53 protein-coding genes are annotated in these 57,671 nt (G+C 47.2%); 27 read left to right on the top strand and 26 right to left on the bottom strand.

The features are described from left to right. Positions 1-264 precede the first annotated feature (264 nt). The 11 genes from hyaA to hypA all read left to right on the top strand — a co-directional run bounded on the left by hyaA (position 265) and on the right by hypA (position 12,627). Positions 265-1,401, top strand: a complete 1,137-nt coding sequence (gene hyaA / locus BM607_RS04325; RefSeq protein ID WP_006081384.1) for a nickel-dependent hydrogenase small subunit — start codon at positions 265-267, stop codon at positions 1,399-1,401. A gap of 3 nt (positions 1,402-1,404) precedes the next feature. Next, positions 1,405-3,108, top strand: coding sequence for a nickel-dependent hydrogenase large subunit (gene hyaB / locus BM607_RS04320; protein WP_071938792.1), 1,704 nt, complete (start codon positions 1,405-1,407; stop codon positions 3,106-3,108). A 19-nt stretch (positions 3,109-3,127) separates the two neighbouring features. Continuing rightward, entirely contained in the window at positions 3,128-3,802 is a 675-nt protein-coding gene (cybH, locus tag BM607_RS04315; protein WP_028760178.1) for a Ni/Fe-hydrogenase, b-type cytochrome subunit, read from the top strand. Between the two features lie 7 nt (positions 3,803-3,809). After that, entirely contained in the window at positions 3,810-4,367 is a 558-nt protein-coding gene (locus BM607_RS04310; protein ID WP_006086407.1) for a HyaD/HybD family hydrogenase maturation endopeptidase, read from the top strand. A 3-nt stretch (positions 4,368-4,370) separates the two neighbouring features. Continuing rightward, entirely contained in the window at positions 4,371-6,281 is a 1,911-nt protein-coding gene (locus tag BM607_RS04305; RefSeq protein WP_071938793.1) for a NiFe hydrogenase, read from the top strand. Positions 6,282-6,375: 94 nt separating this feature from the next. Next, positions 6,376-8,793 carry a carbamoyltransferase HypF gene (gene hypF, locus BM607_RS04300; protein WP_071938794.1) on the top strand — a complete coding sequence of 806 codons (2,418 nt, stop codon included), beginning with the start codon at positions 6,376-6,378 and terminating at the stop codon, positions 8,791-8,793. A 190-nt stretch (positions 8,794-8,983) separates the two neighbouring features. After that, entirely contained in the window at positions 8,984-9,817 is an 834-nt protein-coding gene (hypB, locus tag BM607_RS04295; RefSeq protein ID WP_071938795.1) for a hydrogenase nickel incorporation protein HypB, read from the top strand. Beyond that, on the top strand, positions 9,817-10,062 hold the full coding sequence (locus BM607_RS04290) for a HypC/HybG/HupF family hydrogenase formation chaperone (RefSeq protein ID WP_011846641.1): 246 nt from the start codon (positions 9,817-9,819) through the stop codon (positions 10,060-10,062). Before hypB ends, BM607_RS04290 begins: the two co-directional genes overlap by 1 nt. 63 nt (positions 10,063-10,125) lie before the next feature. Continuing rightward, positions 10,126-11,265 carry a hydrogenase formation protein HypD gene (gene hypD / locus BM607_RS04285; RefSeq protein WP_071938796.1) on the top strand — a complete coding sequence of 380 codons (1,140 nt, stop codon included), beginning with the start codon at positions 10,126-10,128 and terminating at the stop codon, positions 11,263-11,265. Beyond that, the gene (gene hypE, locus BM607_RS04280) at positions 11,258-12,274 is read left to right on the top strand and encodes a hydrogenase expression/formation protein HypE (protein WP_071938797.1); all 1,017 of its coding nucleotides are present in this window, start codon (positions 11,258-11,260) and stop codon (positions 12,272-12,274) included. Before hypD ends, hypE begins: the two co-directional genes overlap by 8 nt. Next, positions 12,274-12,627: a hydrogenase maturation nickel metallochaperone HypA gene (gene hypA, locus BM607_RS04275; RefSeq protein WP_071938798.1), complete on the top strand. Its 354-nt coding sequence runs from the start codon at positions 12,274-12,276 to the stop codon at positions 12,625-12,627. The genes hypE and hypA overlap by 1 nt, the downstream gene beginning before the upstream one ends. A gap of 173 nt (positions 12,628-12,800) precedes the next feature. Here the strand turns inward: hypA and BM607_RS04270 are convergent, their stop codons facing one another. From BM607_RS04270 to pheS, 6 genes are all read right to left on the bottom strand, one after another. Beyond that, positions 12,801-13,097 carry a GFA family protein gene (locus BM607_RS04270; protein WP_071939276.1) on the bottom strand — a complete coding sequence of 99 codons (297 nt, stop codon included), beginning with the start codon at positions 13,095-13,097 and terminating at the stop codon, positions 12,801-12,803. Positions 13,098-13,143: 46 nt separating this feature from the next. Further along, entirely contained in the window at positions 13,144-13,929 is a 786-nt protein-coding gene (locus BM607_RS04265) for a PhzF family phenazine biosynthesis protein (RefSeq protein ID WP_071938799.1), read from the bottom strand. Positions 13,930-14,231: 302 nt separating this feature from the next. Then, complete coding sequence (lpxM, locus tag BM607_RS04260) at positions 14,232-15,173, bottom strand: lauroyl-Kdo(2)-lipid IV(A) myristoyltransferase (protein WP_071938800.1); 942 nt, start codon at positions 15,171-15,173, stop codon at positions 14,232-14,234. A gap of 104 nt (positions 15,174-15,277) precedes the next feature. After that, positions 15,278-15,574 carry an integration host factor subunit alpha gene (gene ihfA, locus BM607_RS04255; RefSeq protein WP_006081370.1) on the bottom strand — a complete coding sequence of 99 codons (297 nt, stop codon included), beginning with the start codon at positions 15,572-15,574 and terminating at the stop codon, positions 15,278-15,280. A gap of 3 nt (positions 15,575-15,577) precedes the next feature. Continuing rightward, the gene (gene pheT / locus BM607_RS04250; protein ID WP_071938801.1) at positions 15,578-17,965 is read right to left on the bottom strand and encodes a phenylalanine--tRNA ligase subunit beta; all 2,388 of its coding nucleotides are present in this window, start codon (positions 17,963-17,965) and stop codon (positions 15,578-15,580) included. A 15-nt stretch (positions 17,966-17,980) separates the two neighbouring features. Beyond that, positions 17,981-18,964 carry a phenylalanine--tRNA ligase subunit alpha gene (gene pheS / locus BM607_RS04245; protein WP_006081368.1) on the bottom strand — a complete coding sequence of 328 codons (984 nt, stop codon included), beginning with the start codon at positions 18,962-18,964 and terminating at the stop codon, positions 17,981-17,983. A 469-nt stretch (positions 18,965-19,433) separates the two neighbouring features. Here pheS and BM607_RS04240 point away from each other — a divergent pair, with 469 nt between their 5' ends. Next, a complete protein-coding gene (locus tag BM607_RS04240) occupies positions 19,434-20,954 on the top strand; it encodes a methyl-accepting chemotaxis protein (RefSeq protein WP_071938802.1) in 1,521 nt (506 codons plus the stop codon). A 215-nt stretch (positions 20,955-21,169) separates the two neighbouring features. Here the strand turns inward: BM607_RS04240 and BM607_RS04235 are convergent, their stop codons facing one another. Genes BM607_RS04235 through BM607_RS04225 form a run of 3 tightly spaced genes read right to left on the bottom strand, consistent with a single transcriptional unit; the run spans position 21,170 to position 23,084 of the window. Further along, positions 21,170-21,610 (bottom strand): YcgN family cysteine cluster protein, encoded by a 441-nt coding sequence (locus tag BM607_RS04235; RefSeq protein WP_006081366.1) that lies wholly within the window; start codon positions 21,608-21,610, stop codon positions 21,170-21,172. Between the two features lie 52 nt (positions 21,611-21,662). Then, on the bottom strand, positions 21,663-22,775 hold the full coding sequence (locus tag BM607_RS04230) for a lytic murein transglycosylase (protein WP_071938803.1): 1,113 nt from the start codon (positions 22,773-22,775) through the stop codon (positions 21,663-21,665). Positions 22,776-22,805: 30 nt separating this feature from the next. After that, positions 22,806-23,084: a YcgL domain-containing protein gene (locus BM607_RS04225; RefSeq protein ID WP_006081364.1), complete on the bottom strand. Its 279-nt coding sequence runs from the start codon at positions 23,082-23,084 to the stop codon at positions 22,806-22,808. Positions 23,085-23,207: 123 nt separating this feature from the next. On the opposite strand from BM607_RS04225, the gene minC reads away from it, so the two are divergent. The 3 genes from minC to minE are packed head-to-tail and all read left to right on the top strand — an operon-like array spanning position 23,208 to position 24,970. Then, positions 23,208-23,873, top strand: coding sequence for a septum site-determining protein MinC (minC, locus tag BM607_RS04220; protein ID WP_087486474.1), 666 nt, complete (start codon positions 23,208-23,210; stop codon positions 23,871-23,873). Positions 23,874-23,900: 27 nt separating this feature from the next. Further along, entirely contained in the window at positions 23,901-24,710 is an 810-nt protein-coding gene (minD, locus tag BM607_RS04215; protein ID WP_006081362.1) for a septum site-determining protein MinD, read from the top strand. A 2-nt stretch (positions 24,711-24,712) separates the two neighbouring features. After that, on the top strand, positions 24,713-24,970 hold the full coding sequence (gene minE / locus BM607_RS04210) for a cell division topological specificity factor MinE (protein ID WP_006081361.1): 258 nt from the start codon (positions 24,713-24,715) through the stop codon (positions 24,968-24,970). Positions 24,971-25,096: 126 nt separating this feature from the next. Here minE and rnd read toward each other — a convergent pair whose 3' ends face one another. The 7 genes from rnd to tsaB all read right to left on the bottom strand — a co-directional run bounded on the left by rnd (position 25,097) and on the right by tsaB (position 31,918). Beyond that, positions 25,097-26,206: a ribonuclease D gene (rnd, locus tag BM607_RS04205; RefSeq protein WP_071938804.1), complete on the bottom strand. Its 1,110-nt coding sequence runs from the start codon at positions 26,204-26,206 to the stop codon at positions 25,097-25,099. A 70-nt stretch (positions 26,207-26,276) separates the two neighbouring features. Beyond that, the gene (gene fadD, locus BM607_RS04200) at positions 26,277-27,950 is read right to left on the bottom strand and encodes a long-chain-fatty-acid--CoA ligase FadD (RefSeq protein WP_071938805.1); all 1,674 of its coding nucleotides are present in this window, start codon (positions 27,948-27,950) and stop codon (positions 26,277-26,279) included. A 201-nt stretch (positions 27,951-28,151) separates the two neighbouring features. Continuing rightward, a complete protein-coding gene (locus tag BM607_RS04195) occupies positions 28,152-29,018 on the bottom strand; it encodes an alpha/beta hydrolase (RefSeq protein ID WP_071938806.1) in 867 nt (288 codons plus the stop codon). Positions 29,019-29,039: 21 nt separating this feature from the next. After that, entirely contained in the window at positions 29,040-29,852 is an 813-nt protein-coding gene (locus BM607_RS04190; RefSeq protein ID WP_071938807.1) for a class I SAM-dependent methyltransferase, read from the bottom strand. 210 nt (positions 29,853-30,062) lie between these two features. After that, on the bottom strand, positions 30,063-30,791 hold the full coding sequence (locus BM607_RS04185; protein ID WP_006086386.1) for a M50 family metallopeptidase: 729 nt from the start codon (positions 30,789-30,791) through the stop codon (positions 30,063-30,065). Then, a complete protein-coding gene (locus tag BM607_RS04180) occupies positions 30,784-31,098 on the bottom strand; it encodes a hypothetical protein (protein ID WP_006081355.1) in 315 nt (104 codons plus the stop codon). Before BM607_RS04180 ends, BM607_RS04185 begins: the two co-directional genes overlap by 8 nt. Before the next feature lie 106 nt (positions 31,099-31,204). Continuing rightward, complete coding sequence (tsaB, locus tag BM607_RS04175; RefSeq protein WP_012089000.1) at positions 31,205-31,918, bottom strand: tRNA (adenosine(37)-N6)-threonylcarbamoyltransferase complex dimerization subunit type 1 TsaB; 714 nt, start codon at positions 31,916-31,918, stop codon at positions 31,205-31,207. 351 nt (positions 31,919-32,269) lie between these two features. On the opposite strand from tsaB, the gene hemB reads away from it, so the two are divergent. Then, positions 32,270-33,253 carry a porphobilinogen synthase gene (hemB, locus tag BM607_RS04170; protein WP_012088999.1) on the top strand — a complete coding sequence of 328 codons (984 nt, stop codon included), beginning with the start codon at positions 32,270-32,272 and terminating at the stop codon, positions 33,251-33,253. 97 nt (positions 33,254-33,350) lie between these two features. Here the strand turns inward: hemB and BM607_RS04165 are convergent, their stop codons facing one another. Further along, positions 33,351-34,256, bottom strand: coding sequence for a bifunctional methionine sulfoxide reductase B/A protein (locus tag BM607_RS04165; protein ID WP_012587826.1), 906 nt, complete (start codon positions 34,254-34,256; stop codon positions 33,351-33,353). Between the two features lie 378 nt (positions 34,257-34,634). Between BM607_RS04165 and BM607_RS04160 the strand changes: the two genes are divergently transcribed. Together BM607_RS04160 and ylqF are read left to right on the top strand one after the other, a co-directional pair. Then, positions 34,635-35,474, top strand: a complete 840-nt coding sequence (locus BM607_RS04160) for a 2OG-Fe(II) oxygenase family protein (protein WP_006081351.1) — start codon at positions 34,635-34,637, stop codon at positions 35,472-35,474. Positions 35,475-35,624: 150 nt separating this feature from the next. After that, on the top strand, positions 35,625-36,566 hold the full coding sequence (gene ylqF / locus BM607_RS04155; RefSeq protein WP_012587827.1) for a ribosome biogenesis GTPase YlqF: 942 nt from the start codon (positions 35,625-35,627) through the stop codon (positions 36,564-36,566). 205 nt (positions 36,567-36,771) lie between these two features. Here ylqF and BM607_RS04150 read toward each other — a convergent pair whose 3' ends face one another. Beyond that, complete coding sequence (locus BM607_RS04150) at positions 36,772-37,254, bottom strand: low molecular weight protein-tyrosine-phosphatase (protein WP_071938808.1); 483 nt, start codon at positions 37,252-37,254, stop codon at positions 36,772-36,774. Between the two features lie 538 nt (positions 37,255-37,792). Between BM607_RS04150 and BM607_RS04145 the strand changes: the two genes are divergently transcribed. Beyond that, on the top strand, positions 37,793-38,863 hold the full coding sequence (locus tag BM607_RS04145) for a type I restriction endonuclease (RefSeq protein WP_011846620.1): 1,071 nt from the start codon (positions 37,793-37,795) through the stop codon (positions 38,861-38,863). A gap of 44 nt (positions 38,864-38,907) precedes the next feature. Here the strand turns inward: BM607_RS04145 and BM607_RS04140 are convergent, their stop codons facing one another. Next, entirely contained in the window at positions 38,908-39,855 is a 948-nt protein-coding gene (locus tag BM607_RS04140) for a DNA ligase (protein ID WP_071938809.1), read from the bottom strand. A 279-nt stretch (positions 39,856-40,134) separates the two neighbouring features. Here BM607_RS04140 and BM607_RS04135 point away from each other — a divergent pair, with 279 nt between their 5' ends. Further along, positions 40,135-40,506, top strand: coding sequence for a diacylglycerol kinase (locus BM607_RS04135; protein WP_006081347.1), 372 nt, complete (start codon positions 40,135-40,137; stop codon positions 40,504-40,506). A 10-nt stretch (positions 40,507-40,516) separates the two neighbouring features. Here the strand turns inward: BM607_RS04135 and hdfR are convergent, their stop codons facing one another. Further along, entirely contained in the window at positions 40,517-41,386 is an 870-nt protein-coding gene (gene hdfR / locus BM607_RS04130; RefSeq protein ID WP_071938810.1) for an HTH-type transcriptional regulator HdfR, read from the bottom strand. A 108-nt stretch (positions 41,387-41,494) separates the two neighbouring features. Between hdfR and BM607_RS04125 the strand changes: the two genes are divergently transcribed. The 3 genes from BM607_RS04125 (at position 41,495) to BM607_RS04115 (ending at position 44,213) form a co-directional block, all read left to right on the top strand. Continuing rightward, positions 41,495-41,944 (top strand): DUF413 domain-containing protein, encoded by a 450-nt coding sequence (locus BM607_RS04125; RefSeq protein WP_011846617.1) that lies wholly within the window; start codon positions 41,495-41,497, stop codon positions 41,942-41,944. Between the two features lie 20 nt (positions 41,945-41,964). Beyond that, positions 41,965-42,951, top strand: a complete 987-nt coding sequence (locus BM607_RS04120; RefSeq protein ID WP_011846616.1) for a RimK family alpha-L-glutamate ligase — start codon at positions 41,965-41,967, stop codon at positions 42,949-42,951. Between the two features lie 398 nt (positions 42,952-43,349). Further along, positions 43,350-44,213 carry a DUF481 domain-containing protein gene (locus BM607_RS04115; RefSeq protein WP_006086376.1) on the top strand — a complete coding sequence of 288 codons (864 nt, stop codon included), beginning with the start codon at positions 43,350-43,352 and terminating at the stop codon, positions 44,211-44,213. 135 nt (positions 44,214-44,348) lie between these two features. Here BM607_RS04115 and BM607_RS04110 read toward each other — a convergent pair whose 3' ends face one another. Then, a complete protein-coding gene (locus BM607_RS04110) occupies positions 44,349-45,971 on the bottom strand; it encodes a M28 family metallopeptidase (protein ID WP_071938811.1) in 1,623 nt (540 codons plus the stop codon). Between the two features lie 209 nt (positions 45,972-46,180). Between BM607_RS04110 and BM607_RS04105 the strand changes: the two genes are divergently transcribed. Continuing rightward, positions 46,181-47,206 carry a GGDEF domain-containing protein gene (locus BM607_RS04105; protein ID WP_012587834.1) on the top strand — a complete coding sequence of 342 codons (1,026 nt, stop codon included), beginning with the start codon at positions 46,181-46,183 and terminating at the stop codon, positions 47,204-47,206. 221 nt (positions 47,207-47,427) lie between these two features. On the opposite strand, the gene BM607_RS04100 is transcribed toward BM607_RS04105, so the two are convergent. The 3 genes from BM607_RS04100 to pdsO form a co-directional block, all read right to left on the bottom strand. After that, on the bottom strand, positions 47,428-48,132 hold the full coding sequence (locus tag BM607_RS04100) for a class GN sortase (protein ID WP_071938812.1): 705 nt from the start codon (positions 48,130-48,132) through the stop codon (positions 47,428-47,430). 32 nt (positions 48,133-48,164) lie between these two features. After that, on the bottom strand, positions 48,165-50,483 hold the full coding sequence (locus BM607_RS04095; RefSeq protein WP_071938813.1) for a marine proteobacterial sortase target protein: 2,319 nt from the start codon (positions 50,481-50,483) through the stop codon (positions 48,165-48,167). Positions 50,484-50,588: 105 nt separating this feature from the next. Continuing rightward, positions 50,589-51,419: a sortase-associated OmpA-like protein PdsO gene (gene pdsO / locus BM607_RS04090; protein WP_071938814.1), complete on the bottom strand. Its 831-nt coding sequence runs from the start codon at positions 51,417-51,419 to the stop codon at positions 50,589-50,591. Between the two features lie 258 nt (positions 51,420-51,677). Here pdsO and pdsR point away from each other — a divergent pair, with 258 nt between their 5' ends. From pdsR to BM607_RS04075, 3 genes are all read left to right on the top strand, one after another. Next, positions 51,678-52,370 carry a proteobacterial dedicated sortase system response regulator gene (pdsR, locus tag BM607_RS04085; protein ID WP_006081337.1) on the top strand — a complete coding sequence of 231 codons (693 nt, stop codon included), beginning with the start codon at positions 51,678-51,680 and terminating at the stop codon, positions 52,368-52,370. Positions 52,371-52,444: 74 nt separating this feature from the next. Then, on the top strand, positions 52,445-54,604 hold the full coding sequence (gene pdsS / locus BM607_RS04080; RefSeq protein WP_071938815.1) for a proteobacterial dedicated sortase system histidine kinase: 2,160 nt from the start codon (positions 52,445-52,447) through the stop codon (positions 54,602-54,604). A 256-nt stretch (positions 54,605-54,860) separates the two neighbouring features. After that, positions 54,861-56,060: a cystathionine beta-lyase gene (locus BM607_RS04075; RefSeq protein WP_071938816.1), complete on the top strand. Its 1,200-nt coding sequence runs from the start codon at positions 54,861-54,863 to the stop codon at positions 56,058-56,060. A 231-nt stretch (positions 56,061-56,291) separates the two neighbouring features. Here the strand turns inward: BM607_RS04075 and BM607_RS04070 are convergent, their stop codons facing one another. Continuing rightward, the gene (locus BM607_RS04070; RefSeq protein WP_071938817.1) at positions 56,292-56,780 is read right to left on the bottom strand and encodes a CreA family protein; all 489 of its coding nucleotides are present in this window, start codon (positions 56,778-56,780) and stop codon (positions 56,292-56,294) included. Positions 56,781-56,826: 46 nt separating this feature from the next. Continuing rightward, positions 56,827-57,671, bottom strand: an 845-nt coding sequence (gene yegD / locus BM607_RS22070; RefSeq protein WP_249269546.1) for a molecular chaperone, incomplete at its 5' end; no start/stop codon positions are given.

Here is a 57,671-nt window from a genome sequence, read left to right as displayed (position 1 = left end):
TTTCAACAGCGCAACCTTAATAACATGAGCGCCGATTAAGTGACCGATTTCATCCAAAATGGCAAATATGAGACATTTTGTCCCATTAGAAAAAGTGAAATTAGATCTGCGTCATGTTAATTAAATGTCAAATTCAGTTCTATCACATCTCTTGAAAATTCTTGATATACATCAAGAATCTTTACACTCCAACGGCCTAAACTGACCCTGTCAATTATGTAAACCCTTACCAATTTACATTTAAATAACAAAAAAGGTTGACCCATGGACACACATGCAGCCCTATATGAACAGGGAAAGGCGCGCTTAGATGCGTTACGCCAATTCGCTCCCCGTCAACAACAATCGCTGATTGAGAAAATGCAACAGCACGGCATTAGTCGCCGTGATTTTATGAAGTGGAGTGCCATGGTGACGAGCATGCTCGCATTGCCGCTCCCCTTTAGTAACTTAGTAGCCGAAGCTGCCGAATTAGCCGACCGTGTACCCTTAATCTGGTTACACATGGCCGAATGTACTGGCTGCTCAGAATCCTTAATTCGTACTGATACCCCCAATCTAGATTCGCTGATTTTTGACCATATCTCCTTGGAATATCACGAAACCTTAATGGCTGCTGCGGGTTGGCAAGCCGAAGAGAACCTCGAAAATGCACTCGAAACCTACAAGGGCCGCTATTTACTGGCCGTTGAAGGGGCGATTCCAACCGCCAATAACGGCAGCTTCCTCACTGTGGGCTGTAAAGGCCACACAGGATTAGAAATCATCAAGCATGCTGCAGAAGGCGCCGCCGCGATTATCTCTGTCGGCACTTGTGCGGCGTTTGGTGGTGTGCAAGCCGCCTATCCAAACCCAACGGGGGCGAAAGGCGTGCACGAAGTGGTCAGTAAACCCGTCATTAACTTAGGCGGTTGCCCACCGAGCGAAAAGAACATAGTCGGCACTTTGATGTACTTCATCATGTTCGGCAAATTACCTGCGCTGGATATGTTTAACAGACCAAAATGGGCTTACGGCGCACGGGTACACGATAACTGTGAACGTCGCGGCCGCTTTGATGCCGGTGAATTCGTTGAAGAATTTGGCGATCACGGCGCGAAAGAAGGCTACTGCCTGTATAAAGTCGGTTGTAAAGGTCCTTACACCTACAACAACTGCCCTACCGAGCGCTTTAACCATCACACCAGCTGGCCAGTACTTGCTGGACACGGTTGTATGGGCTGCTCAGAACCTAACTTCTGGGATGACATGGCCGACTTTGAAAAACCCCTTGGCCGTCAACTCCTCCATGGATTGGATGCGACCGCAGATACTATTGGTGCGGTGATTTTAGGCGCGACTGTTGTGGGCATTGGAGCCCATGCCGTTGCCAGTATTTTTGCCAAACCGCTGGAGGAATAACCCATGAGCAAGCGCGTTGTTATCGACCCTATCACACGTATCGAGGGTCACTTACGTATCGAAGTTGAAGTTGATGAAAATAACGTCATCAGCAAGGCTTGGTCATCCTCCACACTCTGGCGCGGTATTGAAGTCATCCTCAAGGGCCGCACTCCTATGGATGTTGGCCTTATTGTGCAACGTATCTGTGGTGTCTGTACCTATTCCCACTACCGCTGCGGCACTGAAGCGGTTGAGAACGCTCTGGGAATTCAAATTCCGTTGAACGCGAGATACTTACGTTCATTGATGCAAACCTCTTTATACATGCATGACCATATTGTGCATTTCTACCATCTACACGGCTTAGATTGGGTTGATGTGGTTTCTGCACTGAGCGCCGATCCTGCTAAAGCGGCACAAGTTGCCCTGAAATACACAGACCATCCCATAGCGGCGGGGGAAGGTGATTTAAAAGCGGTACAAGAAAGAGTTAAAGGCTTTGTCGAAACGGGAAAATTAGGTCCATTTGCCAACGCTTATTGGGGCAACGGCACCTATAAATTTACCCCAGAGCAAAATCTTATCGCGCTATCTCACTACCTTAAAGCGCTTGAAGTACAACGTGTTGCAGCAGAAATGCTAGCCATTTTTGGTGGCAAATCACCACATCCACAATCCGTTGTTGTCGGTGGCGTGACTTCGGTGCGCGACATGCTCAGCCCTGCTCGCCTGCAGGAATGGAAGCAAAAACATGCGACAGTAACTGACTTTATTCTGCGTGCCTATCAAGCAGATATCGTGATGGCGGCCGAAGCCTTTGGTACTGAACCTAGCGTGTTGGGCGGCGTAAACGTGAAAAACTTCATGGCGACCGATGACTTTGTGTTAGCCAATGGCGAATACATGTTCAATCAAGGCGTGATCATGAATGGCGACCTTGCCGGCGTCAGTGACGTGAATCCAGATCTGATTGCCGAAGACGTCAGCCACGCTTGGTATAGCGCCGATGCACCGCAACATCCCTATGACGGTACAACGATTCCTAATTACACGGGTTTTGTTGAACGCGACACTGTCTACGGCAAATTGCCAACACTGGATGGTGATGGCAAATACTCATGGGTGAAATCTCCCCGTTATCAAGGTGAACCTGTCGAAGTGGGTCCACTCGCCTGCCTATTGGTGAGTTATGCCCGCGGTAACAAGGTGGTCGTGGATTCGGTTAATGGCCTGCTCGCTCGCACAGGTCTACCCGTAGCGGCTCTATTTACCACTTTAGGTCGCACTGCAGCCCGTATGTTACAAACAGTTATCGTCGCCCAAGAAGGGTTAAAAACCTTTGATGCGCTGCTGACGAATATCCAGTCCGATGAATCTACCTATGTAAAACCCAATATTGATCCAAATAAAGAGTATGTAGGTCACGCCATGATTGAGGCGCCACGCGGCATGTTAAGCCACTGGATCCGCATTAAAAATGGAGTGATTGAGAACTATCAAGCCGTCGTACCAACTACCTGGAACGCAGGTCCAGTGGATGCCAACGGTAAAATGGGTCCCTATGAAGCCTCTTTAATTGGCTTGAAACTGGAAGATCCTACTAAGCCCCTTGAGGTGATACGTATTATTCACTCATTTGACCCTTGCATGGCGTGTTCTGTACACGTGATGGATTTCAAAGGCCAAGCATTGAGCGAGTTCCGTGTCAGTCCCAATGGTCAATAATCGAGGGAGGGAACGCAAAATGAACCATTCTGCAACCCGCATTCGGACACTGATTTTTAGTCCGGCAATACGGATTTTTCACTGGCTCAGGGCACTGTCAATTCTGGTGCTAGTGATCACCGGATTCTATATTGCTTGGCCGTTTCTTGTGGCGCCTGAAAGTACGGACGTACTCGTACAAGGCTGGATCCGCTTCGCTCATCTGATTTGCGGTTTTGTACTAACCGCAATCACTTTAGTGCGCTTCTACCTGTATTTTTTCAGCCGAAGCGACATTGAGCGGCGCTCATTTCGCGATGTGATGAGTGTAAAAAGCTGGATCACTCAGCTGAAATCTTACTTATGGATGGGTCACTTACATAAAGCGGGTGTCTATGGACCGCTGCAATTTGTGACTTATGTAGCAATCTCACTGGTCGCTCTTGTGATATGTATAACGGGTCTGGTGTTGTATGCCAATGTGTATCACCAAGGTTTAGGTGGGATGCTTTGGGGCAGCGCCGCTTGGATTACGGCACAAATGGGTGGGCTGGCACAAGTTAGGATTTGGCATCACTACTTAACTTGGGCATTTGTTATCTTTGTGGTTATCCACGTCTATATGGCGGTTTGGTCAGGGATACGCTTCAAACATAACTCAGTTGACTCGATTGTCTCTGGCTATGACTACCCAAAGCCAGACTCACACCACTAGGAGTCCAATGAAGATATTGCTACTCGGTATTGGCAATGTCCTGTACGCCGATGAAGGCATCGGCGTACATTTTGTCAATTATATAGCTGATAATTATCAGTTTACCCATGAGTCCCACCAGCTAAAGCTGCTCGACGGCGGCACCTTGGCTCAGGGACTTATCCCTATTATTTGCCAATACGATTATTTAATCGTGGTCGATACTGTTAACGCCAATGGCGTAGAAGCGGGCGAAGTCTACTTCTTCGATTTTGATAAAGCGCCGAAGGAAATCGACTGGCAAGGCAGCGCCCATGAAGTCGAAATGCTGCAAACCCTCAATATGATGGAAATGGTTGGCGACAGACCTAAGACCTTTGTGCTGGGCGTCACCCCAACCGTGCTCGAACCTATGGTGCTGGGTTTGACCCCTAAAGTCGCCGCCGCAGTGCCGTTAATGGAATCAAGCTTGTTATCCCACTTAGCCTCCCTTGGGTTCACTGCGACGCGTATTGCCGATCACAGTATCGACTCGCTGATCCCTGACTCTTATAAACGCGGCGTTACTACTGGTGAAAGTATATAGAAGATGAAAAACATCAGATTCGATTTTACCTGCTCACGTCAGGTGCCTTTGTACGCGCATTTATGTAATCAATACCTAAATTACGATGCGCTGAACATCAGCATAGGCTGTGATGGCCTACATGACTTTGGTCAGCACAGTTACTTTATTGAAGCCCAGGGCGAGCAGACTCAACTCGAGCAACTGGCCGATGCCATTGCCGCGGACTTTTTGATTTCCGCTTGGTTGATTGACTCCGGCATTAAGGTCATCGACGAGCCCCAAGGCGGCAAAACCTTACTGCCCTACTCACAGTCTGGATCAAGTCCTGCCATCGCGCCTTTTTGCCAGCAATGTTATCCGCTGATTGGCGATAATCAATCGGCGAAGTTTGGCATGCTAGATTTAGCCTGCCCTTGCTGCAAGGGCGAAACACAATTAACGCCAGCGCAAAAAGCCTTAACCTTGTCAGATATAAAAGCCATGGCACAGGGGCTGCTGACACAAGGCCCACTGACATTAGCGGCCGCCGATGATCTGCAACTTAGTCTGACACCGTTTGCTCAGCCCTTAGGCGAGCGGCCACAACTGTTAATTTGTAATCCCAATACGCTAAACGCCCATTTCTGCCTGAACGATTCACAGGTGCTCGCGCTTTCCAGTATTGAAAAGCCGCTTATCTGCGCCAGACCCACGCAAGAGCACGACAAACTCAGTGCGCCACTGTACGACATTTGCTTTGCCTACAGCCGAGTGATCTTAGTACTCGCTGAAGTGTTGCGACAAAAAGGCGTCGATTGGGTTTATATCCAAGGCCAGCATAATAGGCCGAAACTCGCGTGGGTCGATGGCGCTTGGGCGCAAATTGCTAGCAAAGATTTAGGCTCAACGCAGGCTCAAACCAAGCACTTTATCGCCCCAGAACCCTTAAGGGAAAAAGTCAGCCTTCACGGTTATCAAGCCCAATGGCAAGCAGCGAAACGGTCACGTTCCCATCAAGGCGAACTGAATGTAGCGGTATTACCTCAATCGAGTGAAGCGACTCACACTGCTAACACCTTTGCCGCTAACGCAGAAGCAGCTCACACTGAAGTTGAACATGCTGGCACGCCACACGCTAGCGATACCGAAAATCATACCATCGCGGACGCAGCGTTATTCAGTGCCTTACTCAACGGTAAATTTACCAGCCACAGACAGGCAAAAAATGCCGCGGTCATTTACTTAAGCCATACCCACGCCAGTCAAATTGTCACCTGCGATAATAAGGGCGACACTGAACTCTTCTTTGCACTGCCCGAGCTGCCCGATAACGGTTACGAAATTTTCCATCAACTGGACAGCAGCCCACAAAAAGCCGTGGCACAGAAGTTTAAAAGCCTGTTCCCCGACGATTACCTAAAACTCCTGAGCCTAAAGCTTCACGGCAGACGGGACAACTTGCAAAGTTTGTGGGCGATCGCCGCCATTTTAATTGGCCTCAATCCCCAAGAAGAAACGCAAAGCCAAGAAAGACTCAGCGATGCACTGATGGCCGCCGCCATGCGTTACCACGGCGCCAATGCCCCACGTATCGATTATCCACTGACCAAAGGTGAAGCCCACCGCAGCCTGAATTGGTGTAAAACCTTAGGCACAGTCTTGAGTTTTCGTATCGCAGGTAATGACGACCCGAGTCAACTCGCCTTTGCGATGCAAGACTCGCTGGCGGACTATCTTTCTAACTGGTTAGAACATATCGATTTAAATATCGGCGTGCACAATGTTGCCTTAGCGGGCAATGAATTAACGAATGAAACCCTGTGTAAACGCATCAGTTTACGCTTAGGCAAAAACTTCCCCTTAGTGATCAATCGCAGCCTAGATTTAGACGGCGATAACTTAGCCGTTGGGGCACTTTACGTTAAGCAGCGACAACTAAATGCCCATGATTAGGAGGCCAAAAGTTAAGTCACAACGTATGAAGCCACATAGGCACAATAGTCGCCACAAAAAGCACAGTGACCTGCAGATAAAACGAAGGCTCGCGTTGGAATACCTTGTCCACAAGGGAGCCACGTTAAAGCGTTGTCAGTTGCACTTCACTGGCATAGTACAAGGGGTGGGATTTCGCCCCTTTGTCTATCGTTATGCCCTTGAATTTCAACTGACGGGTACTGTGCTCAACAATGCCAAGGGCGTGACCATTGAGCTGCAAGGCACAGAAGAAAACCTCACGCAATTTATCACAACGATCAATACCACCCCACCGCCACTGGCCCGTATCGACAATATAATCCAAACACCGCTGCCGATTTTGCTAAGCGAAACCACATTTGAAATTATAAAAAGCGACAGCCATGAGGACGATGACCCAAGTTCACCGATAGGTGCGCAGGTGGCAGTATCTGCGGATAAAAGTACCTGCCAAGATTGCTTGAACGACATGCATAATCCTGATGATCGCCACTTTGGCTATGCCTTTACCAACTGCACAAATTGCGGCCCTCGATACACGATTATCAATGCTTTACCCTATGATAGACACCACACCGCCATGGCCGATTTTGACATGTGCCCCGAGTGCGCCAAAGCATATCAAAACCCACTCGATCGCCGCTATCATGCTCAGCCTGTCAGTTGCCCAGTTTGTGGCCCCAGACTCAGTTTAAAAACACCCCAAGGGGAATACATCATTCCCAATACCTCAAATTTCAGCACACCTGAATTGAGTACGGACCTTGCGGTACTGACAGCGGCGGCTGACAGATTACACCAAGGGCAGATTCTGGCAATTAAGGGACTGGGCGGATTTCACTTAATCTGTGATGCCCGAAGTGACAAAGCAGTCAACACTCTCCGGCTGCGAAAACAGCGCCAAGCCAAGCCGCTAGCGGTGATGATGACGGATATCACTATGGCGCAGCACTATGTCACAGGTACGGATGCCGAGTGGCTAGTACTGAGTTCGCAGGAAAGGCCCATAGTGCTAATGAATAGCCGTGCCGAACATGATCTCAGCTTAGCTGTTGCGCCCAATCTGAATAAACTCGGGGTATTTTTACCCTACACACCGCTACATCATTTACTGTTAGGTCTCTTCAAAGGGCCATTGGTCGCGACCAGCGCTAATGTTTCCGGTGAGCCTATCATCACAGATTGTGATGAGCTTATTCACCACTTAAGCCATATAGTGGATGCGATAGTCGATCATAATCGACCGATTATTAATGGCTGCGATGACAGTGTGGTGCAGGTGATTCAGCCCAACATGGATTCGCCTGCAGAGCTGCAAATACTGCGTCTCGCCCGTGGTTATGCGCCCTTAAGTTTCCCACTTGATACACCGCTAACCCAATCAATTTTGGCCGTGGGCGCACAGCAAAAAAATGCTATCGCCCTAGGCTTTGGCAACAATGTGTTTTTAAGTCCCCATATTGGCGATTTATTCAGTGTCAGCGCCGAGCACTATTTTGAGCGCACCTTAGCGACCTTCGCGCGGCTGTATCACTTTGCGCCCAATCTCATTGTTCGCGATAAACACCCAGATTATGCCCCATCGCGCTGGGCTGAAATGCACGCAAACTCGAGTGTAGAACTCATCAATACCAGCCAAAGCAAATGTTTCACTGTGCAACATCACCATGCCCATGTGCTCAGTGTAATGGCAGTTAACCAATATCGAGATCCCGTATTGGGCTTTAGTTTTGATGGCACTGGGCTTGGCGACGATGGCAGTTTATGGGGCGGTGAAGTGTTATTAACCACGCTGGATAAAGCGCAGCGACTGGCCCATTTTGAGCCTATAGCCCTGCTGGGCGGCGAGCAAGCCATTAAGCAACCCGTGAGGTTATTACTGGCATTATTGTTCGAGCAAATGAGCCTTGATGCTGTACTCGCATTGCAATTACCTATATTAAACAACATGCGCCCAAACACTCTGACTAACTTACATAAGATCTGGCAGAACGGTAGCGCGATAAAAACCTCCTCTGTCGGGCGACTGTTCGATGCCCTCGCCTGCGCCTTAGGCTTAATCGAAACCACACTGTTTGAAGGTCAAGCGGGAATGGCGATAGAAGCCGCGGCCAATCGCGCCGATGCATTAGCCCTTGAAGCCATTTCGCTTAACTTACCTCTTGACGTCGACCAGTGGCGCAGCAGTGAAATGTTCAAGCAGATTTTTGAATTAATGACTGAAAAACCGCTAACAGACAACAGACGAGATGCCATCGCCCGCGCCTTTTTACACACATTAGGCGATGTTGTCTGCGACTATGCCGCCCAGTACAAACACCTTCCCACCGTGCTCTGCGGCGGCGTATTCCAAAATAAATATCTAATAGAATACTGCCTGAGCAAGCTAAGCGCCCAAGGCAATAAAGTGTTATCCAGTAAACAGATACCCATCAATGATGGCGGCATCGCCCTAGGCCAACTCTGGTATGGGATTCATCAGAATCAATAACCTTACTTATTTGATAACCCCTGATGTTCGCTCGCCATTTTTATCCCCATAAACCTGACGAACATCAAAGATCTGCAGCGCAATTTGTATCACACTCAACATTAGCGTAACCAAATTAACGATCAGTACATCAGCATTCACAATTCGTCAGGCAAAGTCCTCGCACTCTGCCGATTCAAGGAGAGGTAAAATGTGTAAAGACTGCGGCTGCTCCCTTACCCGCCACGACCATGATCATTTAGGCGCGCACTCACATGTTGATAGTCATGACCATAGCCATGATCACGGGCACGGCCATTCGCATAAGCATGGCGCATCCCATAGCTCATCACATAGTCATAGCGAGTTACACACCAATCCTCAGTTAAACGATAAAAAAACCTTGTCAGTCATCCACAAGATTTTAGATAAAAATGATGTCGAAGCAGGTCATAACCGCGCCCACTTTGAGGCACATAACATTACTGCCTTCAACATCATGAGTAGCCCAGGCAGCGGTAAAACGACCCTTTTAGAAAATCTCAAAGAATACACTAAGCTCAACTATGCGGTGATCGAAGGCGACTTAGAAACCTCACGCGATGCAGACCGCTTAATCGCGAAAGGCATTACAGCCTATCAAATTCAAACGGGCTCGGCCTGTCACCTTGACGCCTTTATGGTGCACGGCGCCCTGCATCATCTACCACTTGATGGGCTGGATATTTGCTTTGTCGAAAATGTCGGTAATCTTGTCTGCCCAGCCAGTTATGATGTAGGTACACACAAAAATATCGTGCTGCTGTCCGTGCCAGAAGGCGATGATAAGATTGAAAAATATCCTGTGATGTTCCGCCGCGCAGATGTAGTGTTTATCACTAAGTGCGATCTACTGCCCTATTTTGATTTCAAGCTGGACGAAGCCAGAGCACAGCTCAAAAAACTCAATCCAGCAACTCAAATCATTGAAGTCTCCATTAAAGATGGCGACTCCATGCAGGCTGTGGCCGCTTGGCTTAAAGACAATATTAGAGGTGCACAATAATGTGCTTGTCCATACCTTCCCAAGTGGTGGCGGTCGATATTGAACGCCAGAGTGTCACGGTCGATACCTTAGGCGTGCGCCGCGATGTCAGCAGTCATTTAATGAATGAGCCGCTGGAAATTGGCGACTATGTGCTGATCCATATTGGCTTTGTGATGAACAAAATCGATAAGGAAGATGCGCAGCAAAGCATTGACCTATATCAAGAAATCGTCACTAAACTCGAAAACGAAGCCATACACTGACCATCAACAGTGCAAGATTGAGTAGCAAGGCGCGCACCCTATCGAGTGCACCGAGGAAAGAGCATGCTTGAACTAAAACACCTCTATCAAGGCTTTCGCGATCCCCAAACGATTGCCAATTTAGCGCGGGATATTCAGTTAACTGCTAAATTGGTTAAGCAACCAATCAATATCATGGAAGTCTGTGGCGGTCATACTCACACTATTATGAAATACGGCTTACTGGATTTACTGCCTGATAATATTGAGTTTATCCACGGTCCAGGTTGTCCTGTGTGCATTATGCCGAAAGAGCGCATTGACCAAGCGGCGGCGCTGGCCTCCCAAGAGAATGTCATCTTAGTGACGCTGGGCGATATGATCCGTGTGCCCGGTTCTAAGGGTTCCTTAGCCAGCTTTAGGGCGAAAGGCTGCGATATTCGGCCGATTTATGATCCCTTAGATACGCTCAAAATTGCCCGCGACAATCCCGATAAAACCGTAGTGTTCTTTGCCATCGGCTTTGAAACCTCAACCCCAATGACGGCGATTTTATTGCAGCTGGCCGAACACGAAAAACTCGAAAATCTAATCTTTCATATCAATCATGTATTAGTGCCGCCCGCGATTGATGCCGTGATGCACGACCCGAAAGCGAGGGTGAACGCCTTTATCGGCCCCGCCCATGTGAGCGTGATCAGCGGCGCCAAAATCTATCGCAGCACAGTCGAAAACTATGGTACGCCTGTGGTTGTCGCAGGATTTGAACCCGTTGATGTGATGGAGTCGATTTTACGGATTGTGCACCAAAAAGCCGCGGGCAAAGCGGAGCTCGATATCCAATACAGCCGCGCAGTATCGGAGAACGGCAACCTCACGGCACAGGCCAAAGTGAATCAATTCTTTAATGTCAGACCGCAATTTCGCTGGCGTGGACTAGGCCCAATCCCCAATTCAGCCCTGCAGCTCAAACCCGAATATGCCCACAGGGACGCCGAACTGCGCTTTAAAGAGCGCCTACCCGTGAAGGAAATTGACGATCATAAAGCCTGCCAGTGTGGCGACATTCTTCGTGGGCTTGCTAAACCAAAGGACTGTAAAGTTTTTGGCCGCGGCTGCAATCCAGAAACGCCCCTAGGCAGCTGCATGGTCAGCTCCGAAGGTGCATGTAACGCCTATTACCGCTATCAAGGTATCGATATCAAGGAGCCACATCATGGCTGATACGCTAAAAGATAAATCCATTCAACTCAGCCACGGCGGTGGCGGCAAAGAAATGAATAAACTGATCCGCGATCTGTTTTTTGCCGAATTTGATAACCCAATCCTTCGTAGCGAAGAAGACGCTGCCAAACTCGATTTGCACGGCGCCAACGCCTTTACTACTGACTCTTTTACCGTCTCCCCTTTGTTTTTTGCCGGCGGCGATATCGGCAAACTTGCTATCGCGGGCACAGTCAACGATCTCGCTATGATGGGCGCAGAGCCTCAATATCTGAGCTGTAGCGTGATTATCGAAGAAGGCTTTTCTATCAATGATTTAACGACTATTGTCCGCAGCATGGCAAAAGAGCTCAAACAAAGTGGCGCTCGGATTGTCTGCGGCGACACTAAAGTCGTGCCCAAGGGCTGTGCCGATGGTTTATTTATTAATACCTCAGGCATTGGCCGCATCTTGCGTCCCAACATCTCAGCAGCAAATATCACTGTGGGCGATGCCATTATTGTTTCCCGTGATATTGGTTGCCACGGCGCAGCGATTTTAATGGCGCGAGAAGGACTCACACTCGAATCGGCATTGCAAAGTGACTGCGCGACGCTCTGGCCGATAGTCGAGCAATTGATCGCCGCTAATATTCCCATTCATGCGATGCGCGATGCGACTCGCGGTGGCTTATCGGCAGTGCTCAACGAATGGGCCGTCGCCTCCAATGTCGGCATTACAGTCAATGAGGCCAGTATTCCCGTCAGCGATGAAGTCAAAGGTCTGTGTGAACTCTATGGTTTCGAAGCCATGGATCTCGCCAATGAAGGCACTTTCATCCTCGCCGTCCCCAACGACATCGCCTTAGGTGCGCTCGAGATCATGCAACGCTTTGGCCACTGTGAGCATGCAGCGATAATCGGCACTGTGAGTGATGAACTGGCGGGAAAAGTCGTGCTAAGAACGCCTTGGAATACCAAGCGTTATCTCGATCTTCCCCAAGGTGAACTGCTGCCAAGGATTTGCTGATGCACGAATATTCGATTGTGAGTGCCCTGATTGAGCAATGCGAGCAGCACGCGCTGGCCAATCACGCCACTAAAATCACCCGAGTGGATATCAAACTGGGGGTGATGAGCGGGGTTGAGCCTAGCCTGCTGCAAACCGCCTTCGATACCTTTAAGCTCGATAGCATTTGCAAAGCTGCCCAGCTCAATATCCAAATTCAGCCGCTAGTAATACTTTGCCAAGACTGCCAGAGCGAATCCGTGCTGAGTGAACGCACCATCGTCTGCCCTGCGTGTCAAAGCTATCGCACCCGCGTTCTCGATGGCGAAGACATGCTACTGATGCAACTTGAAATGGAGCAAGAAGAGGATTAAAGGATGTGAACGCCAATAGATTTAGCTATACGAAGCATCGACTTGGCATGAGGCTGCCACACAGATTGTCAGATTCACATTCCACTTTAGGGATGAATGGTGATGTCATCAGCCTCAAAGCAGCGCTCTATCCTGTGTCATACTTTAATGCAGACTAACTGACGCATGATTTCTTACGCCATGCCCGCGCCAACTGTCGCCCGAACAGGGATATCTGATGGCTCAAAGCCCTCCAGACAGAATACATTGATCCCCAAGAAATCAGGCGTAACGCGTTTTCGATGAAAGGGATAAATACCACAAACATTGCAGAAATAATGCTGTGCAGTGCAAGTATGAAATTGATAGAGCGTCAGCGAATCAGAGCCCTCAAGCAGCTTGAACTGACTCTGGTGAACTTTAACCATGAGTGCGTTTTTACGTCGGCAAATAGAACAATCGCAGGTTGTCAGTTCTGGAAAGTCCGACATAATCTCAAAACGCACCGCCCCACAATGACAAGAACCACTAAAGCTTTCAAATCAACACCTCACCTTCCAAATAGAAAACACAGGCGCCTTCCAGCTCGACACGATCCCCAACCACTCGGCACTGTATCTCTCCACCCCGCTTTGAGGCTTGATATGCCCTAAACGACTTTTTGTTCAGTCGCTTAGCCCAATATGGTGCCAACCCGCAGTGTGCACCACCGGTCACAGGATCTTCAGGAATACCTTTGGCTGGTGCAAAATAGCGGCTCACAAAGTCGTAGCCATTGTCACCTGGCGCAGTCACAATCAGCCCGCCGCGATCCATACGAGCAATCGCGGCAATATCAGGGCTGAGCTCACGAACTGCCTGTGCGCTGTCTAACAGAACTAAATAGTTGAAAGCATCTGCGGCAACCTCTATGGGAATCGCACCCAGTACATCGGCCATCCCAATTGGCATGTCCACCCGTTCAGGGTACCGAGCAGGGAAATCCATAATGTAACCGGCTTCCGTTCGAGTGACCGTGAGTGGACCGCTGATAGAGTGGAATACCACTTTAGTACGACTTGGCTGCAACCGCTCCATGACAACTGCCGCACTCGCCAATGTAGCATGGCCGCAAAGTGGAACCTCAGTCGTCGGTGTAAACCAACGCAACAAATAGTCGCCAGCGTCGAGAACCAGAAATGCGGTTTCAGCTAAATTGTTTTCAGCAGCCATTTGCTGTAACACAGCATCATCCAGAAAACGCTCCAGCAGCATAACCGCTGCAGGATTTCCAGCAAAACGCCGCTTGGTGAAAGCATCGACTTGAAATATGGGTATGCGCATAGGTTATCTCATCTAGCCTTGAATGCTCAGGTTGCTCAATTAAAGGGAATGACCTGCTAACAAGTCAAACTACGTTGAACCAAGCAACAAGTCCAAGGTGACTTTGCGCTTATTTAACGGTTTGTATTATTAAGTGTTTTATTTCTAGACGATACCTTTCAGTGGCTTCCCAGTAAAGTTCCTTTCGCTAGCGATAGATTGAAGAATGCTCATCACTGGTAAGCACAGCTTGCTAAAACAAAAATGGCTTTGAGCACTGAGCGCTCAAAGCCATTTTTAGCCATACTAAATTGACAGGCCCGTCATTGACCGTAGATAGAAGCTTCACCCTCTGGGCGCGTCTTGAGCACCCGTAGGAACCACATATATTGCTCAGGGTAAGCTAAGATCACTTGCTCGACCACTTTGTTCAGCGCCAACGCCTCGTTTTCCTTGCCTACCATGTCTTCGGGTGCAACGGCCGTCATCACAGTGAGATCAAACTGACGTGTCGCTTGGTTGTAACCAATCTTTACAGGTAGCACTTGGGCATTACCCGCCTGCGCTAAACGCCCAACAACAGGCAGCGTTGCTTTCACTGTGCCTAAAAAAGGTGCAAACACACTTTGTTCTGGGCCTAAATCTTCATCGGGAAGATAAAAGAAACTGTTACCGCGCTTAAGCTCGGCTAATAACGCCCGAATCCCCGCCTCACGCATATACACATGGCCACCACAGCTGCTGCGCACACGATTACTAAACCAATTGAATAAGCCGTTTTTATGGGCTTTGGCCATCGTCACCATAGGCAACTCTAGGTTAAGGCGTAAGCCGGCATAATCGATTGGCCACACATGGGGCATGATGAAAATGATCGGTTGCCCCGCCGCTTGTGCTTTCGTCACATGCTCAAAGCCGATTAAATTCACTCGACGACGCAAATGCGCTTTTGAGCGCACCAGCAATTCGCCCTGTGCTAACAAGACTAAAACGAAGTTTTGTACGTTCTCACGGATTAACGCTTCTAGCTCGACGGCAGATTGTTCAGGAAAGCACGCTCTTAAGTTGGCTCTTGCAACACTAATGGGCTTTTTGGCAATCGGCATCACTAATATTGCCAATAATCTTGCAATGGGATCACGCAGCCATGCGGGCATGAGTCCGAAAATCACTAATAGACCAATCGCCAACCAAGTGGCCCAGTATTTAGGGTGTAATAAGGCGAGTTTAAAGCGACGGTCGAAATGTTTGGGCTGTCTTGACAAAGAATTCACCTCAGACAGTGGATAGAAATAATGGAGATATTGCACAAAAAAATAAACAGGAAAGCCACTCTCTAAGGAGTGGCTTTCCCATCAAACAAACGAAATTACTTACCCGTGTTTGCTGCTTCTACACGAGTTTTCAGCTTTTGGCCGGGACGGAAAGTCACGACACGACGAGCAGAAATTGGGATATCTTCGCCTGTTTTTGGGTTCCTTCCCGGTCTTTGATTCTTGTCCCTAAGGTCAAAGTTGCCAAAGCCAGATAACTTGACCTGCTCACCACTTTCAAGTGCGCCCCGAATCTCTTCAAAGAACGACTCAACCATCTCTTTGGCGACACGTTTGTTCATTCCGAGTGTTTCAAAAAGATGTTCTGCCATTTCGGCTTTGGTAAGTGCCATACTTTAATCCCTCAACGATGCGTTGAACTCGGACTTAAGGGCAGAAACGACTGAACCAACGGTCTCAGCAATCTCTTTTTCCTCAAGCGTACGAGTAGTGTCTTGTAATGTAAGTGCTATCGCCAGGCTCTTCTTGCCAGGTTCAACACCTTTACCTAAGTATACATCGAACAAGTTTATGCCAACCAACTGATTTTCGCCAACTTTTCTTATCAATTTCATTACATCACCTGCAGATACACTCTCATCTACTACGACTGCGATGTCACGACGATTAGCTGGAAACTTAGATACAGCTTGGGCTAGCGGCAAACTGGTATGCAATAAAGCATCCAATTCCAACTCAAAAACGATGGTTTTACCATTGAGTCCAAAAGGCTTCTCCAAACTAGGATGGATTGCACCTATATGACCGATCACTCGATCATTTCTCAATATTTCAGCACATTGCCCCGGATGGAGAGCAGAATGCGTCGCTCCTCTAAAGCTAAATTCTGATGCGGAAACTGTCAAGCCGATAATTGCTTCTAAATCACCTTTAAGGTCGAAAAAATCAACAGTTTTCGATTCCATAGCCCAATGTTCATCATTTTGGAGCCCAGTAATGACACAAGCGAGCATTGCTTGCTGTCTTACACCGGATTCTGCATTGATATCAGGAACAAAGCGCAGGCCAGTTTCAAAAAGTCTCACGCGACTCTGTTGACGACTTTGGTTGTAGCCAACGGCGGCCAATAAACCGGTGAACATTGACAGGCGCATGGCCGACATTTCACTGGAAATTGGGTTTGGTAACACCATAGCGTCTAAACTAGGGTGAACCAGATTTTGCAATTTTGGATCGACAAAGCTGTAGGTTACCGCTTCTTGGAAGCCACGAGCGACCAATAAGGCACGCACGCGTTTTAGGCTTAAGTCAGATTCTTTATGATCTGACATACGCAGCGCGGCAACGGGTGCCGTATTCGGGATATTGTTATAACCGTAAATACGCGCCACTTCTTCAATCAAATCTTCTTCAATCGCCATATCGAAACGATAAGTCGCAGTGGTGACCTGCCAGCTATCTTGGCCCACAACCACACTAAAGCCGAGACGTTGTAGAATTTCGACCACATCTGTGTCTGGTACATGGTGACCTAAAATTCTATCTAACTTGCTGCGACGTAGAACGATTTGTGCAGGTTTGGGTAAATCAGCCTCTGATTTAGCTTCCACCACAGGGCCTGCTTCACCGCCACAGATATCCAGTACTAAACGGGTCGCACGGTCGATAACCTTGTGCTGCATCTCAGGGTCAACACCACGCTCAAAGCGGTGTGATGAATCTGTATGCAAACCTAGACGACGTGACTTACCCATAATGGCAAGAGGCGCGAAGAACGCACATTCAAGCAGTATGTCTTGGGTCGTGTCGCTCACACCTGAATATTCGCCGCCAAACACGCCTGCAAGGGCTAATGGACGCGCATCATCGGCGATCACTAAGGTATCGCTTGGGATGGTCACTTCGCTGCCATCGAGCAGGGTGATTTTCTCTTCGCCAGTGCCTAAACGCACTTGGATATCGCCCGTTAACTTGGCAAGATCGAAAGCGTGCATAGGTTGACCGAATTCAATCAACACAAAGTTAGTGATATCAACGATAGGATCGATAGAGCGAATACCGCTACGGCGCAGTTTTTCCTGCATCCATAATGGCGTAGGCGCTTTCACATTGACGTTTTTAACCACACGGCCTAAGTAACGTGGACAAGCGGCTGGCGCCTTAACATTAATCGTGACTTGTGCATCTGTCGTTGGCGTAACGGCTTGCCACTGTGGCTCAACCACAGCTTGGCGGTTTAACACGCCTACTTCACGGGCAAGACCTGCCATGCCTAAGCAATCGGCACGGTTAGCCGTTAAATCTACATCGATAACGGCATCATTAAGTTGCAGATAATCGCGGATGTCAGTGCCAAGTGGCGCGTCCAATGGCAATTCGATAATGCCATCGCTTTCGACGTTAATGCCAAGCTCACTGTACGAGCACAACATGCCTTCTGATGGCATGCCACGCAGCTTGGCTTTCTTGATTTTGAAATCGCCAGGTAAAACAGCACCAACCATAGCCACGGCCACTTTAAGGCCCTGACGGCAGTTTGGTGCACCGCAGACGATATCGATAAGTTCGCTACCACCAACGTTGATTTTGGTCACGCGCAGTTTATCAGCATCGGGATGCTGACCACACTCAACCACTTCACCAATCACGACACCGCTAAAATCGGCTGCTACGGCTTCAACGTCATCGACTTCGAGACCGGCCATAGTGATCTGGTGGGATAATGCTTCACGGCTGACTGAAGGGTTTACCCATTCACGAAGCCAAGATTCGCTAAATTTCATGCTATTACAGCTCCGTTATTTAAATTGCTTCAGGAAACGTAGGTCGTTTTCGAAAAACGCACGTAAATCGTTTACGCCGTAACGCAACATAGTTAAGCGCTCGACACCCATACCAAAAGCAAAACCAGAGTATTTTTCTGGATCTATGCCAACGCTGCGCAGCACATTCGGATGTACCATACCGCAGCCAAGCACTTCTAGCCATTTACCATTTTTGCCCATCACGTCCACTTCCGCTGAAGGTTCAGTGAATGGGAAGTAAGATGGACGGAAACGCACTTGCAGATCTTCTTCGAAGAAGTTACGCAGGAAGTCATGCAAAATGCCTTTCAATTCGGCAAAGTTCACATGCTCATCAACCAACAGCCCTTCCACTTGGTGGAACATTGGTGTGTGCGTTTGGTCGTAATCGTTACGATAAACACGACCCGGCGAAATAATGCGTAATGGTGGCTTTTCAGTTTCCATAGTACGGATTTGCACGCCAGAAGTTTGGGTACGCAACATCAGTTTAGGATTGAAATAAAAGGTATCATGATCGGCACGGGCTGGGTGGTGCTCAGAGATATTCAGCGCATCGAAATTGTGGAAATCATCTTCAATTTCAGGACCCTGCTTTACCGAGAACCCTAATTCCCCGAAAAAGGTTTCGATACGTTCAATGGTACGCGTCACTGGATGTAAGCCACCGATCTCTTGGGTGCGGCCTGGCAAAGTCACATCAATCTTTTCAGCGATTAATTTGGCTTCCAGTTCCGAACTCTTCAGACCATCGATGCGCTCAGTTAATTTTTGTTGAATCGCCTGTTTAGCATCATTGACCGCTTGGCCAAAGGCTGGCTTTTCTTCAGGGCTTAAGCTACCCATCATTTTCATCATGTCGGTGATCTTACCTTTCTTACCCAGGTAATCGACACGGATATCATCCAGTGCTTTTAGATCACTGGCCTGGTCAATAATGACTAAGGCTTGTTCTACGATCTCAGTTAACTGCTGCATTTTCTCTTCCACTGCATAGTCGCGCTTGATAAACAAGTGCTATGGGCGCCAAACTTTCAGGCTATTTGGGTGCTCAGGTTATCGGGCGTTAATGCCAGACGCTTTGCTAGCTATAACGAAATAAAAGGATAGAAATTTTACGCGAGCGAGCGGCATATTACTAGGGCTTATTGGGGGTTTTTATCATGCAAATTCATGTGTTACCCCAGTTCAGAGCCTGAGTTTTGCTCAAGGTGAAATCCAAACCTCAATTCTGACCGAAACAAGTTCTCTATTCAGCCACTAGCAGCATTTGTAACTAAACTGTAAACTAATGCCTGTACCCTGCCAAAATTGCAGCAAACAACACAATAACGACTGCAATTAGACTACATTAGCGATATAAATCATTACAAAACAGAAAACTATCAAGTCTATGGCAAACTGACCGATATACATTCGGTTCACAGCCCATTTTATCGAGGCACTCATGAAAGAAGTAAAGTTTCGCTGGATAGATCAATATCTTATCCATATGACCTTAAAAACTAAATTCGCTATTCTCTCTATCGTTCCCATGCTAATGATTGTTGGACTGGCGATTTTTCTTGATAACCAATCCCAGCAAACCTTAGTGCAAGGACAGCTCAACGGTCTACAAAATGCGTCACAACAAATCAACCAAGTCACGGGCACCTTATATAACAAACTACCAGAGCAAGAACGCCAAACTATCCTTAGCCAGCTAAGTCGCGAAATCAAAGGCAATGTCAGCATTATTTCGGTGAATGAAGCCGACAGCAAAGCGCAATCCTTAGCTCGCAGCGGTGGCGGTATTGATGATAGCGGTAAGCAACCTCGAGCTGTGAGTCGCGTTAACGATCAAAACCTGATCACGATTATTCCCTTCGACAGCAAAGAAATTGATGCCCTGCTCGCCAAAGATAACCTGCTGGTTTACGGCCTGATGGCGGCGCTTCTGTTCGTGTTGTTTTTATTTAGTTACTACATTTCGACCTTCGTGGGCGGCGCACTTTATACCACAGTGATGGCACTAAAACGCGCCGCATCGGGTGACTTAACCGGACGTTTAAACTTCTTCGAAGTAAAGGACGAATTCAGTATCTTAGCCATCAGTATCGATGCCTTAGTGGAGCGTCAGCATCTGTTAGTGAAACAAATCGCCGAGTCGACAACGAAAATCCGCGAGGTAGTGTCCTCGTTTCGTAGTACAGCGCAGCAAGGTCAATCCTTGGCGGTGAACCAGAGACAACATTTGGACTCCCTAGCGACAGCGATGGAAGAAATGACCGCCGCAGTGAAAGAAGTCGCCCGCAATGCCGAGCAATCTTCTGCCGAAACCCAAGAGGCTAATCAACAAGTTAGCGCGGGCGGTAAAGACATTGAAACCACAGTCAAAGCCATCGATGTGTTATCGGATGAAATTTCTTCAGCCTCGAATGCGGTGGGCGTACTCAATGATAACGCCAGTAAAATTGATGAAGTGGTATCAACTATTAATGCGATTTCCCAGCAAACCAACCTACTCGCCCTCAACGCGGCGATTGAAGCGGCGCGCGCTGGTGAACAAGGTCGTGGTTTTGCCGTGGTCGCCGATGAAGTGCGTACCTTAGCGGGCCGCACTCAAGCCGCGACGGTTGAGATCAAAACCATGATCGAATCGCTGCAATCGGGCACTCGCAATCTAACCCAAGTGATGTCACGTACTGTGAGTCAAGCGAATGAAGGCAAACAACACGTACTGCAAACGGGTAAAGACTTAGAGTTTATCGCCCATCACAGTAATAAAGTGTTTGAAATGAGTGTGCTAATCGCCACCTCGGCCGAAGAACAATCGGCTGTGGCCAACGAGATTGCGACTAACCTGATGGAAATCCGCAACCAGTCCCACGATGTGGAGCAATCGGCTAACCAGTCGGTTTCAGGTTGTGATGAGCTGCAAGCAACAGCTGGGCAGCTTGATCAGTTGATGGTGGGATTAAAAATCTAGTCGAGCATTATTTGATGGAATTTAAATTCACTTAACACCAAAAATGCACAAGGGAGCGATAATCGCTCCCTTGTTGTTTTTTCATTCTGACGGTAACGGTCCAATCAACTACTGTTGTTTCAATCAACCAGTGTCGTTTCAACCAATAATTCACTTTTCAATCAATAAGTCACTTTTCAATCGACAACGCGACGGTAAAAATTAATCTACGTCTGTTAATCCACATCTTTGAGTGGCCATAGCACGATATGATCTTCAATATCCTTCACGCGTCTTTCATCGACCACTTTGCCTTGGATCGACATGCCCGCTAAATGCATCGCTTCTTTAGAGCCAGTCAGCAGCGGATGCCAGCTCGGTAGCTCACGTCCTGCCGCTAAGCGGCGATATGCGCAGCTGTCGGGAAGCCAAGTTAACTCATGGATATTATCAATCGTGATCACAGTACATTGCGGGACATGGGTGAAACGGTCACTGTAATGCTGACAGCCCGCCGTTTGATGATCGAGCAAAAGGCAGGCCGCATTGGTGTAATACAAGTCTTCGGTTTCATCATCTATCAACTTGTTTAAACAACATTTACCACAACCGTCACACAGGGATTCCCACTCGGTTGCGCTCATCTGCGCTAATGTTTTGCTCTGCCAAAATGCCATGATTAACTGTATCTTCTCAATAAAAAGCCCGCTTAATGCGGGCTATTTTACACTAGTTTATCGGCGGATACTTTATTCTCTCGGACAGATGCGCGACAGAAATCCCGAAATAATCGGTATTCTGCCAGTGCATTAATGCGCGGTAATTGCCATAAACGAGGTATTTTCGACCGGTAACACCATCGGGCATGATTAGCGAGGCGTTGATGTCTTCGCGGGACGGCAAATCGGTATGATCAAACTTGCGAATACCGAGAGTTTGCCACTGGGCTAAGGACTGGGGTTTATCTAATCCAGCGACGGCCAAATCAAGCGTTGCGGGCACTTGTACCTGTCGCCCCCAAGTATCATTGCCGTTCCAACCGAGTTGCTGTAGCAAATACGCCGCGGAGGCAAACGCATCTTGTGTGTTGTGCCAAATGTCTTTCTTACCGTCGCCATCGCCGTCCTGCCCATAGGCAAGATAATCCGTTGGCATCAGCTGCGTTTGTCCCATGGCGCCATTCCAACGACTTTTAAGATCTTGAAAACCGATATGATCTTTATCCATTATGCTGAGCGCTGCCATAAACTCTTTTTTGAAGAAAGCTTCGCGCTCGCCGCCAAAGGCCAGTGACGCCGTCACAGATAGCACAGGATAATCGCCAGAAGCTTCACCAAAGTCGGAGACAAGCCCCCAGAGCGCGACTAAGAAGCGTGGCTGAACAGCGTATTGGCTGGCGATGGCGTTGAGTTGTTGTTCATGCTCTTTAAATAGTACACGTGCGGTGTCAACTTTCCACTCGGGCACAGTGTCGGCGAGATAAGTATCGAGGTTGTGAGTTTTTTCTGTCTGGAGGCTGGCTGTCGCTCGGGCTTTTTTGAAGAGTTTGATCTGGGGAAAGGCTAAATCTAAGGTCGTTTGGCTGATGCCCTGAAGACGGGCTTCTTGCTTTAACTGAATTAAATAATCACTAAAGCTGATTTTCTCGTCCGACTGCTGCGCCATGGCTGGCAAACTGCACGCACTCAGCCAAATGATGAAACAGACAAATAACCTGATGGGAGCGAAGATATATGCTGCAAGTCGATAAAGCTTATTCTGATAAACCCCAAAGTGACAAACCTTAACTGGGTAAGTATTGGTTTGATAAGCTTGGGTTAGATAAGTACGGTATCGATGCATATACCTTCCTGTTATTTTTATGCTATTGGCTTAATCTTTGATCCCAAGACTGAGCTTATGCTCTGCCAATAAATTCACCTGAGGAGGTGGAATTTGTAAATAAAAGCCGTTTTCCTCCATCGCAGCTCTTACCTTTTGAATATCTGCCATGCCTAACGCATCACGTTTCGCAATAGGAAACACCATCACCAGCTTTGGCACGCCGAACATTTCCATCAAAGGCGCTGGAACATCATCAAAACAATCTCTTTTCTTCACAAATAAATAAGTATCAGCCTTTCGGCTACTTTTATAAACGGCACATAGCATAAGAGTACAAATATCCAATAGTTCAAACTTGCCAGTCAATGGGGCACACTATAACATGGTCGCCTAGTAATTTAATTGTAAAATCAGCGAACCGACTGATGATTTCTGGAGAATAGTGCCGGGATGTCAAAACCTAGCTTAGAGTTAAAAGGCGCTTCTTTTACTCTTTCAGTGCTTCATATTAATAGCAGCGATTTACAAGCTGTCATGACTGAATTAGACAGTAAGTTGGCACAAGCTCCTCAGTTTTTTCTGGGTGCTCCTTTAGTCGTCAATCTGAGTGCGATCCAACACGACAGCTTAAATTTAAGTGCGTTAAAGGATCTGCTGATCTCACGTCAATTAGTGATTGTTGGCATAACGGGCGCGACAACCGTACTCAGTAAACAGGCCAAAGACTTAGGCCTTGCCATAGTCAAAGCCGGAAAACAGAGCAGTACGCCACCGCCTGCACCTCGCCAAACTAAGATAGTGAAGCAAAATATTCGTTCAGGCCAACAAGTCTACGCAAAAAATGGTGATTTAATCATATTTGGTGCGGTAGGCAATGGCGCAGAAGTCATCGCAGATGGTAGCATTCATATCTATGGCGCATTGCGAGGGAAAGCCATGGCAGGCGCGGCTGGCGATACCACCGCCGTCATCATAGCCCACTCTCTGGAGGCCGAACTCGTTTCAATAGCAGGGCAATATTGGCTCGCTGAAAATCTACAACAACATAGCTCAGATAAAAGCGGCTGCATTCGCCTAGACGGTGAGTCGCTTATGGTTGAATCATTGCCCCTCTAAATGGCAGAACAAAGGATAGAGAGAAACATGGCACAAATTATTGTTGTCACTTCAGGTAAAGGCGGCGTAGGTAAAACCACATCGAGTGCTGCGATTGCGACCGGTCTTGCCATGCAAGGACACAAGACAGTCGTTATCGATTTCGATATTGGTTTACGGAATTTAGACTTGATCATGGGTTGCGAGCGTCGTGTGGTTTATGACTTCGTCAATGTGATCAATGGTGAAGCCAATTTAAATCAAGCGCTGATCAAAGATAAGCGCTGCGACAAGTTATTCGTATTACCCGCTTCACAGACTCGCGATAAAGATGCGCTGACTAAAGAAGGCGTCGGCCGTGTGCTGGACGATTTAGCCAAAGACTTTGAGTTTATTCTGTGTGATTCACCTGCGGGGATTGAGCAAGGCGCTATGATGGCACTGTATTTTGCCGACATCGCCATTGTGACCACGAACCCAGAAGTCAGTTCAGTGCGCGACTCAGACCGTATTTTAGGGATGCTGCAGAGCAAATCCCGTCGTGCCGAGCTAAACCTTGAGCCTATCAAAGAATACTTACTGCTGACGCGTTATTCACCGAGCCGTGTAAAATCGGGCGAAATGTTGAGTGTCGACGACGTGAAAGAGATTCTGGCCATTGAATTACTCGGCGTGATCCCTGAATCACAATCGGTACTGAAAGCCTCTAACTCAGGCGTGCCTGTGATTATCGATCAAGAAAGTGATGCAGGTTTAGCCTACAGTGACACAGTTGCACGTTTACTGGGCGAAGATGTACCAGTACGCTTTATTACGGAAGAAAAGAAAGGTTTCTTACAACGGATATTTGGTAGCTAATTATGTCTTTACTCGACTATTTCAAAAGCAAGAAAAAGCCTAGCACTGCGGTAATGGCTAAAGAGCGCCTACAGATCATTGTGGCTCATCAACGTGGACAAAGGGACACTCCCGATTACTTCCCGCAGATGAAACAAGAGATCATCGCCGTTATTCGCAAATATGTGCAGATTTCTGATGATCAAGTTTCTGTGCAGTTAGATCAAAACGACGCGAACCTGTCGGTACTCGAACTTAACGTCACATTGCCTGACAGATAAGTCGATTACGCAAAAAGCGTCATCTTCTGTGGAAGATGACGCTTTTTGTTGGCTGTTTTCCAGCTTAAATGCTGCGCATAAAGTACAAGACTTCACGCGCAAGATTTAAATACTAGATTAAAAGCCTTAGACCTCAAGCTTAGCTAGGGACTCAGCGGCAATCTCGCCCCGCCATCCGCATAACACCGCGGGCAAATCCCCTTGTTGCTTATCCCAACGCCATTGCAAAAACTCATGGATATGACGTTTAGAACCGAGCATTTCCTGCGGCACATCATGCTGTTCGCACAACTCGACTAAGCAGCTTTTAATCGCCTTAAAGGCCGATTTGTAGCCCGACTTCAACGCCAACACATCCACTAATTCGGGTAAATTGACCAAATCAGCGGTTTGCAGCACACGTAATAGATCTTTGCCGTGGATACGTTTTTCTTGCTCAGTCAAATCATTGAGCTTAAACAAGTCAGCCGAGGATTTAGGTTGCTTCTTCGCTAATGCGATAAGGCCATGATCTTTGACCACAAAACCTAGGGCTAAATCACGCACTAAGGCTTTTTCAAGACGCCACTTGGCGAGCACTTTAAGGTAAGCCAATTGGATTTCGGTCAGTTGGAAAGCATTTTTCACTTTCAAATAAGCCGTGTCGAGATCAGGATCGGCAAGCCTGCCCTGAGTCATCCTTTCCCCTTCCTCGTATAACCAAGCTAAACGGCCTTGGGCGCTGAGTTTCGCTTCCAGTTGAGGATAGAGCTGATACAAGTACAGGACGTCATTCGCGGCGTAGCTTAACTGGGCTTCCGTTAAAGGGCGGCGGATCCAATCGGTACGCGACTCGCCTTTATCGATTACTTCACCAAGGCAAGTTTCAACTAACTTGGCATAACCTACACCATGACCCATACCACACAAAGAGGCGGCGATTTGGCTATCAAACAAAGGCGTAGGCTGACATTTACCATAATGGGCAAAGACTTCTAAGTCTTCACTACAGGAATGCACAAGCTTAACGATATTCTGGTCCGATAACAGCGCCCAAAACTGGGCTAAATCAGGTAAAGCCACCGGATCAATCAAAGCTAAGGTTTTACCATCATAGGCTTGGATCAAACCTAACTTGGCATAATAAGTACGAGTACGAACAAACTCGGTATCTAACACGAGTATCTTACTCTGTTTATATTGGGCAACGAGAGCATTAAGGCTTGCTTCATCACTCACATATTGAAACGCTGACAAATTCTTCTCCAGATCCTGTGGGTCAATCACAGTCCATAAAAACAAAAGCCGGCAAATGCCGGCTTCAATCTTACGCGCGCTTAGCTTCGTCTCTAAGTTCTCGTCGCAAGATTTTACCCACGTTGGTTTTAGGTAACTCGTTCCTAAATTCTACCAGCTTCGGTACTTTATATCCCGTTAAATGAATACGGCAGTGCTTAATGATGTCTTCAGCGGTTAAAGATTTATCTTTTGCCACCACAAATACCTTCACTAACTCACCACTGGCGTCGTTTGGTACACCAACAGCGGCCACCTCAATCACTTTAGGATGCAGTGCGACCACTTCTTCGACTTCATTAGGGAATACGTTAAAGCCTGAAACTAAGATCATGTCTTTCTTACGATCGACAATATAGAAGAACCCTTTCTCATCCATGTAACCAATATCGCCCGTGGCTAACCAGCCGTCGGTATCAATCACTTTGGCAGTTTCTTCAGGACGTTGCCAATAGCCTTTCATTACCTGAGGACCTTTACCGAACAGTTCACCGGTTTCGCCTTGGGCTAATACCTTGCCGTCATCGTCACGGATTTGAATGAGCGTCGAAGGTGCAGGGAAACCAATTGAACCGTTGTAACCATCTAAATTATATGGGCAACAGGTTAATAAAGGTGAGGCTTCAGTCAGACCATAACCTTCGAGTAAACGGGTCTTAGTGATAGCTTGCCATTTATCCGCGACGGCTTTTTGTACCGCCATGCCGCCACCGATAGACAGTTTCAAGCGTGAAAAATCCAACTGGGAAAATTCATCACTGTTCACTAACGCGTTAAACAAGGTGTTTACCCCAGTCAATGCAGTGAAAGGATACTTTTTCAACTCGGCAACAAATCCTGGGATATCACGAGGATTGGTGATAAGTAAGTTCTGGCTGCCTTTGTGCAAAAACAGCAGGCAATTCACGGTCAACGCGAAGATGTGATACAGCGGCAAAGCCGTTACAACAAACTCGCTGCCATCGTTTAAGGCGGGCGAATAAGCGCCATCGGCCTGCAATACGTTGGCGACAATATTGCCATGGGTCAACATAGCGCCTTTAGACACCCCAGTTGTGCCACCTGTGTATTGCAAAAACGCTAAGTCGTCGTTAGTCACTTCAGGCTTGATGTATTGCATGCGACGACCGGTTGATAAGGTGTCGCGCATCGATAGGGCGTGGGGTAAGTCGTATTTAGGCACTAACTTCTTAATGTACTTCACCACAAAGTTCACTAAGGTGCGTTTTGGCGCACTTAATTGGTCACCTAAACTGGTGATAATGACGCTTTCAACGGGCGTTTGTTCGACAACTTCTTCTAAGGTACGGGCGAAGTTTGACACGACAACGATGGCTTTGGCGCCCGAGTCAATCAACTGATGTTTAAGTTCGCGCGGGGTATATAGCGGGTTAACGTTAACGACCACCATACCGGCACGTAAAACACCAAACAGTGCAATCGGGTATTGCAACAGGTTTGGCATCATTAAGGCGACACGATCGCCCTTTTCAAGCTTTAATTCATTTTGTAGATACGCGGCGAATGCACGGCTGCGTTCTTCCAATTTACGATAGGTTAGCGTGGCACCCATGTTAATAAATGCAGGTTGATCTTCATACTTAGCCACCGCTGTTTCGAACATATCAACAAGCGATGAGTACTGCTCCACATTAATTTCAGCAGGCACATCTTTTGGCAAATGATTAATCCAAGGCTGATCCACAACTCTCTCCTAAATCCCCACAACTGCGGAAACAATATCCATACAAGCGTCAATACTCGATAAATACCGAGTTAAAATACCGGCTTACATTTTATAGTTATTGATTGACTCGTCATAAATCATACGAGCGTTTTAATTTTGATCATCATCACATAAAAAAAACAAAAAACCTAGCGTCTTTTTTAGGGCGGCAAAGGCAGCCTATTTAACGAATTCGCGGATCAAGCGTGCAACGCCTTCAGCATTGTCCATATGCACATGATGATCGCCCTCAATTATATGTTCAGACAAATGTTTGAACCAAGTTCGCGCCTTAGGTATGGCGGTCTGCAACTGGCTAAATCCTTGTTTGCCACACACTAATAAGGTTTCAATATTGATGTCCTGCATCAAGGCATCAACTTGGGCGAAGGTTAGCCGTTGGGGTGAATCTAATCTCAATCGAGGATCACTGCGCCAACCTATGCCCTCACCTTCGGGTTGCATATTACGCTCGAGCAACAGACTACACCAAGGTTCGGCAAGTCCTGTTAAATGTGCCCTCGCCCGCACTGCGGTATCTATGCTGTCGTAAATTTTTGCCTGCCCATGCTTCTGGGTTAAATATTTCTCGTGTTGATAGAAGCTTTTCCTTAGTCGTGCTTTCGCCTGCGTTGGCGACTCAGACAAGGGGCTTAACGCTTCAATCAATACCAGCTTGTTGACCTTTTCAGGGAAGGTTGCCGTATACGCCGAGGCAATAATGCCACCGAGCGAATGCCCCACCATAGCCACAGGCTTTTGCGGTAATGCCGTTAACAGTGCATCCAAATCATACAAGTAATCAATCCAATGCAGCGGATAATGCCCCGGCCTGTGCGCCGAAAAACCATGTCCAGGCCAATCAATGGCGAGCACTTGATAATCGAGTAAATGTGCCGCTAAGGGCTCAAAACTGTTGGCGTTATCTAACCAGCCATGCAAGGCCAGTAATAAAGGTTTATCCTTCGCCCCCCATAATCGGCCCGCGACCTTAATATGAGGTAATACAAATTCGATTTGATTTTGGGGGGCGAGAGATTGCCACATAATGCCTCTGATGTCAGGTAATTAAGATGATTTTTTGACAAATTTGAGTGTCATACGATCACTTTCACCGATCGCTTGGAATTTTTCTTTATCCGTGTCACCCAAAGCAAAGGATGGCGGTAGCGTCCAAACACCTTTGGCGTAATCCTTAGTATCTTTGGGGTTCGCATTGATTTCGGCGCTTTCAACTAAGGTGAAACCGGCTTTTTTGGCTAGAGCAACCATGGCCGCTTGATCCATATAGCCAGTGCTAAAATTCATCCCTTCGTTGGCTCTATGCTCCACCACACCAAAGACACCGCCGTCTTTCAATACTCTATATGACGCGGCAAACACATTCTCTAACTGATCACTTGATGCCCAGTTATGAAGATTACGGAAGGTTAATACCAGATCGGCACTGCCATCGGCGCCTAAGTCCATCTTATTTGGGGGATCGAAAGTGACCATTTTGGCATTGCCCATGACGTCTTTATTAGCCGTCATCCACGCAGCATACTTAGTACCAGCATTGGCACGATAGCGATTTCCAGGCGTGTCCGTCGCGGGAGTAGTTTCAAAACTGGCGGCGATATATTGGCCTTCTTTGGCTAAATAAGGCCCTAATATCTCGCTATACCAACCATTACCTGGCCAGAGTTCAATCACAGTTTGTGTTGGGGTAATGCCAAAAAAACTTAAGGTTTCAGCGGGATGACGATAAACGTCACGACTGGCATTTTTAGCCTGACGAAAATCGCTTTTTAAGACTTTATCTAAACTCTCATCGGCGTAGGTAGCACTCGAACATAAACCAGCAAGCAATAGACTGGCAACTAAGGTGACTTTTTTCATTGTAATTCTCCATGGATACCGAAGGCTTAAGCTAGCAGCCAATGGCCAAAAATCCAAGGAATAGAAGTCGTAAAACCTAGGTTTGAGTGACATAAGTGGTTATGGGTCAAAGTGATGAGTCAATTCACCTTTATCCAAACCAATAAAGCGCAAAGCGGAAAAAAGCCAGAGGAAACACAATACGCCTGAGGTATTAAATGACCTTGAGGATTAGCGACTCGCAGCGTTATCGACACGGCGCCACGCAAAATACAAGGCGCAGGCACTGGTTAATAACCAGAGTCCCACCCAGATCCACGCGGGGATCCAAGAACGTTCTGCCAACATCACCGCATCACCTTGGCCATCAAGCCCGAGCAACACAGTTGGACTTGCCAGCGCATTGAGCATAATCATCAAGCCAATAATACGTAGAAACTGGGTCAGCATCTTGTTTTGACTGAGTTTAAGCGGTAACAACAAAATAATAGTGAGTACGGCTAGAATCGCCAGCGTGAGGATATCCCTTCCCCAAAGCAAGCCGCTTAGCACCACTAAAGCGCCCAGCAAGGCAAAGCTCACGCGGATCCCTTTTGGCCAAGTCGCGAGCAAGTAGATTAAATATCCCCAACAGGCCGCGCCAAAATACCCAGCAAAGCCAATCAACATCGGCGAACCGCCTTGGCTAAAACAAAAGCCTGCGCCGTTAGGAAACAACTGAATATGGCTGACCACGCCCGAGCTTAATATCGTCGCAATGCCGTGGGACAATTCATGGAAATAGCTTTCAAGCCATTTAAACGGCACACTTAAATAGGGAATGCGAGTGATGAGTAACGCCACCACCAGCTCGATAATAAACAAGCCACGGCTTGGCACACCGCTGGCGGCTAAACCTGTTAATTTAGAAGAGGAAAATCGCGAGGTAGAACGGGGAGGCTTTTGTTGATGTTCAAGCATACAAGTCCACGCCAACCATTTGCTGAATTTCATCGCGTTTGGCGGCATGTTGAGTTTGTAAATATTGGGCTATCGCCCCCTGATGGCCACGCGTGTCTTGCTCATACTCTAGGTGGGCGCCGAGCCTTGACTGTAAATTTCCCGCTGCGCTTTTACTTTTAGGCTGGGTTTCTAAACTAAGGGCTTCGACGGCATCTTGCTCAATCACTGGGCGTGACGATTCAGGCGCGGTTAGCCCCTGAGCTATAGCGGGTCTATTACTCGCTACAGCATTCGTCAAACTCATTTGATTCACATTAACTTGCATCAAGAAGCCTTAAGTTTGCACTATTCATCGTTAAGCCATTCATCGTAAAGAATGCTTAGCATTAATTGCCTGAGATTCTATCGCAGATACTCAGGCAAAGAACAGCTTATTCACGACCGGGTAACTTTTTCCATGTGACTGTATCACGTAAATACACAGGTTCAAGCTCATCGACCGAGGTTGTTAGCCCTGCTTTGATACCTGTCTCAGCCAATATCAGCATAGCCCTTGCATCGGGATATTTCACGGCGTCGAGAGCTAAAATCCCCTTGCCGAGTGTCAGTAAATCCGGATACGCATCAAAACCTGTACCGCAAGCCACTATGGGCGCTTGAGTATCAAGCTGAAGTTGTACGTTGGCAGGTGCACTGACCACTTCTTTACCGACTAATGTCGCAATACCATCGACGGCCACAAACTGCCCCCAATACACTTCGCCCATGCGCGCATCAATGGCACACAGCACTTGCTCGGCTTGATGCTCGCTAATGGCCATTTGTGCCATTGCCGCTAAGGTTGAAATACCAATCACAGGTAAATCTAACCCCAGTGCCAGACCTTGGGTCATGCTAGTGCAGATACGGATCCCCGTAAAACTGCCAGGACCTCGACCATAGGCAATCGCCGCTACTTTATCTAAGCTAATGCCCGCTTGCTTGAGCACTGAATCGACCATAGGCAACAGACGCTGGCTGTGTTCACGCGGCGCATCGGCAAGTTCAGCATAAATCTGACCTTGATATTGCAGCGCAGCTGAGCAGGATTCGGTACAAGTGTCTAAGGCAAGAATACAAGCAGAGTGTTCGTGTGTTATTGTCATTTCAAAACCGGATTAGCGGGCAAGATTTCGCATCAAGTTGACCATTTCGGTATTGTGCGAATATGCCATGAGTAAACTGGCGCAAATAATAACATCAAATGCCCGAAAACAAAGGGCTAAGCAAGCAAGTCAGCTAAAATAGCGCCCGCATGATATCCATTAGCAAATCAGGAGTTGATGGATTTATGTGATCTAAGTCAATGATCGATAAACTCATTAATGAATACCGCCAGCTTGGGGAAACTTTTTCAACTTTACTTGTCAGAGCAGACAAGTCTGGATTGAATTCATTCCTTGCCATTCCTTTACTATTGTACGATTGCACTAACTCGCCTTCGATAAGGATATTTCATGTTAAACACGCCTCCATTGCGTCGCCTAAGACGCTTACGTAGTTCAGAAGCGATGCGCGATCTGTTGCGCGAAACCCATATTTCGTTAAGCGATCTCATCCATCCCCTGTTCATTGAAGAGCACATCACCCACGCAGTGCCTATCTCCACGCTACCTGGTATCAGCCGTTTACCAGAGAGTGCACTGGCGGATGAAGTGCGCGAACTTTACGCCCTCGGGATCCGTTATGTAATGCCCTTTGGGATTTCGCACACTAAGGATGATAAAGGCAGCGACACATGGGATGACAATGGCTTGCTCGCCCGCATGGTGCGTACCATTAAAGCCGCCGTGCCTGAGATGATGGTGATCCCCGATATTTGTTTTTGTGAATATACAGATCACGGCCATTGCGGCGTGGTGCACAATAATGAAGTCTGCAACGATCTCACCGTCGAAAATTTAGTTAAGCAATCGGTGACTGCCGCCAAAGCGGGCGCCGACATGTTAGCGCCATCGGCCATGATGGACGGTCAAGTGAAAGCCATTCGCCAAGGGCTTGATGCCGCAGGTTTTGAGCATGTGGCGATTCTGGCCCACTCGGCAAAATTCGCCTCTTCCTTCTACGGTCCTTTCAGAGCGGCGGTCGATTGTGAACTCAGTGGTAACCGCAAGGGATATCAGCTTGATTATGCCAACGGTCGCCAAGCCCTGTTAGAAGCCTCATTAGATGAAGCCGAAGGCGCCGATATTCTGATGGTTAAACCCGGTACGCCCTACTTAGATGTGTTAAGCCGTTTAAGACAAGAAACCCACTTGCCACTCGCCGCCTATCAAGTCGGCGGCGAATATGCGGGCATCAAGTTTGCAGCACTTGCAGGTGCGTTGGATGAGCGTGCAGTGGTGACTGAAACATTTGTTGGCTTAAAGCGAGCCGGAGCGGATTTGATTGTCAGCTATTACACCAAACAATATGCCCAGTGGTTAGCCGAGAGCAGATAGTTACCTCGGTAACTACCGTTGCGGACATTAAAAAATCTATAAAAAACGCCACCTTTATCGGTGGCGTTTTTGTATTTAGCATCCTGCGCTGAATTGCTTAAGCTTTTTGCAATCGTGCAAACAAGGCTTTCACTTTATCGACTTTAGGGCGCACGACCATCTGACAGTAAGGTTGCTCACCGTGTAAAGCAAAGTAATCATTGTGATAATTTTCAGCGGGATAAAACGTCTCAAATGCTGACACTTGGGTCACAATAGGCGCATCAAAAACCTTAGCCGCCGCTAACTGAGTCAACATAGCGGTGGTTTGCTCAATCTGCTCGGCATTATGGGCAAACACCACAGAGCGATATTGTGGCCCCTTATCATTGCCTTGACGATTGAGCGTAGTCGGATCATGACTCTCAAAAAAGACCTGCAACAGCGTCGTAAAATCAATTTCCTCTGGGCTGAACTCGACATGCACAACCTCTGCATGGCCAGTTTGGCCCGAGCAAACGGATTTATAATCGGCATCATGGGCATCACCGCCGGCATAGCCAGAAGTGACGTTCACCACGCCTTTGAGGCTTTGAAAGATAGCCTCGACGCACCAAAAACACCCTGCGCCAAAAGTCGCAAAGCTGTTCGATGCTGGTTCAACAGCATCATCCATCCCTTTAAAAACCATAGAAACGGAGTTAACACAGTGACGAATATTATTGGGGGTTAACATCTCACCTTCAAAAACATGGCCTAAATGGCCGCCACACTGGCTACAGACAATCTCGGTTCTGCGGCCATCGGCGTCGACATGGCGCGTTACAGCGCCGGCAATTTCATCATCAAAGGCTGGCCAACCACAATGGGCATTAAATTTATGCTCAGAGCGGTACAAGGGCGCATGGCATTTTTTGCATAAATACAAACCCTTGGCATCATGATCATAATACTCACCACTAAAGGGGCGTTCAGTGCCTTTCTCTTCGATAACATAGCGTTCAAAATCGGTCAGTTTGTTCATATTAATGCCCTTTCGACTCACGTCGTTGTCTATTTTGATACTCTTCATTCAGTTGATTAAGGAGCTGATCCATAAAAAGCCCACATAAGACCCACTCCAAGCAAGATTTCTTGCGCTCGGCTTCAAAATGCGGCCGACATCAATCCAATCACAACAAATCCAATAGCCCATACTAACGGGTTTAACGGCTAAAATCTTGCCACTTAAGTCAGTCCTAATCTATGCGTTTAAATCATTGCTCATTAAGCGACAGCATAAGTGACGGAAAATACAGCAGTTGCTCTCACTCACCCTCGCTGAGTATTTGCACCCGCTCCAACGCACGGCTACACTTGCAGCGGGTCAAATTACAACTAAATATAACAAGTAGAAACCACAATGAAATTAGAAACCATTGATTACCGCGCTGAAAACAGTGCCCAGCAATTCGTTGAATCACTTCGGGAAACTGGCTTTGGTGTTTTATCTAATCATCCGATTGATAAGCGCTTAGTTGAAGACATCTACACCGAGTGGCAAGCCTTTTTTAACTCAGAAGCTAAAAACGACTACATGTTTAAAAAGGAAACCCACGACGGTTTCTTCCCAGCATCGATTTCTGAAACTGCCAAAGGCAACACAGTCAAAGACATTAAAGAGTATTACCACGTGTACCCCTGGGGCCGGATCCCCGATTCACTGCGTGCCAATATTCTCGCCTATTATGACAAAGCCAACGCGCTGGCCGCTGAGCTCTTAGAGTGGATTGAAACCTACTCACCCGAAGACGTAAAAGCCAAGTTTTCGATGCCATTGCCAGAAATGATCGCCAACAGCCAAAAAACCTTGCTGCGCATTCTGCATTACCCGCCGATGACGGGCAGTGAAGAAATGGGCGCCATTCGCGCGGCAGCCCACGAAGATATCAACCTTATCACTGTGTTACCTGCAGCCAATGAGCCTGGACTGCAAGTGAAAGCCAAAGATGGCACTTGGTTAGATGTCCCCAGTGATTTTGGCAGCATCATTATCAATATCGGTGACATGCTACAGGAAGCGTCTGGCGGCTATTTCCCGTCGACGTCACATCGCGTCATCAATCCTGAAGGTACGGATAAAACCAAACCAAGGATCTCTTTGCCGTTGTTTTTACATCCAAACCCTGCTGTCGTGCTGTCTGAGCGTTATACCGCCGACAGTTATCTGATGGAAAGACTGCGCGAGCTTGGCGTTATTTAACCCCGAATACCGCCCATTAATCCGAGAGATAATCGCAAGAGACAGTCAAGGATTAAGCGATTAAAGCGCCTTAGGGCGCTTTTTTTATGACATTCGCCACCTTCAAGGTAGAATAGCCGTTCTTTAAGTTATTTAGGACAAGGCGTTATCATGGCAATTCAGTGGTATCCAGGGCATATGCACAAGGCACGCAAAGAGATTGAAGAGGCAATGCCTCAGGTCGATCTTGTTATCGAAGTGCTGGACGCGCGTATTCCCTACAGTAGCGAAAACCCCATGGTGGCTCAGCTTCGAGGCGACAAACCTTGTATCAAACTGCTCAATAAATCTGATCTGGCCGATCCAGAGATCACAGCACAATGGATTGAATACTTAGAACGCGAACAAGGCGTAAAAGCCACAGCGATCACCACACTGCAAGCGGCAATGGTGAAAAAGATCCCTGATATCTGCCGTAAGCTAGTGCCGAGTCGCGATAAAACCGAAAAAGACATACGCACTATGATCATGGGGATCCCCAACGTTGGGAAATCCACCATCATCAATACCTTAGCTGGCCGTGTTATCGCCAAAACCGGTAACGAACCAGCGGTCACCAAAACCCAGCAAAGGATCAATTTACGTAACGGTATCGTACTCTCGGACACCCCAGGGATTTTGTGGCCCAAAGTGGATAACGAAGCGAGCAGCTATCGCCTCGCCGTCACTGGCGCTATCAAAGATACCGCAATGGAATATGAAGATGTGGCTCTGTTCGCCGCTAAGTATTTCTTAACCGCTTATCCAAAAGAGATTTGTGAGCGCTATAACCTCAGTGAACTACCAAAGGATGACGTGGCTTTACTCGAAGCGATTGGTCGTAAACGTGGCGCACTGCGTCCCGGTGGTCGCATCGATATGCACAAGGCATCTGAGTTATTGCTGCATGAATACCGCTCAGGCAAAATCGGCCTACTCTCGCTAGAAACGCCTGCGATGGCCGAGCTTGAGAAGATTGAAGTCGCCCGTATCATGGCCATAAAAGAAGCCGAGAAAGAAGCCAAACTGGCTAATGAAAAGCTGAAACGTTCAGGCAAACGCCATAACGACTAAGCCATCACGACTAAATCAGCTTGCGACTCTGCGAGCGTTGAAAATAACGCGCGGAGTGTGTTGAAGATAAGGCGCTGATGACTTTGATATTCAAGCTTATTAGGCTAATTCATCAAATTTAAAATTTAAGCCAGCATATTGAATATGCTGGCTTTTTTATTTTAATAAACGGAGATGTGGCGTTAAAAAACACTGTCACGCGCAACTACTTTTGCGCACCTGAGGCCAGCTTATCGAGCAAGGCATCCATACTCTGCTCTAATAAATCCAACACCAGTTCAAAGCCCTGATCGCCACCATAGTAAGGGTCCGGCACTTCTGTGACTTGCGTATCCGCATAGGAGAGCATTAACTGTAACTTGTACTGAAACTCGAGCGGACAACGGCTACGCAAATCCGCTAAATTGGCCTTATCCGCCGCCAAAATTAAATCAAAGTGTTCAAAGTCGACATCCACAACCTGCCGTGCCCGCATTCCATCGAAACTAAAACCCCGCTTTTTCCCCGCCGCCATAGCACGGCTATCAGGCCTATCCCCTTGGTGATAACCAATAGTACCCGCAGAGTCCACCTCAATATTAAGCCTGCGCTGCGCAACCTTAAAGCGACACACAGCTTCTGCCGTCGGTGAACGGCAGATATTGCCCATACACACCATTAATATGCGTTGCACTCTCGCCTCTTTCATTTCATTCAATCCTTCAACAGTCAAAGCTTATCCATCGTCATGATTAATTGATTAAATGTGCTTTGTGCCTGAGTTGTCAAATTAAGGCGACATAGGAGTGAAATCATTGCCAATTAATCAGTAAATATGGAAGGTTTGTTTTAATTTATACATTAACGTTCATCGTGATACGCCAGTATTCGCTAGGTTATCAACATCATGTTCGACTTGTCGCGCAGCCACTTATCACACTTTATGCTTTTACAATACACTCTATATGACATGATTTGTATATATGATAAAGGGCAACACATTGAACTCAAGTGGTATCACTCAGTATCTGCTTAACAATTCATGTGTGGTCTATTTAATAAATCTTCAGCCGTACTTGTAAATACTAGATAAATACCACAAAAACTAATAATTTCACTTGATATGGTTCTTTTATCGGCTAGGTTTATAACTGCATGTACGGTTTAAACGATTATGAACTTACAAACCGCTGCAAATTCACTGGAATAAAAAATAAGCAACAGAGTACAACAAGAGGAAATGTGAAATGGATTTTATTGAAAGGATTGATGTTCTCTCTAAACGTATCCCACAAATTGCTAGTAGCCTTCAAACCGAAGAAGCGACAAAGAATGCCTTAATCATGCCCTTCCTGCATACAGTTTTGGGATATGACGTATTCAATCCCAATGAAGTTGTTCCGGAATTTACTGCCGATACTGCCTGTAAGAAAGGTGAAAAAGTAGATTATGCTTTAATGAAAGATGGCGAAGTACAAATACTGATAGAATGTAAAAAGTACAACGAAAAACTATCAATAAAACATGCTGCTCAGCTATTTCGTTATTTTTCAGTAACGAACGCCCGTCTTGCCATTTTGACAAATGGCACTGAGTATCAGTTCTATACCGACCTAGATGCTCCAAATAAAATGGATGAAAAACCATTTCTTACACTGGATCTGGAAAATATTGACGAGCATTTAATTCCTGAAGTAAAGAAACTCACCAAAAGTTCATTCGATGTAGATTCCATCGTAAGTGCAGCAGGTGAACTTAAGTACTTAAGCCAAATAAAACGTATCATAAGCGAGCAGTTTAAAGAACCTGAGGACGAATTCATCCGCTTTTTTGCTTCAAGAGCCTACGATGGTGTTCTCACACCCAAAGTGAAACACCAATTCGCAGAGATTACGCATAAAGCACTAAGACAATTTCTAAGCGACAGTATCAATGAACGATTAAAATCTGCTATTGGTGGGGATAAGCCAGTTGTTGAAGATAAAAACTCAAGCGAGTCTTTAATAATTTCCGATGACGAAAAAATTAAAGTCATTACAACAGATGAAGAAATAGAAGGTTTCAATATTATTAAAGCCATCTTGAGACAAAAATTAGAAGTAAATAGAATTATTGCGAGAGATACACAAAGCTACTTTGGTGTGTTACTAGATGACAACAATCGTAAGCCTTTATGTCGATTGCACTTTAATGCTAAACAAAAATACCTTGGATTAATGGATGCTAATAAAAATGAAACTCGTCATCCCATTAGTTCAGTAGACGATATTTTTAGTTATAGTGAACAACTACTTACTACAGTCACTTTTTACGAGTAATAATTTAAATACTAGCGGAGCAGTATTGCGGGCAGAACTGCCCGCTAGTTTCCTTCTTGCGATGAAATGACTTTATTACTCTCATCTAAATCGACACGTACCCGCAGGAAACTGGCAAATCTGGGTAAGCCATTTACGGTAAGACCCAGATATTTATAGGTGATGATTGCGCCCACGGCGGGGGGATGTTGGCGCGCAGCGAGATTAAAACCTGTGCCTATGTTGAAAATCCGGCCGTCTGGGGTTTGCACTCTTATTGCACCCATTTGCCCTGCAAATTGACCTTTACCTGGTATATGGCCGATCACTGTCGCTTCAGCATCATAATAGGGTTTTAATTTCATCAAATTAGGATTGCGGCCACTAACATACGTCGCGGAGCTGCGATGCAGCATTAATCCTTCAGCGCCTTTAGCAACTAAGCTATCAAGTTTTTGATACAGAGCTTCAAGACTGTCCACTTGGAACTGCGCTATAACTTCAAGATAATGCGATTTATCGCTTAATTCGGTCAACGCAAATTGATAGCGATGCTGAAAGTCGCCATCCGCCTTGGGGACATCGAACACCATAAATCGCACTTTGTGCCAGTCATCATCCTTGGCTGAGGTTTGTCGAACTATGCTCGACATAGCCTCAAACTGGCCTCGCCCAAGCCATAATTCACCATCGAGGGGATAATTCGGAAAATTCGCGATAAACCAAGTTGGAGCAGCAATAAGATTACCTTGCCGGGTCAATAATGCCTGACCATTCCAGTAACCTCGCACCCCGTCGAGTTTTTCGCTAATCAAAAAGTCCTGAATATGAATCTCTTGCTGGGCATCAAACTCAGTTGCCAACTGTATCGAAGGTGGAGAGTTTTGCGCATAGGTCACTGGGGCTAAACAACCGAATATCAGCAGACTGAGTAAGAGCAGGCGTTGTTTGAAAAAACGAAAGCGGATAAACCGATGAAATGTTAAATCTTGTAACGGGCTGGTATGAGTCATTCCCTTGCTCACTCTGACAATATATCCTTCATCAAGCTTAGAACGCATAGCTCAAGTTGCACTAAAAAACCGTCGAAAGTCACTAAGCACCTAAGTTAACAACGAATGTTGATGACGATTTTACTCAGTTAATTGTTTATGCGCTTTTCATCTCGGGCTATACTGCGGCCAAATTTATTGACTCAGTCAAATGTTAAAATCCACAACAGTTGGTTTTATCAAGCCTGTTTGAATGAGCAACACCTCAGCGCGTTGTCGCTAATGTCTATTGGAAACACTATGAAACCAGCCAACAATCACGGTATTAAACGCATTTTCAGAGCGACGGGATTTTCGATGAAGGGCTTAAAGGCCGCTTGGGTCCACGAAGCCGCTTTTAGACAGGAATTAATGTTAGCTATCATCATGTTACCCGTGGCTTTGTGGGTTGATATCAGCACGATTGAACGTTTGTTGCTGATTTTTACACTGTTTATTGTGTTGATTGTTGAGCTTTTAAACTCGGCGATTGAAGCTGTGGTCGATCGTGTTGGCAGTGAAATTCACCCACTCAGCGGCCAAGCCAAGGACATTGCCTCGGCTGCCGTGTTTATGAGTCTTGCACTGTGTGGATTAACTTGGCTGGTCGTATTGGCGCCACTGGTGTTTTAACACAGACGTTTTAGATAGTCGCATGAGCAAACACTGAGCCATCGTCCCTTAAAAAGTCGATGGCTTGTTTGATCTGGGCTAAACGATCATTTTCCGCCCAATAGGCAACATACACATTTCTTGAAATGGCGCTGGCGCCACTGACGTGATGCAATTCGCCACAGCGCAAAGCATGCTGCACCAAATGCTCGGGTAAGAAAGCACAACCACCATTATTTAAGATGAAATCCAAGGCGATACGCGCAGAGCTCGTGTGCAGTGTTGGTACAGGCAGCGACGCATATTCTTGCGCATGCACAATATTAAACGCCGTCCCCCAATCCACTTTCACATATTGCCCCGGCACCACGGCATTCACCGTTTGACCTTTTAGGCTCGAAACCAACAGCAAATTAATTTGCCCCAGCTGCACTAATTCAAATTGATCAAGCTTTGGCGGATCGAATGAAATCGCGATATCGAGGGTGCGGTCCATTAATTGGCGCGTCATCGCATTGGCAGGCAGCACTTCGGTCCGCAGCGCAACGCCGGGCAGCCCCACATGTAATCCCTGTAAATAACCTTGCAAATAGGCATCCCAAATATTCGGCCCTGCACCAATGGCAAGCTGAGTCGACTGTAACTGACTGAGGGAAACATCTTGTTTAGCACGCTCCCATGCCGTTAATACTGCCTCTGCATGGCCAAGCATGCGCTCGCCTGCGGGTGTGGGCTGAATGTTATTACGCTGCCGCTCAAACAGCGCGACGCCTAAAATGCTTTCAAGCTGCTTGACTCGAAAACTCACAGCACTGCGCGTGAGATACAGATTCTCGGCCGCTTTACCGAAATGGCGAGTACGGGAGACTTCAAGAAAGGTTTTCAGTAAATCGGTATCCATAAAAATTCTTGACCAACATAGGCAAATTTTTTTGATTTATAAATCAATAATACTAGCCAATACTCCAGTTGCAAATCTTTGTATATCAAAAACTAGAGGGTATCTGCCATGTCTGAACAGTCTTTTTCAAACGCTAACAAGGGTTCTGAGACGTTTAACGGCTCAGCTGCTGCCAGTTTTGTCTCGCAAAAACGTTTCTACGACGACGCGAATTTCCCCAAAGGCTTCAAACGAAGCGGCGATTTTACCAATAAAGAAGCTGAACTGCTTGAATTGCATGGTCATGCAATGAAGAATTTAGCCGAAGGTAAAACCTTGCCCTGCACCTCCGATGAAGCCCAATTTGTGGAAGTCGCCAAAGGAAATATCGCGCCCAGTAGCTTGTTAGAGCAGATCTGGGTAAAGTATCGCAGGCTCGCCATGGGGAAACCCTTTTATGCCGTGGTTGGTACAGTGCATTTGCCTGCAACCAAGCCCGAAATAGAAGTTGAGGCTGAGGCTGTATTTGATATTGAAGATGATGTTCAGGATGAACCTGAACCCGAGGATAAAGAATGAAGATTAAGGTTTGCTACTAAATGCGTGGTTGGATTTTATATAAAGAAACCGCGACTCAGCTAAAACCTGAATGGTATGAAATTGAGCGTCTACTGGCGGCAGCAAAAGCCGACAACATACAGTTGGAAGTTTACGCACCTGATGAATTTGATCTGACTGTCACCAGAGAAGATAACAAGAGTATTTTATTGAATGGGCAAGCCGTCGAGCTGCCCGATTTTATTATTCCGCGAATGGGATCAGGCACAACTTACTTTGCCTTAGCCATTATTCGCCACTTAGAAAGATTAGGGGTGTATTGCCTCAATCCTTCTAAAGCCATTGAAATCGTTAAAGACAAATTATTCTCCCAGCAATTGTTGGCCGAGAAGAATTTGCCTACGCCTAAAACTATGTTGGTTAAATTCCCCGTTGATATCGCCCTCGTAGAGCGCCATCTCGGCTTTCCTGTGGTGATTAAAACGCTTTCTGGCTCACAGGGCAGCGGTGTGTTTTTATCCCATAAGGCACGTGAATTTGACGATCTAATGCAGTTAATTGAAGCGACCAACAAAAACGCTAACATTATTCTGCAAGAGTTTATCGCTAACAGCCATGGCCGCGATCTTCGGGTATTTACCATCGGTGGTCGTGTTGCAGGTTGCTACGAAAGGCGTGGTCAAGAAGACAGCTTTAAAGCCAATGTCAGTGCCGGCGGCTCAGCGCGTCCATTTCAGATCACTCCTGAAATTGAATGGCTTGCCACGCAAACAGCCAATATTCTCGATCTCGATGTTGCGGGTATCGATTTATTGTTTGATAACGGCCATTACAAAATTTGCGAAGCAAACTCATCCCCAGGATTTGAAGGCTTAGAATCCTGTTTGAATGTGGATATTGCCGCGCAAATTTTACACTTTATTCGCATCCGTTTAGGCATGTTTAATAAAGATGAGCCAAGTAGCCCCAAAGTGGTCATTACTGACAATGTAGAAACGTCTGTGACGCCCGTTATCGAGCCTAAATAGCGGACCAGCGATATAATATCAATATCTAGCGGTATCACGCCGCTAGATATTCTTAAATTGATTACTATCCCCCATTTATCATGTTTCACATCCATTGGCATATCGCGCCACAAGCAAAGCTGCAATACTGAAGTCATTTCTAGGTAGCACTAGCCCCTCCATTACCGTTTGCGTTAGCCTTCAATCCACAATTGATGTGATGTTTCGCTCAAATTTCATTCAATGCCGCTAAAATAAGTCCTATTTTTGTTTTAAATCACAAATTTTCGCATCTTTTAAAACATTTTATTCACATCGCGAAATTTGCTGTTAAACTCCAAATGTCGATTTTTTTATGGCACTAAAGTCTGACCTTATCGCTAAACATAATAAGAATAATGCTGGAGTTACTCCTTAACATGTCGATTCGCCTGTTACCCCTCATCATAGCGTCACTCGTCAGCACTCAAGTGCAAGCCGATGACTTTACTATTCAATTAGGCGGCTTCTACTCGCAATCAGACACCAATATGGAAGTCACGAACCCAGTTTCGGGTAATAACTTCACCTTAGATTATGAATCTGATCTCAAACTCGCTGAAAACGAATTCCTACCTTTTATCGAGTTAAATTATCACTTCAACGAGCGGCACAATATCTACCTCGACTGGAAACAACTCCACCGTAGCGCCGACACCCAAGCCCTAGCCAAACCCTTCCAGCTCGAAATCAACGACACCATTTACGATATCAAAGCCGGCGGTAAACTCAGTTCAACCTTAAACATCGATGTGCTGCGCTTAGGCTATGGTTATGATGTCTTTCAAGGCAGTAACTATGATGTGGGTCTGTCATTTGGTTTACACACTATGTTTATCAAGACAGGTTTTGAAGGTGTGATTGGTGTTTGCGCTTCGTCAGAATTACTCAATAACGTCTGTGGTAGCCAAGCGATTCCGCGCATTGTTGATGAAAATGTCACTGCGCCACTGCCGGACTTTGGCATTTATGGTCAGTATGAGTTTGTTCCCGGTTGGCAAGTCACCAGCCATGCACAGTATTTCTACATCACACTCAATGATGTAAAAGGCGAGCTTGTTGATATTAAAGTCGGTGTTGATGCACAAATCACCCCGAACTGGCGCATGAGCGTGGCCTATAACTACTACAAAGTTGATGTGGATATCGCCCAAAACTCGCCGAATAAAGACACTCAAATTGCCGATTACAACATTTATTACAGCTTTATCGGCCCTATGCTTTCCATCAGTTATTCTTTTTAATTCAAATATATTCCATTAAGACTCTTATTGTCTTAAATCGCTACGCCTCGCTAAAACTATCGCTCAATTCCCAGCTAAAATCAGTGCTAAAAATAAGGGCACCTACTGGCGCCCTCATGATTCAACTCATTAACACTATTTACGCCCATCTTGCTCGCGCTTGGCTTTAAAGTCGGATGACTCAAGCCAATGGGGCCAATCGGTACTATTGGCTAAGCTGGTAATCATACTGGCGATAAGGTCTAAATCTTGGCTGACACCACCTAAATTCCAGCTTGGATCATAATCGTCGGCAGGCTTGTGATATTTATGGGCGATATAATCAGGATCGGTATCCCCAAGGCTCATAAATAGCAATCCAGGTACACCTTGTTGTGCCAGCGCAAAGTGGTCCGATCTAAACATCAACCCATTCTGCGGTCTTGGATCACCTTTAACTAAACGGTCTTGGGCCTTCGCGGCTTTGTCTAAGTATTGCTCTAACTCAGACACGCCTTCGCCATAACGCAAAATGTAATCCACGCCCTTATTCACATTCATGCCATCAATATTTAAAAAAGCGACAATGTTTTTCGTGGGCACACTCGGATGCTGAGCAAAATGCTGTGCACCAATCAGACCCGTTTCTTCCGCCGTAAAGGCACTGAAGAGCACCGAGCGATCCAGTGGCGCCGTCTTGGCTTGCTGTTTGAAGTAACGCGCCAAGGCTAAAACCCCCGCCACACCGCTGGCATTATCGACCGCTCCGTTCAAAATCTCTGACTTACCGTCTTCAATCACAGTGCCAAGATGATCCCAATGGGCATGCATCATCACCACTTCGTCGGGGCGCGTTTTACCTGGCAGTAAAGCCGCGACATTATGGGACTCAGAGCGTTCAATTTTATTGTTTAACGTGAGCTGCGCGCTCAACTTAAGTGGGATAGCCTTAAAGTTTGGCTTGGCAGCTTGCTGCTTTAAGGTATCAAAATCCAATCCTGCTTTAGTAAAGATTTTTTGCGCAGTTTCGTGCTGAATCCAACCCATCACACCAACTTGGCCTTGATTATTATTGGCATCGACCAGAGTGAACTTAGTGCCCGTGTTGGAGTTTTGCACCACACCCCAGCCATAGGCGGCAGGCGCGGTTTCATGGACAATAAACACAGCCTCGGCGCCTTGACGCGCGGCTTCCTCATACTTATAAGTCCAGCGACCGTAATAGGTCATGGCATTGCCTTTAAATACCGCAGGGTCTTGAGTCGCAAAGCCGGGATCATTCACAAGCACGATAACGGTTTTGCCTTTTACATCTAATCCTTGATAATCGTTCCAACCATATTCGGGCGCATTGATCCCGTAGCCGACAAACACCACATCGCTTTTATTCAGGCTCACGGTTTCGGCGATTCTTTGGGTTCTCGCGGTAAATTCACTGCCATTGGCAAATTTAAGCCCGCCGATATCAAGCTGCATATTTTGATCTGCACTAATTTGCGCCAAAGGCACGGCCTGCAGATAACTGTCGCCAAATCCGGGTTTGAGACCCATATCTTTAAATGCTTTCACTAAATAGTCTAAAGTTAAGGTCTCACCTTCTGATAAAGGCGCACGTCCACCGAAGGCGTCACTGGCTAAGGTTTTAACATCGGTTCGGTATTGTGCGAGATCGAGGCTTTGCACAAATGCGGTTTCAGCTAAGACGGGTAATGAGATAGTGGCCATCAGACTTGTGGCTAAGATGATATTTTTCACAACTTTCTCCCAAGTTATTATCATTATTTGATTTTAAGGATAGACTTTACCATATCATCTTTAGTTTATGATGGAAGTCTTAGCGCAAACGGAGTCGCTGTAGCCCAAGCACAAACGGTGTTCATGCCTTCATCGAGCCGAGGTACTTGTGGTTAGTCTTGAACAGATAACAACAGAATAAAATAGCGAAAATCTTAAAATATCCGTTTATTTTCATTAAGTAAGGTAACAATATGTCGCTAGAGTTATTACAAGCCGCTGCACTGAATCTCAAAAAAGCAGTGCCTCTGATGCTCAAACATAAAATTCCGACCACCCCGGTTAACTATGCGCTTTGGTACACTTATGTTGGTGAACAGAATCCCGAATTAAATCAAAGACTCGATACCGTTATCGCCCAGTACAACACTTGTCCTCCTGTGAGTAGCGAACTCTTATATCGCCAGTATGTTGCCGATCCCGTTGAACTCGATGTCCGCGAAATGCGCCAGAATCTGGATGCTATGGTGACTGAGCTGTCCCAATCGCTCAAAGATACCAATCTAGATGCCAATGAATTCCAGTCGCGCATCGAGAGTAATTTTGAAAAGCTCAACCGCATCGAAGATGAGGGTTTTAGTGTTGAGCAAGTGCTCGATCTGGTGCGCAGTTTAGTGAAAGAGTCAGACAATATTCGCTCGAGCACTGAGTTCTTTACCGGACAATTGCAGAAAGCGCAAACCGAAATCGATGCGCTAAAGAAAAAGCTCGAACAGACAGAAAAAGATGTGCTCTACGATGCGCTGACTGGCTGCTTTAATCGCCGTGCCTTCGACAGCGATTTTGCCGGCATGTTGGCCCAAGCGCCCTTAGGCACCTGCTTGATCTTGGCCGATATCGACCATTTTAAAGTGTTTAACGACACCTACGGCCACCAGCTCGGCGACCAAGTGTTACGCGCCGTGGCAAAACGGCTACAGGAATCCTGCCGCGATGGCGCAAAACTGTATCGTTTTGGCGGTGAAGAATTTGTGATTATTGTGCCTAAAAGTCAGTTACGAATTGCAAGGCAACTGGCCGAAGCCATGCGCCGTGGACTCGAAAAGCTCAGTTTGAAAGACAGACGTAAAGACGAGCGCATCAATAATATCAGTGCCTCATTTGGGGTTGCCCAATGGCAAGAAAAACAAACGGGCATGCAATTGATTGAAGCGGCAGATAAATTACTTTATGACGCTAAACGTTTAGGTCGAAATCGCGTGTTACCGATCAGCAACTAATTGTGATGACCTGAGAGTAATTACATGAGAGTCATGACCGAAACGCAATGAATTAGCCTGACGCCGATGATTCGTCTTCAGGCTAGGATGGTTAAAAGACAGTCATTTGGCGGTTACTGATAAGCACTATTTATTCAGCATTATTTAGTTAACATTATTAGCTCAAAGCAGCCTTAACGCTTTGGTTGAAGATTGCGCTAAGGCTTAAATTAACGTGCGACCTAATGGGTGAAACTGCGCGATACAGAAGCGACCTTCTCTTGCATCCCACTTCCAGTTGAAGCTGAAACATCGGCACTAGCCGTATCCATTGACTCATCTTCAACCGGTATCGCCTGCACCACAAAGCGCAGTTCGGCGCCGCCTTGAAGCGCATCGAAGGGATAACAAGTGATTAAGGTTAAGCGATTATCATCGGATGGCGCCATAAACTGCGTTTCAGTTTCATGCACCACCTGAGTCGCAACTACTTCATAAATAATGTTATTTCCCTTAAGCGTCTGCAACGATAGTCGGCGACCCACCGCCATACCATTGAGGATCGCAAAATGTGTGTCCCTGTGACCGGCAATCACAGTATTGCCCTTTTGCCCCGCTGGCGCACTGGACAATACTAAACTTGGGCCAAAGGCCAAATTTCGCCCAGAAGCACCCGCCAACACATATAAACTGTCATTAAGCTCGGCTTCAATATCGTTGTTAACCGCTTGCTCGCGGTAAATCGACAGCTTTGCCACGGGATAAGTATCCGCCCATGACCAAGGCTTATGAGATTGTCCATCGGCTAAGGTTTTAGTCCACGCCTGTTCAATCAAATACTGGGCAAAGTGTGCTTTAGCTTGCATATAGAGTCCCTTTCCTAACAATGTTGCGCCAATTAAAAATAATCCCACCACTAAAAATCGCTGCGTTCTGCCTTTGCTCATCGGGCTTTACTCGTCGTTCATGATTCATTGGTTCATCGATGACCGGCAAGCGCCGCCATGGCTGCCTTCTCTTCGCGTTTTTGTCGCAGAATCGATCCCATAAGCACCAAGGCCAGCAGCAAGGTCAGCGCACCCAGTAACATATCCAAACGGCTCGAGGTCGCAGTTTGTGGCAAGGCACCAAAAGGCTGCCAACCTAAGGGCAAGTGCTGACGCACCACGGCATCGCGGCTCATTGCGGTTGAATCTATGGGGGTTAAGTCCACCGCCACTAAGCTGGTATAAGCGCTGACTAAGTGATAATTCATCGACAAGGCCGTGACTTGCTGCTTAACCTTGTCATCATTCGCACCATTTTTACTCAGCTCCAATGCACCAATCTGTTTACGCGCCCAGAGTAAATCTAAACCCGCACCTTGATTAGTGATAAGTCCCGCTGAGTTGTCCTGAAGCGATAACGACTGTTGCCAGTTTTTATGCCCTTGGCGACCTGAGATCACTAATTCCTGCGGCTCACGGGCGCTGCGTTTTAGACTCACAAGCACAGGCTCGCCGCGGTACAAATCTGCAATCGGTGACGGCCAGTAATCGGGCACACTGCCATCGTCATAACGCACTTGAATATCGGTTAATACGGGATATTGAATTTTGCTCAGCAAGGCGCTGATCTTCGCGTCGACTTCATCCACTTTGCCAATATAAGTAAAAGTGCCACGACCCAGCTCTGCCGCCCTTTGCATAAAGAGAGAATTAGGCGCCGAGCCTATGCCGACAGTAAACAAGCGGCTCTCACCGATTTGGTAGCGGATCAAATCAAACAAGGCTTGCTCATTGCCCACAGAGCCGTCGGTCATAAAGATCACTTGGCGCAAAGGTTGCACGGCATCGGGCGAGACACTACCCAAAGATTTTGGCAAGGCAGCATCCAGTGCCAGCGCCATTTCGGTGCCACCATCGGCTTGTAAACGGCTCACAAATTGACGGGCACGGGACAAATTCGACGAGGTCGCCGGTAATGGTGTCGCTGAAAGCAGAGACAGACTGGAATTAAATTCGATAATGTTAAAACTGTCCTCGGGCTTGAGTCCTTTTAATGCGTAAAGCAGTGCATTTTTGGCTTGAACGATAGAATCCCCCGCCATAGAGCCCGAAGTATCAATCACCAAAATTAATTCACGGGGCAAACTCGGTTGGGTGCTCTTTTCGACTTTAGGAGGCAACACCATGACGAGACTGTAATTGTCTTCATTCATGCCGTTGGCTTTGCTGGTTTCAAGCGTGTCCTGAGACAGATTATCGCCATCGGGTTTATGGGTTTTACCCTGTTGATTAAACACCCAAGCCATAGGACTCGTGCCCTGCTGTACGCGCCATTGCAACACAAAGTCACGATTGGCAGGCACGCGTTGTGTCAGTGACACATCAACGGCGCCGCTATTGGTTTGCTTGAGTTTGATGTCATGGTAAGGGCTCTCAATTGACGCCTTATCTACACCCTTTGCCAGCAAAACTTGAATGTCCGCTTTGAGCACAGGATCGCGTCCATTGGCGCCGTCCCGCACAGGCGCCACAATCCGGTCAGCATCAAACACCTGCGAGCTGGTCACTCGGCTCGATTGGCTGCTCTGTGCTATAGGATTATCTGAATCGCTAGCACTTGAATCAGAGGTTAAGCCCGGGATATACCGAGGCGCGACCACCAGCGGAAAACGTAGGCTAAATAAGCCATCTTCATATTTGATACTCTCCTGATAGCTGATTTCGACAATCAACTCTTCCTGCGGTGCTAGGTTGGCCACTTCGGTCGTGAACATATTTGGCCGCTCTTGGCTCACTAAGCTGGCGCGTTTACCTTCAGCTTTCGCTTGCTCAAAAATCTGCTTGGCATCGGCCTTAGGATGAATTTGCCCTTCGATAACCCTTTGGCCAATGTGTAATCGCAGCGAATCCACCGCGGCCTCATTGGGCAGCGGGAACAGATATTGCCCATTCAACACAAACTCAGTGTTATTGCGAAAAACCTGCTTCACACTAACGCGATTACTTAAGCCAGAGACTAGCATCGACACTTGTGTATCGAGTGGCAAAGATGGCACCCAAGCGCCGCTCGGCTGACGATAAAGCAACAACCCCTGAGTAATGTCATCGTAATTAATGACCTGTGATTCTGCTGTACTTTGAGCAGTATTTTCGCCGACCAGCGCCGAGGCAATATTCTGCGGCTCAGACAATGTGCCCGTGCTATTGGGTGAGGCTAATGCCACAAAAGGCAAGCCCCAACATACAGCGGCACTGATCATTAATATCGCTAAGCTTTCGCTGATTTCTTTTACCCTTTTCCCTGTGATCATCACAAAGGCTTCCTTCTTTCTATTAACCAATATGGACTGACGTTCGCAGTCGTTAAAATGAATGTTCTAAATTGACGGCTTAGAATGGACGACTAACATCGACCGCTATTGCGTCGTGCGCGTTGCCATCAAGGTTGAATGAGGCTGTAAGGTCAAGGTCACACGGCGATCGAACACATCCGATTCCCTGTCCTGCTCCGCTTGCAGTGGCGATAAAGCGCCAAAGGCTTGTGTTGTCATACGCTCAGCAGCGACGCCCTGCTTAATCAGGTAACCACGGACTTCCAGTAAACGTTGCTCAGAAAGGGCTTGGTTGTAGCTCACATCACCCCGGCGATCGGCATAGCCTTTTAATTCCAAATTAAGCTCAGGCGACAGATTCATCACCTCGGCCACATCATCTAATTGGGGCAAAAAATGCGATTCGACCTCAGAGGAACCGGTGCGAAACTGCACGTTTAGCCCTAGGGCGAGTTCACTGAGCAATTGACGTTGCGCAGATAGCAACTCATCAAGCTCTTGCTGCGCCTTGGCATACTCGCTAGCGCGTTTTTCGGCAGTTTGTTGCTTGACACTCAACTCGGATAATTGCGACTCTTGCAGGTTGATCTGTCTTTGCTGAACGTGCAGCGTGTCTGTATCGCTAACCGACTTACCAATCAAGGTGCCAGTGAACGCGCCAATAATGGCCCCCACTGGGCCACCGACTAACGCGCCCACTAATGCACCACCACCGAGGCCAATTAAGGCTTCTGGCTGTTCGTCCTCATTTGCGTATTCGCCATCCATCGCCATACCGCTGGCATCGACGTCATTATCTAAGCTGCGCTCCTGTCCTTGAGCTTGGTTTTGCAGTGAAACCCGCGCCGACACACTGGCGACTGGCGCGCTTAATAAACTCAAAACCAACAAATTAATTAGTGTCTTTTTCATCATCTCATTCCTTTTTGATTATTAGCTGAGCTTGCACTCGAACCTGAACAACAAGTTCAAAACCCCATCAGGTCAAAACGGGTGCAAAACTGAATGCGGCTATTAAACACAAGTGGAATGGCATGAGCAGGGATGGAAAATGGCAATGCAACTATCAATTGTGGCAACAAAATGGCAATTGCATTTGTGGCCTTTTATCTCGGGTAAAATCCTGTATAGTCACGAAAACTTACTCCCCCAAGTCAATAGGAATATGGCTCTATGAAGCGTATCGCCATAGTGGAAGATGAAGCGGCCATTCGCGAGAATTACAAGGACGTGCTGCAACAACACGGTTACAGCGTGCAAACCTATGCCGACAGACCATCGGCCATGTTAGCCTTTAATACTCGGTTACCGGATTTAGCCATTATCGACATCGGCTTAGGTAATGAAATTGACGGTGGCTTTATGCTGTGTCAGTCACTGCGTGCTATGTCGAGCACGCTGCCGATCATCTTTTTGACCGCCCGTGACAGTGACTTTGATACTGTTTGTGGCCTGCGTTTAGGCGCCGATGATTACTTGAGTAAAGAAGTGAGTTTTCCCCATTTAACTGCGCGCTTAGCGGCCTTATTTCGCCGCTCCGAGCTTGCGGCCAGCCAAACGGCGCAGGAAAATCTGCTTGAGCGAGGTCCGCTGACGATTGATGCTAACCGCATGCAAGTCTATTGGAACCAGTTGCCGATTGAGCTTACCGTCACCGAATTTTGGATGGTGCACGCGTTAGCCAAACACCCGGGCCATGTGCGCAGTCGCCATGAATTAATGCAAGAGGCGAAGATTTTTGTCGATGACAGCACGATCACTTCCCATGTGAAACGCATTCGCAAGAAGTTCATCGCCACCGCACCTGAGTTTGACTGTATCGATACGGTTTATGGCATGGGTTATCGCTGGGACAGCTTAGCCTGAACTCTCGCGATACCTTGATGCACGTAACCTTGAAGCAATACACTTTTGATCCCATTGATGCTGATCCCTAACTTATGACACGTTTCCCCTTTGGTCTGCGCACTAAAGTCATCGGCCTTAGCCTGTTTTTGCTCTGCCTACCTTGGCTGGGGTATCAATATGTGTGGGAGATGGAAAAGTATCTTCGCCACGGTCAAGAACGCACCTTAGAAGGCACCACTCAGGCACTGGCCACCGCGCTGCACGAACGGCCGAAATTGTTCGATGGACAAGCAAGCTTTTTAAAGCAAGTGGAAAAGAGTCGCGATCTGTACGCCTATCAACTCAATGGGGCGATTCTGCTCGACGGTAAACTCAACGAATGGGAAGAGTATCAGCACAGATTTATCCAGTACGGTGAGGCGCATCAGATCATGCGCGCCGATCCCAACGCGCCGCTGACCTTAAGCTTTACTCACATGGTCGGCCAGTACGATGGTTATCTGTATGCCTTCTTTCAAGTGACCGACCCAACTGTGGTGCTGCGTGGCAAAAATGCCCTAAGTGTCGATAGAAACGATCATCTCTCGATTGCGACACTCGCGCCCGACAATAAATTTAAACGCTATATCGTTGCCACCACGCAACCCGGTTGGATCAGCGCCTTCGAGTTACCCGCCAATCCTAAGCAAACTGTGCCCGTCAAACCTGAAGTGCGCATCCAAGGACAATGGGCGACCACAGATGTGGGCTACAATGTCGAGCTGCGTATTCCCTTAGACATGGTCGGCAGCAAACTCGGTTTTGCCATTTCCGATGTTAACGACAACAAGAACCGCGATGTGGCAGCCGTTGTCGGCACCTCGGCCTTAGATACGGTCGATAATCTCGGCACTGTGTTGGTGCCATCGCCAGAAATTGAAAATATTATCAAAGGTATGAGCCACTATAGCTCACGCATTTGGGTGGTCGATAAGCACGGCCGCGTACTGGCAAAATCGGGCGATATTCGTGCCAATGACAGCGTGTGGACCCGCACCTTAGAAGATGAAAAGAGCACCACGCTGTGGGAAACTTTCAAGCGCGATTACTTGCATCCGCTGTACTATAAAATCCTCACGAAGCCGCCCAAAGACTTTATCGACTCCTTGCAAGATTCCACCGAGCTTGATGGCAGTCATATCCAAAAAGCCCTTGCGGGTCAGCAAAGTTCAACTTGGCGCTTAACCCCAGACAATAAAGCTGTGGTACTTGCCGCCGCCAGCCCTATTTGGATAGATAACAATGTGATGGGCGCCGTTGTCGCCGAAGAAACCACCCACGGGATCCGTACCCTGCGTAACCGCGCGCTGGAAAAACTCTTTAACGTGATTTTGACCATTATGAGCATGGGCACCTTGGCGCTGTTCTTTTTCGCTTCGAGCATTTCTAACCGTATCCGTAAACTGCGCGATGAGGCCGAAAATGCCATCGATAGCCAAGGCCGCGTACGTAATCACCTCAAACCGTCTAAAGCACGGGATGAAATTGGCGATCTGTCCCGCAGTTTCTCCAGCATTGTCGGGCGTCTAGGTCAATACACCCATTATCTGGAAAACATGTCGTCGCGCCTGTCCCATGAACTGCGCACGCCCGTGGCGGTTGTGCGATCATCCCTTGAGCATTTAAACCTACAAACCTTAGATAAAGACACGCAAAAATATGTCGACCGCGCCCAAGAAGGTGTCAGCCGCTTAAGCATGATTTTAAATAACATGAGCGAAGCAACGCGCTTAGAGCAGAGTTTAACGCAGGCCGATATCACTAAATTCCCACTCTCCCAAGTGGTCAGTGGTTGTATGCAAGGTTATCAAATGACCTATCCAGAACAAGGCTTTAGCGTAAAAGTGCCCGAGCAACCATTGATGATGCAAGGTGTACCGGAATATATCGCCCAATTGATGGACAAACTTATCGCTAACGCGATTGAGTTCTGCGATAAAGGCAGCGCCATCGAAGTCACGCTCACCCAAGTCGGTAAGCAAGCCACATTGCTTATCAGTAACTTAGGGCCAGAATTGCCTGTTGATATGTCGGAGCAGATTTTCGATTCCATGGTGTCGGTGCGGATAAATCAAGCCCAAGACAAACCTCATCTCGGTTTAGGTCTGTATATCGCACGATTGGTCGCCGAGTTCCACCAAGGACAAATCCTCGCCCGCAATCGCAGCGAGCATAATGGCGTGGATATCCTAGTAACCTTGCCATTAAGCTAAGAATCACGCAGCCTTTAAGCTAAAGTCACACAATCTTTAAATTATGAGTTACGTTGCCTTTGAGCCCTGCGTCATAATCTAAAAACCGAAGGGACAGGCGCCAATAACATGAGTCAAACTCATCATCGCGCCGCCTGTCATTTCTGCGCGCAGATGCTAAGATGGCCGCCATAACAATAGATTAGATATCTCCAATGGTTCTTCTCCAACATTGTTCAACCTATTCGTTCAACCTAAATGCCAAGGTAATGATCCAATGACAGATAAACATCATCAAGCCACCCAAATCGTCAGCTTAGGTCGAGACAAAAAATGGACCAAAGGCGTGATCAATCCGCCCGTTTTTCGTGCTTCGACTATCGTCTTCGAAACGATGGATGAAATGCGCCACGCCGCGAAAAATAAAACCAACGGCGAGATGTTTTATGGCCGCCGTGGTACCCCGACCCATTTTTCGTTTCAAGCGGCGATTGCTGAATTAGAAGGCGGCGTCGGTACAGCGCTGTATCCCTCTGGCGCGGCGGCGATCAGTGCGGCGTTATTGTCATTTTTAAAAGCGGGCGATCACCTATTGATGGTCGATAGCGTGTATGAGCCAACGCGGGATCTGTGTACCCATATTCTCGGCGGTTTTGGTATCGAAACCACTTACTACAATCCGCTGATTGGCGCGGGCATTCGCGACCTTATTCGCCCAAATACTAAAGTGTTGTTTTTAGAGTCTCCAGGCTCTATCACCATGGAAGTGCAAGATGTGCCGACCTTGTGCCGCATCGCCCACGAACATGGGCTGATTACTATGCTGGACAACACTTGGGCTTCACCCATCAATAGCAAACCCTTTGAAATGGGTGTGGATATTTCGATTCAAGCGGCGACCAAATACATCGTCGGTCACTCGGATGTGATGATAGGCACGGCTACGGCCAACGAAAAATACTGGCCACAATTACGTGAACACAGTTACTTGATGGGACAAACTACCTCCCCTGATGATGTGTACCTTGCCGCCCGTGGCCTGCGTACCTTAGGCGTGCGTATGGCGCAGCATGAAAAAAATGCCCTGCAAGTTGCCAACTGGTTAAAAACCCGACCAGAAGTCGATCATCTGCGTCACCCAGCGTTTGATACCTGCCCCGGCCACGAGTTCTTTAAACGCGACTTTAGCGCCTCCAACGGCTTATTCTCCTTTGTATTGAAACAAGGCGATGCCGATGCGGTCACCGCACTGGTTGAGAATATGAGTCACTTTAAGATGGGCTTTTCTTGGGGCGGCTACGAGAGTTTAATCCTCGGCATTTTCGGCATTGAAAAAATCCGCTCGGCGACTAAGTGGGATGCGAGCAAACCGTTAATTCGTTTGCATATTGGTTTAGAAGATCCCGCGGATTTAATTGCCGATCTCAGCGCAGGGTTTGAACGCTTTAACGCAGTACTGGCGGCCAAAGCTAAGTAGCGATAATGATCGTTATAGGGATTAAGCGAGGTCGTTAGAGGGCAATATTTATTGCGTTATGTCATTAGCGGCTAAATGCTAGCAGCCTATAAAAACAAAAAGGGGCGGAATCAACATTCCGCCCCTTTCTCTTATCAACACTGACTGCAAATTTACCTTACTGCATATTTAACTTATTTCAAATATCAATGCTACAGCCAAGGTACAACCAAACCACAAACTCTTCGGCGATTAATTCGCTTTCGTTCCAGCACTCAATGCTGGATCAACCCAAGCGGCTGAGCCATATAGCGGCACGGTCGAAAGCGCATGTTTATGGCTGCCGTTGGTCTCTTTAGTCGAATAGGACAAATACAGCAGAGTCTGGTTCTGCGCATCATAAATTCGGCGCACTTTTAATGACTTGAACAAAATACTCAGGGATTCGGTGAAAATCACTTCGCCGTGTTTACCTAAGTCTATCTTAGCCAAATCGGCCGCGTTAATTGGCCCTGTTTGACGGCAACTTATGCCCATATCTGATGGATCGGCAAAATCTAAATTGGCTTCGATACGACTAATATGGCAAGTCACCCCTGGAATTTTAGGATCGTGCTTAGCATCGATGATCACATCTTTGGTGGTAAAAAGCCCTAAGCTCACCTTACCTACATCGTCACCACAACCCGCGAGCAAAAAGCCCACAGTGGCGGCAAACGCACACTTCAACAGAGTTTTCATTCCTACATCCTTTTACATTAGTGCTTATATGATTAGTGCTTATATATTAATGCGTAGCAAATAGCTTTTGTGCCCAGCGGGTTAATCCGGCTGTCACAGAGCCAAAGTGATCGCCGACCACGACCGGAATATCGGGATAAATACCGGCAATTTTCGCGTAGATCGCAGGGCTTCGCGCCGTACCACCGGTCACGTAAATCACATCGGGTTTGCATTCTGCAGCATTGTCGGAAGATACATTCTCGTTATTCACAGAGTCTTGAGCTAAGCCGTCAGCCGCTAAGGTTTTTGCCGCTTGCGAGAGCGCTTGGTGCATAAGGGCTTCTACTTTTGTCAGTGAAGGCTCGATAGCATTCTCAAATAAATTACGACTCACACCCGCGTGCAGCGCAGCTTCGATAAAATCGAGATTAATATCAGTATTCTCGGCATCCGACAGGGCAATTTTGGCGCGTTCGGCTTGGCGAACTAGCTGATAACTTAATTGCTGTTGTTGCACTTTTAACAGTCGGTTGAGCAACTGTGGCTGCTCGGCTTCTTTCACCAATTCATCAATCAGTTTACGGCTGCTTAAGGTACTGAATTCTCGCTGGGCGCTAATATCATTTACCGCCACCGCATTCCAAAAGGCCTTACTGGGCATGGGCTTGCCATTGGTCATTAAAGAGCCTAAACCAAAGTGCGGCATAAAGGCATTCATTGCAAGGGCGATATCAAGATCGTTACCACCGATTCGCTGACCACTATGGCCAAGGAAATCTTCACTGCGATCCGCTTTTTGTTTATGGGCGGGTCCCATTTTGACCACAGAGCAGTCAGTTGTACCGCCGCCCACGTCGACAACCAGCACGGTTTTGTTATCAGTCAAGGTCGCTTCATAATCCATCCCCG

The sequence above is a fragment of the Shewanella sp. SACH genome (assembly GCF_001887095.2).
Classification (GTDB): Bacteria; Pseudomonadota; Gammaproteobacteria; order Enterobacterales; family Shewanellaceae; genus Shewanella; species Shewanella baltica.
This window is presented reverse-complemented; position numbering and strand designations above follow the sequence as displayed.

Excerpts from the sequence above, each read along its gene's own strand:
- BM607_RS04290 (WP_011846641.1), top strand. The coding sequence starts at position 9,817 with ATGTGCTTGTCCATACCTTCCCAAGTGGTGGCGGTCGATATTGAACGC.
- BM607_RS04195 (WP_071938806.1), bottom strand. The coding sequence starts at position 29,018 with ATGTGGCAATCTCTCGCCCCCCAAAATCAAATCGAATTTGTATTACCT.
- pdsS (WP_071938815.1), top strand. The coding sequence starts at position 52,445 with ATGACACGTTTCCCCTTTGGTCTGCGCACTAAAGTCATCGGCCTTAGC.
- BM607_RS04105 (WP_012587834.1), top strand. The coding sequence starts at position 46,181 with ATGTCGCTAGAGTTATTACAAGCCGCTGCACTGAATCTCAAAAAAGCA.
- BM607_RS04310 (WP_006086407.1), top strand. The coding sequence starts at position 3,810 with ATGAAGATATTGCTACTCGGTATTGGCAATGTCCTGTACGCCGATGAA.
- pheS (WP_006081368.1), bottom strand. The coding sequence starts at position 18,964 with ATGCAGCAGTTAACTGAGATCGTAGAACAAGCCTTAGTCATTATTGAC.
- BM607_RS04160 (WP_006081351.1), top strand. The coding sequence starts at position 34,635 with ATGAAATTAGAAACCATTGATTACCGCGCTGAAAACAGTGCCCAGCAA.
- pdsO (WP_071938814.1), bottom strand. The coding sequence starts at position 51,419 with ATGATGAAAAAGACACTAATTAATTTGTTGGTTTTGAGTTTATTAAGC.
- hypE (WP_071938797.1), top strand. The coding sequence starts at position 11,258 with ATGGCTGATACGCTAAAAGATAAATCCATTCAACTCAGCCACGGCGGT.
- hypA (WP_071938798.1), top strand. The coding sequence starts at position 12,274 with ATGCACGAATATTCGATTGTGAGTGCCCTGATTGAGCAATGCGAGCAG.
- BM607_RS04135 (WP_006081347.1), top strand. The coding sequence starts at position 40,135 with ATGAAACCAGCCAACAATCACGGTATTAAACGCATTTTCAGAGCGACG.
- BM607_RS04150 (WP_071938808.1), bottom strand. The coding sequence starts at position 37,254 with ATGAAAGAGGCGAGAGTGCAACGCATATTAATGGTGTGTATGGGCAAT.
- BM607_RS04100 (WP_071938812.1), bottom strand. The coding sequence starts at position 48,132 with ATGAGCAAAGGCAGAACGCAGCGATTTTTAGTGGTGGGATTATTTTTA.
- BM607_RS04230 (WP_071938803.1), bottom strand. The coding sequence starts at position 22,775 with ATGCATCGATACCGTACTTATCTAACCCAAGCTTATCAAACCAATACT.
- minD (WP_006081362.1), top strand. The coding sequence starts at position 23,901 with ATGGCACAAATTATTGTTGTCACTTCAGGTAAAGGCGGCGTAGGTAAA.
- BM607_RS04190 (WP_071938807.1), bottom strand. The coding sequence starts at position 29,852 with ATGAAAAAAGTCACCTTAGTTGCCAGTCTATTGCTTGCTGGTTTATGT.
- BM607_RS04165 (WP_012587826.1), bottom strand. The coding sequence starts at position 34,256 with ATGAACAAACTGACCGATTTTGAACGCTATGTTATCGAAGAGAAAGGC.
- BM607_RS04180 (WP_006081355.1), bottom strand. The coding sequence starts at position 31,098 with ATGCAAGTTAATGTGAATCAAATGAGTTTGACGAATGCTGTAGCGAGT.
- BM607_RS04265 (WP_071938799.1), bottom strand. The coding sequence starts at position 13,929 with ATGCGCATACCCATATTTCAAGTCGATGCTTTCACCAAGCGGCGTTTT.
- BM607_RS04095 (WP_071938813.1), bottom strand. The coding sequence starts at position 50,483 with ATGATCACAGGGAAAAGGGTAAAAGAAATCAGCGAAAGCTTAGCGATA.
- BM607_RS04225 (WP_006081364.1), bottom strand. The coding sequence starts at position 23,084 with ATGCTATGTGCCGTTTATAAAAGTAGCCGAAAGGCTGATACTTATTTA.
- ylqF (WP_012587827.1), top strand. The coding sequence starts at position 35,625 with ATGGCAATTCAGTGGTATCCAGGGCATATGCACAAGGCACGCAAAGAG.
- minE (WP_006081361.1), top strand. The coding sequence starts at position 24,713 with ATGTCTTTACTCGACTATTTCAAAAGCAAGAAAAAGCCTAGCACTGCG.
- BM607_RS04240 (WP_071938802.1), top strand. The coding sequence starts at position 19,434 with ATGAAAGAAGTAAAGTTTCGCTGGATAGATCAATATCTTATCCATATG.
- BM607_RS04235 (WP_006081366.1), bottom strand. The coding sequence starts at position 21,610 with ATGGCATTTTGGCAGAGCAAAACATTAGCGCAGATGAGCGCAACCGAG.
- BM607_RS04120 (WP_011846616.1), top strand. The coding sequence starts at position 41,965 with ATGCGTGGTTGGATTTTATATAAAGAAACCGCGACTCAGCTAAAACCT.
- hemB (WP_012088999.1), top strand. The coding sequence starts at position 32,270 with ATGTTAAACACGCCTCCATTGCGTCGCCTAAGACGCTTACGTAGTTCA.
- pdsR (WP_006081337.1), top strand. The coding sequence starts at position 51,678 with ATGAAGCGTATCGCCATAGTGGAAGATGAAGCGGCCATTCGCGAGAAT.
- BM607_RS04145 (WP_011846620.1), top strand. The coding sequence starts at position 37,793 with ATGGATTTTATTGAAAGGATTGATGTTCTCTCTAAACGTATCCCACAA.
- BM607_RS04125 (WP_011846617.1), top strand. The coding sequence starts at position 41,495 with ATGTCTGAACAGTCTTTTTCAAACGCTAACAAGGGTTCTGAGACGTTT.
- hyaB (WP_071938792.1), top strand. The coding sequence starts at position 1,405 with ATGAGCAAGCGCGTTGTTATCGACCCTATCACACGTATCGAGGGTCAC.
- hypD (WP_071938796.1), top strand. The coding sequence starts at position 10,126 with ATGCTTGAACTAAAACACCTCTATCAAGGCTTTCGCGATCCCCAAACG.
- BM607_RS04110 (WP_071938811.1), bottom strand. The coding sequence starts at position 45,971 with ATGATAATAACTTGGGAGAAAGTTGTGAAAAATATCATCTTAGCCACA.
- ihfA (WP_006081370.1), bottom strand. The coding sequence starts at position 15,574 with ATGGCACTTACCAAAGCCGAAATGGCAGAACATCTTTTTGAAACACTC.
- tsaB (WP_012089000.1), bottom strand. The coding sequence starts at position 31,918 with ATGACAATAACACACGAACACTCTGCTTGTATTCTTGCCTTAGACACT.
- pheT (WP_071938801.1), bottom strand. The coding sequence starts at position 17,965 with ATGAAATTTAGCGAATCTTGGCTTCGTGAATGGGTAAACCCTTCAGTC.
- BM607_RS04070 (WP_071938817.1), bottom strand. The coding sequence starts at position 56,780 with ATGAAAACTCTGTTGAAGTGTGCGTTTGCCGCCACTGTGGGCTTTTTG.
- BM607_RS04140 (WP_071938809.1), bottom strand. The coding sequence starts at position 39,855 with ATGACTCATACCAGCCCGTTACAAGATTTAACATTTCATCGGTTTATC.
- hdfR (WP_071938810.1), bottom strand. The coding sequence starts at position 41,386 with ATGGATACCGATTTACTGAAAACCTTTCTTGAAGTCTCCCGTACTCGC.
- minC (WP_087486474.1), top strand. The coding sequence starts at position 23,208 with ATGTCAAAACCTAGCTTAGAGTTAAAAGGCGCTTCTTTTACTCTTTCA.
- cybH (WP_028760178.1), top strand. The coding sequence starts at position 3,128 with ATGAACCATTCTGCAACCCGCATTCGGACACTGATTTTTAGTCCGGCA.
- BM607_RS04115 (WP_006086376.1), top strand. The coding sequence starts at position 43,350 with ATGTCGATTCGCCTGTTACCCCTCATCATAGCGTCACTCGTCAGCACT.
- hypB (WP_071938795.1), top strand. The coding sequence starts at position 8,984 with ATGTGTAAAGACTGCGGCTGCTCCCTTACCCGCCACGACCATGATCAT.
- BM607_RS04305 (WP_071938793.1), top strand. The coding sequence starts at position 4,371 with ATGAAAAACATCAGATTCGATTTTACCTGCTCACGTCAGGTGCCTTTG.
- BM607_RS04185 (WP_006086386.1), bottom strand. The coding sequence starts at position 30,791 with ATGCTTGAACATCAACAAAAGCCTCCCCGTTCTACCTCGCGATTTTCC.
- hyaA (WP_006081384.1), top strand. The coding sequence starts at position 265 with ATGGACACACATGCAGCCCTATATGAACAGGGAAAGGCGCGCTTAGAT.
- BM607_RS04270 (WP_071939276.1), bottom strand. The coding sequence starts at position 13,097 with ATGTCGGACTTTCCAGAACTGACAACCTGCGATTGTTCTATTTGCCGA.
- BM607_RS04075 (WP_071938816.1), top strand. The coding sequence starts at position 54,861 with ATGACAGATAAACATCATCAAGCCACCCAAATCGTCAGCTTAGGTCGA.